The following is a 57,671-nucleotide window of genomic DNA, read 5'->3' on the forward strand; positions in this document are numbered from 1 at the left end:
AATGAGACATAATTGTAATGGGATAAGCTTTTTCCTTCTTGTGCTAACGGTTGTGCTATCCAATAGCTCTGTTGCTGAAACAACCGATTTTTTGACCCACAGTACCCTCGGGAAGGTGTATGTTGACGAAAATGGTGAATTGCGCGGTCTAAAGAATGGTGGCAGACGAGCTTTTAATGTGGAGCTTGTCCGTGAAATGATGCTTCTCGTCAAGCATCCCGTTCAATTTCAGGTCATGCCATTCAAACGTGGACAGATTGAACTCAAGAAGAAAAGAAAGGCTCTATTTAACATCGCAAGAACCAAGCTAAGAGAGAAATTGTATAAGTGGGTTGGCCCGCTTCAAGTTGATAATGTCTATTTCTATGAATCGGTTCATCAAACACCCCTTATCACAGACTTTGAGCAAGCTAAAGAGGTTCCGCGGATCTGCGTTCTTCGGGGAACTTCACAGTACGAAAACCTGCTCGCACAAGGATTTAAGAACGTCTATGACGTCAATGCCTGGAGTGCTTGCCTAAAAATGCTGACAATTGATCGAGTAGACTTAGTGCCTGTCAGTGATTCCTTAATCAGGACAATGATGAGTCAGGCAGAGGTCACCTATGAGCAGATTCGGAAAACATCGGTTTTGGTTCAAAAGAACGCTGGATATATCGCTTTTTCAAAAGACCACTCAGATGATGAGATTGATAAATGGCAACAAGCCTTAGATGAATTGAAACGCTCCGGCAAGTATGATGAACTCGTTCACTTCTATCTACACGAATAGCGTTTTTATCCACTTGCCGATCTTTAGTCAATTCGGTTTATTTACGCTATCTTGAATGTAATTGTATGGTGCGCATTGGGTTTATCGATTGCTGCACGATTCGATGTCCGCGCCCCAGACACTTTTGCCTTGGCCGCAAAAGTGCCCCAAAAGGCCTGTTGATTCGTGGCCGTTGTCCGGGGCGGCTTTTATGAGCAGTCCCTTGCTCAGAAAACCCTCAAAAATCGTCCTGATTTTTGCCCTTGGCTTGTGGGTTTCTTTGATTTGCCACCGAACAGAGGCAGCCACTGCTGCCCCACTCTTTTAATCTTCCCGCAAATATTCCTCTTCTGAAGCGGTAATCAAATTATGCAAAAAAGTCAGCACATGCCAGAGTTCGCAGTAATTGGTGCTGGGGTCGGTACATGAGCCCTGAAGGATCATCAGGTATTGGCGGGCAAGAAGATGTAAAGGTTTATTGGTTTGTTGAAGTTCTGAATTCGGCATGATCGCCCCTCTTGGAAGTTGATGTTTATCATCACCACCAAGAGGTTCGAATCTCTGAAGGTGGTGAGCTGAACAAGGTTCGAACTACCGCACTTCCGAACGGCCAACCAGAGGTTGCCTTGCCAGCCCACCGTAACTTGAGCGAGCTAAGGCTACACATAAAGCGTATGCGATACAAGGCATGGTCTTTATATGCTGGAAGTGAATGTGCGGAGTTCGAATCCCGACACCGGTTTTGTCGGTGCTGGTAAATCGTAATCGCTGTGGGGTTTTGTGGCGATTGGCTAGTTGCCGGATTTTGTGGTGTGTCGGAGAGATTAATACTTGGGGTGACATGGGGTTTTCTGTTTCATGCGAGTGACTTCTCGTTTCGGTGGTGAGGGAAAATAGTTTCCCCCATCCCCCCTCATTTCCCACCTTGCTCAGCGATCGTTTTGGCATGTTCAAATAGCTCATTGATGTAAGGATGCGGGCTTTTGGAATCGGTCAGCCGAACAAGCACTATTTCCAGTGGTTCGCTATATTCCGGCCAAATATGTATCAGTCGGCCGTCATCGATGTATTCCCGGGCAACAGAATACGGAATACAAGCCACGCCGTTGCCGTGTATCGCCATCGGCAACAAAGATTCAGAAATTGTGGATTGAAAAACAACCGAGAGTTTTTTCGCTTGCGGTGTGGCGTTAAACAGCGGCAAAGACAGCTCCAAAAGCTGAGAAGACGGTGCATACGTCAAATGTGGAATCGATGCGTCCTCTAGGGATTCGAGCGGAAACAAAGCCCCACAAACCCAGACCAGCGCATCATCCGCCAATTTTAATACGTCGAATTCATCCGATTCAAAATAGCGTGTCGCTTGGTTGCTTTGATAAAACAGTAAACAATCCGCTCTTTGAGATTGCAACGCAGCCTGATACCCCGTCACTGAACGCACACCGGAATCGATACTACTGACCAGCGGGGTCTCCATGTAACTCAGTATTTGTGTAAACCACTGCGGGAAAAAGTTACAAGCCAAAGTATGCAAAGATGCAAAGACCATCGGGTTCGGCTTATTGGCAACCATCTCTTCACAACGTTCTGCCATTTGCACCATTTCTGCGGCGATGGGATAAAGCCGCTTCCCTTCGGGCGTTAGTTTGACCGGTGTCCGGCTTCGATCAAACAGCTCAACACTAAGATGCTGTTCTAGCTGCTGAATTCTGCGACTAAACGCGGCTTGAGAAGACGCATTTAACTGAGCTGCCAATGAAAATTTTTGGCAATCGGCCAACGTGATAAAGTCCTTCAACCAGCGAACATTCATCTCTCAATTCCTCTATCCTTACATTATCGAAATTTTGCATAAGTCATGCAAAATACAAGACATCAAATGCTTCCCATCAACATAGATAAACGCATAAATTGTCATCGAAGGAAAGGGGATTTTTATTAAAAACCCATAAAAATGTAATAAATAAAAGGATTTATTATGAGACTAAGGTCAATAGCAGTTATTGCATATGGTTTAATTTCAGTTGGTTTTTCAGCTGGTAGTTATGCAAATCTTAAAGACGATGTTATTCAACGAGGCACACTAAAATGTGGTGTTTCAAGTGACAAAATGGGCTTCTCATACATCAATGACCAAGGTAAATGGTCAGGTATGGATGTGGATTACTGCCGTGCGGTCGCAGCGGCTGTGTTAGGTGACCCGAAAAAAGTTGAATACATTACCACGACTTCAAAAAACCGCTTCACATCGCTGGCTTCTGGCGAAATCGATATCCTTTCTCGTTCGACAACCTGGACCGTCTCTCGCGATGCCAAACTGGGCGCAGACTTCACCACAGTCTGGTTTTACGACGGTCAAGGTTTCATGACCCGTAAATCCCTCGGGATTAAATCGGCTGCGGAGTTGAATGGCGCAACGTTTTGTCTGTCTCCGGGGACGACGTCTGAGCATAATCTGGCAGACTACTTCGGTGCTAGAGGGCTGACTTATCGTTCCGTTGTATTTGAAAAGACAGAAGAGCTGTACGCGGCATACCAAAAAGGCCGTTGTGATGCACTCACTAACGATATCACGGGCTTAGCCGCGCGCCGGACCCTATTCAAAGACCCCACCAAACATGTCATTCTCCCTGAAGTGATTTCAAAAGAACCGCTGGGGCCTTACGTCAAACAAGGCGATGACGAATGGCGCGACATTGTCACCATGGTCGGTAACGCGCTTATCGAAGCAGAAGAGTTAAATGTCACACAGCAAAATGCCGCCAAGCTGGCGAAGTCGTCGCCCAAGTCTGTGGTCAAACGCCTGCTCGGTACGGAAGGTAGCCTTGGTACCGATTTAGGTCTCAAACAAGACTGGGCACTGCAAGCGATTCAAGCAACAGGAAACTACGGTGAAATTTTTGCACGCCATGTCGGTGTCAATTCACCCCTGAAATTTGAACGTGGTGCGAATGCGCTGTACACCAATGGCGGTTTAATGTACTCCCCTCCTTTCCGTTAATTCTCTTTAACAGCCAGCCTGCGGTTGCGCGGGCTGACACTTCATGGACAGGTTGGAATTACACATGAAATTGACCAAAGGAACCTTGATAGACTGGGGCCAGCAAGCCTTACTCTTAATCACGGTGATGCTCTTATTTTGGTACTTAGGTACAAACGCTTCTGAAAATATAGCCAAACTCGGCATTACCACTGGCTTTGATTTTCTTGATGAACGTGCGGGTTATGACATCTCGTTTAGCCTGATTGATTACAACCACAATGATACCTACTTAAAAGCCTACTATGTCGGGGTTGCCAACACACTGCTTGTGTCATTTTTAAGCATCATTCTGGCGACCGTTATTGGCTTTATTATCGGTGTCGGTCGCGTATCGAACAACTGGATGGTCAGTCGCCTGTGTCGTTCATATGTGGAATTTGTCCGCAATGTACCTCTCGTGGTTCAGCTCGTTTGGTGGTATGCCATATTTCTAAGCTTACCGGCGGTTCGTAACAGTATTCAACTCGGCGATAATATCTACCTTTCTAACCGTGGCTTGGCGATACCTCACTTATCATTCTCTGGCTGGGGAGGATATATTTTCCTCGCGCTGCTAGCCTCGTGTTGTGTGGCCTTTTGCTATCGAAAAATGGTGATCAAAAAGGTTCAGTGGGTCGGATTTAACCCAGTGTTGTGGCCTCGGTTACTCGCTATCGTTGTGTCGCTCCCCTTGTTGATGGTTCTCATGACTTTAATCTCAGGAAAGGTCGATTACAGCACGCCAGCACTGACCGGATTTAATTTTCAGGGCGGAATGATTGTGATTCCGGAGCTGGTCGCGTTGTGGATTGCACTCTCGGTTTACAGTGCGAGTTACATTGCGGAAATCGTTCGTGGTTGTATTCAGTCAGTCGCCAAAGGTCAGCATGAAGCAGGCAAAGCACTTGGATTTAACGATTCAGCCATCATGTGGAAATTGATTGTGCCACAAGCCATTTATCCGATGGTGCCTCAAATCACCAGTGTCTACCTGAACATCATTAAGAACTCATCATTGGGTGTCGTCATCGGCTTCATGGAACTGGTCTCTTCTACCGGCGGTACCACCTTAAACAATACCGGTCAGGCCATTGAATGCATTCTCATTGTCATGGGAACGTATTGTGTATTTAGTCTGGTGACCAGCTTGTTGATGAACTGGTACAACTCACACGTTGCGGTAGGGAGGAAATAAACATGCAAACTAAAACGACCATGGCATATATTGAACCTCGCCCTGCCATTGAGATGAAAATGGGGTGGAAAGCGTGGTGCCATCAAAACCTGTTCTCTTCAGTATTCAATACCTGTCTCACCATCATCGGCTTACTGTTTGTTGTATGGCTGGTCCCGACCCTGCTGAACTGGTTTATTTTTGATGCCACTTTTGTCGGAACATCCCAAGCAGACTGTGTCTCTGGTGGCGCCTGCTGGCTCCCCGTAGTAAATCGGATCGAGCTGTTTACCTATGGCATGTATCCCGCAGCTCAACAATGGCGTGTCGATGTCGCTTTTGGTTTGGCGGCCATTGCGATACCGATGCTGTACATCCAACGTTTCAACAAACTCGTGATGCTTTGCTATATCGCGGTGTTGCCGTTTGCGATGTGGATGCTGCTTAAGGGTGGAACGTTTGGTTTAGAGACGATCTCGACCACCAAATTCGCCGGCATGATGCTGACGCTGTTTTTGGCTATTTTCGGGATGGTATTTGCCCTGCCGCTTGGGATCTTACTCGCTTTGGGACGACGCTCGAAACGCCCGGTGATTCATTGGCTCAGTATGGCTTACATCGAGTTGGTGCGCTCTGTTCCCGTCATCACCTTGCTGTTTATGGCTTCGCTCATGATTCAGTTGTTCTTGCCACCAGGCCAGCAATTTGATGTGTTATTGCGGGTTGTCGCTGTACTGGTGCTGTTCACTGCGGCATATATGGCTGAGACGATTCGCGGGGGGCTTCAGTCGATCCCTCAGGGACAGTTTGAAGCCGCTCAGGCACTTGGTTTTGGTTACTGGAAAATGATGGGACAAATCATTTTGCCGCAGGTGTTGAAAAACTCGATTCCATCGTTGCTCAATCACTTCGTCGGGATTTTAAAGGAAACGACGCTGGTGATGATCGTTGGTGTATTAGACATTGTCGGCGTGGCATCCAGCACACTTTCAAACGCGAAATGGGTCGGATTAGAAAATGAAATGTACGCATTTCTGGCTGTCTTTTTCTTCATCTGCTGTTTTTCACTCTCTCAATACGCTGCTCATTTAGAACGCCGCTTAAAATAATGCCCCTTTAGGAGAAGTCACTACATGGAAGTCATTAACACCAAAAACTTAAATAAGTGGTACGACTCATATCATGCGCTACGCGATATTAATCTCAGCGTAAAGAAAGGCGAGCGTATTGTTATCTGCGGCCCTTCCGGCTCAGGAAAATCAACGCTGATTCGCTGTATCAACCAGTTGGAAAAACACCAATCAGGTGCGCTCAATGTTTTCGGTCAGGCCGTCAATGACACCCCCAAAGACCTGATCGAACTACGTAAGCAAGTCGGGATGTGTTTTCAATCATTCAACCTGTTTCCTCACCTGACTGTTCTGGAAAACTGCGTATTACCGCAGACGTCAAACTTAGGGACGAAAGAGCCGGTTGCGATTGATAAAGCGTTAAGTTTGCTGAAAAAAGTTAAGATCATCGAGCAAGCCAACAAATACCCAAGCCAACTCTCCGGAGGGCAGCAGCAACGTGTTGCGATTGCCCGTGCACTGTGTATGAATCCTGAAATCATGTTATTTGATGAACCCACCTCAGCGCTCGACCCGGAAATGATCGCTGAAGTGCTTGATGTCATGACCGACCTTGCAAGTGAAGGGATGACCATGCTGTGCGTGACGCATGAAATGGGCTTCGCCCGCAAAGTCGCTGACCGGGTCATTTTTATGGACCAAGGGCAGATCGTTGAAGAAAACAACCCTGAAGCATTTTTCTCTGCGCCCAAATCACCTCGTACGCGCGAGTTTCTTAATCAGCTGATTCACCACTAAGGATGTCTATGTTAAACGAATACTCTATCGCCATTCACGGCGGTGCAGGTGCAATGTCTAAGGGGAAACTAACCCCTGAACAAGAATTAGAAATTACGACTGTCTTAAAAAACATCATTGAGGACGGCTTAGCAAGCCTGAAAGAAGGTGCAAATGCGCTGGATGTCGTGCAAGTTGCCGTCAATATGCTGGAAGATTGCGAGTGGTTTAACGCTGGTAAAGGCGCGGTATTCAATCACGCCGGTAAACATGAACTCGATGCGTCAATCATGTGCGGCAAGACACTTGATGCCGGCGCAGTATCGGGGATACGTTACAGTCCGAATCCGATTAACGTTGCCCGAGCCGTGATGGACGACTCCCCACACGTCTATTTGGGCGGTGAAGGCGCAGAGCAGTTTGTCCGAGATATCGGTTTAGTCGAAGTAGACAATTCTTACTTCTCGACTGAGATGCGCTATCAACAACTTCAGTCGGCCTTGAAAGCGCAAGAAGTCATTCTCGAACCAACGCAGAACGACTACAAATACGGTACTGTCGGTGCAGTTGCGTTTGATCAACACGGCAATCTGGCTGCCGCGACCTCAACCGGTGGTATCACGAACAAGCAATATGGTCGGATTGGCGATTCACCGGTCATTGGCGCCGGGACTTATGCCAACAACCAAACCTGCGCGGTGTCCGCAACAGGCCATGGTGAGCATTTCCTAAAACATGTCGTCGCCCACAATATTTCATCCCGCATGGCATTGGCACACGAAAGCTTAGAGCAAGCCACCAACCATGTTGTATTTAAAGACCTGCTCAGCACTGGCGGCACCGGTGGCGTGATTGCGGTCGATAGCCAAGGCAATATCGCCCTCCCATTCAACACCGAAGGCATGTACCGGGGCTGGGGAGGCTCGAACCAACCTGCACAATCGAAGATTTACCAATAGCAATCGACCGCGCTACAAGGTCAAAATCAAAACGGTTCAATCGACGTCAGGCTTCCCTTAGCTGACGTCGCTTGATTGGAAAATGTTCATCACTCAGTGCTTCGCTTTTCTGTTATGGTTATGAATCTTGGCAACTTTCTCTGGGTTCAGCGCTGTTTACCTGCCCTCACACATTGTCTAATTCAGGTCAGATATCTCCTTCCCTTAAACAAGCGGCAGGCACACACGCTAAGAATTTATTTTCAAGCCATTGCTGAAATTGCTGCTCTTGGGTGCCCAGCGCTTCTGACTGCCGCAATAATACATAATGATAGCCGGACAACATAAAGCCAAAAGGCGCAACCAGCCTGCCATGTTTCAAATCATCAGTAACCAAGGGATATGACCCAATTGCAGCCCCCAGCCCATCGACAGCCGCTTGTAAACAAAAATAGAAATGGTCAAACGATTGATTGCATTGGTTTCGGTGGAGTTGATGATTTGACTGAATGGACCAATGTTCCCATGCGCCACGGCGCGTCTCACTGTGAAGCAGAACAATCGTTGAGAAATCATGCTGAACCTGACGCCAGTATTCAGGAGAACACACCGGCCCGACCCATTCTTCAACTAACGGATGTACCCCATAGTTTGACGGTATATCAAAGTCATCACGACGGATTGCCATCGATAAACCGCTCTCGCCTAAAGTGATGGGGCCTCCTGCGGTAGATAACCGGATATCAATGCCAGATATCTTGTAATACTCCGCAAGTCTCGGCATGAGCCACCGCATGGTTAATGTCGGCTCGCAGGAAACTTCAAGATAGTCAACCGTGGCACTCTTTAGCTTATGAATCCCTGTATCTAACGCATCAAAGGCGATGTCAGTGTACTGCTTCAGTAACTCTCCCTCCGGAGTCAGTCTTAATCCCCGTCCTTGCTTGTAAAACAGAGGTTGAGCAAGGTGAGCTTCTAATAACTTAATCTGCTTACTCACCGCTCCGTGAGTAATGTGAAGTTTATCTGCTGCCTCAGTAAAACTGGCAGACGCTGCGGCCACATGAAAAACATGGAAAGCTTTAAGATGTCTCATCTGTGATTTTTTCTCACATAATATGTGCAATATTTTCGATTATAACTTGCTCAATGATCGTTACAATAATCTCAAATCAACTTGTACGAGAATGGATATGGAAATCACAAGTTACATAATTTTGGGATTGTTAATTGTCGTAAGTCCAGGGGCTGACTTTGTTTTAGTGGTCAAAAACAGCCTGAGCAGCGGGCGAAAAGCAGGCTTACTCACCGGGCTTGGCATTGGGATCGGTGTCTGCGTCCATATTAGCTACTCAATCCTTGGCATCAGTCACTTATTATCACAGAACATCATTGTATTCAGCATGATTAAGTATGCCGGCTCAGCCTACTTAATCTACTTAGGGATAACTGGCATTTTCTGTTCAAAGTTGACACTCAACCGTAACGCGATATCCGCACCGCAGGCGACGCATAAGGCCCGGAAATATTTTACACAGGGATTTTTTTGTAACATGTTGAATCCGAAAACAATGCTGTTTTTTCTCAGTGTATTTAGTCAATTGATCTCTCCAGACACAGATAACAACACATCCTTTGCGTTGATTTATGGGCTATACATTTCTGCCTTGCATATCTTGTGGTTCTGTCTGGTCGCATATCTTATGACCTCGAAGAAAATATTATCTGTTTTCCAAAGCGTTGGACACCGAGTGAATCAAGTTTGTGGTGTCGGACTGGTTGCCTTCGGTGCCACATTATCACTCTCTCAATAACGGATTTCTCAATAACGGATTCTCAATAACAGATAATGTCAATCATAGAGAGACTGTGAATGATTCAAGACCCAATCAAGCACTCGATTCACAATACGAGATTTATTCACAATACGAAAGGTCATGGATGTGATCTGGTTTTTAGCCATGGGATAGCAGCTCAAGCTCAGTTAAGGCAATAACAGGGCGCCTCTTTATCGACTGACAGGATCGCTTTGGCGATTCTGTCAGTCAGTATTCAGCGACGAAAATAGCATCATACATAGCATTCATATGATAAAAGCTTAATTCCATTAATTTCATATAAATAAGTAAACAATATCTGCCACAGATGAATTCATATCACTTAACATGAAATATATACAACCCATTGAAATAAATATAATTTGTTTTCACTTGGTGCAAAATGTAACCGATTGCACCAAAGTAACCCAAGAAAGGCCTTTTAACGGCTAAAAACGCTGAATTTTAATGGCATGAATCATGCTGTATTGGTATTGCAGTATTTTCTATTAAAAGGACTTTCTAATGAAAAAAAGATATTTGGTTTCGGCAATGATGTTACTGACCAGCATCTCAAGTTATGCTGACAATTTACCTCATGTAACCATCTACGCAACAGGCGGAACCATTGCAGGGGCATCTGCTTCAAATGTGGACAGTACCGACTAGTGGGCAGCCATACTTTTATTACAAAAACACACAACCGATGGAAAAACCACATTTTGACATCTCCAATGTCAAAGAGCTGCCAAAGGTCGATATTTTGTATAGCTATCAGGATCAGGATGATTCACTGATGAAAGCCGCGATTAAAAACGGGGCGAAAGGGATTGTCATCGCAGGTACGGGAGACGGTTCAACACCGAGCTGGATTCAAGATACGATTAAGGATGCAATGAAAAAAGGGATTCCGGTTGTCGTGGCGAGTCGCGTTTATACCGGTTATGTCTCAACGCATGAGAATGCGATCGGTTCAGGCTTTTATAACCCACAGAAATCAAAAGTTATTTTAGAATTAGCTTTAGCGAAAGGCGAATCCGTCGATCAAATTCGCAAGTACTTTGCAAAACTTTAAAAATTACAAAAGACCTATGATTGATATGGTATAAAAATTTAGGTAAAAGGGTGAGTTTCATTCACCCTTTTTGTCACACAAAAAATGCCACTGGGTCAATCAGTGGCATTTTTCTTTGTTCGAAAGGCCTATCAATCGCAGCAATCAGCCCACAGGCTGATGACTACGATTAATTCATTTCATCTTGCTATGGCTTGAAAGATTTCAGAATCGAGCGGACTTGAACTAAGACCACCACCGCAAAGCAAGTCGCGAGTACCATTGAAACCGGACGCTCAACGAAAGCCAGCAGATTTCCATCTGATTTAATGAGTGACGATAGTAGATTTTTCTCTAGCATCGGTCCCAGAATCATCCCCAAGATAATTGGAGAAATTGGATACTGCGCTCGCTGGAGCAAATACCCGACGACGCCCATACCTAACATCACGACAATTGAAGATAGCGAATTATTAATAGCAAAAGAACCGACGGTGCTGAAAATAATAATAATCGGATACAAAATCGCTTTATCAATAAATATCACGCGCTTGATAAAGTTAACCACAATGGTCGCTAATGGGAGCAGCATCAAATTCGCAATGAAAAACAGTATAAATACCGCATAAAGTTTCTCAGGATGGAATAAGAACAGTGTGGGCCCGGGGTTCATATCCTTCATATACAAAACACCGATAATAATCGCGGCTGCGGAATCGCCCGGAATACCAAATACCAATGAGGGAATCCAGCTACCGGCTAAGCTCGCATTATTACTCGATGACGCATCAATAATGGCTTCTTCAGAGCCTTTCCCGTACTTCTCCGGGTTTTTGGAAAACTTTTGTGACAGTGCATAAGCGATCCATGCAGCAATATCAGCGCCGGCTCCCGGCAGCGCACCAATCAGCGTTCCTAAGATACTACTACGACCAATATTCAACTTATAGCGCCACATCGTTTTCGGGACGCCCTTAAACAGATTAAAACTCGACTGGGTCGGGATCACATCTTGTTTTTGGCTGGTAATCCGATCAGCGTAGTATTCAATCGCTCCGGAAATGGCAAACAGACCGATCATCGCAGGGATGAAGCTGATCCCCTGCAACATACTCACCTGCCCGAATGTAAAGCGAGGCACACCAGTAATCTGATCGTAACCGACACAGGCAAGGAGCAAACCGAGACATAACGTCACCATACCTTTGACTGGTTGGTTACCTACCACTAATGTTGCACAGGTTAGCCCCAACAGCGAGAGCCACATATATTCATAAGAGCTAAATTTTAATGCGAACCGGGCCAAAGCCGGGGCTGCGAACATCAGGATCAGTGCACCGATGACACCCCCAATGACCGAACTGGTGAGGCCAATACCGAGTACGCGATTTAATTTACCCTGCTTTACCAGCTCATTTGAGTCCGCAACATAAGCGGCTGAGGCTGGCGTCCCGGGAATTCTCAGCAATGCACCCGGAATATCACCGGCATAAATTGACGATGCCCCGATAGAAATCATCAGCGCCAGTGCCGGGATCGGATCCATGAAAAAAGTAAATGGCACCATCAGCGCCACAGCCATAGTCGCGGTTAGCCCCGGAATTGATCCAACGATAAGCCCGAACAACCCGGCAGCAATCACCGCCAGAATCGCGCTCATATCGATATACTGCAATGCTTCAACGAAAACAGACATATTCACTCCTATGACCAGAAACCTTCAGGCAATGCGACCATCAGGATATGCCCAAAAACATAATAAATAATCCCTGAAGACAGCACCGAAAAGACCATATTCATGAATATCTTTTTAGGGTGACGTAAACTCATCAGGCCAAACAACAACCCTGTCGCACAAATCAGGAAACCCAGATAGGAAATTAAAAAGGTAAATAATCCAATCGATACGATAATCAGCAGTAACGCGCGAATTTCCACAGCCGTTAGCTGTAATTTTTCCGGCCGCTGGCGAAGGTGAATTACGGCATCCAGTACGGTAAACAGCAACAAAAAAGCACTGAGAATTGTTGGCATATACCCCGCGCCATAAGCGCCGATACCGCCATATTGCTGGATACTGGTAATGAGTATAAGCAGTGAAAAAATCCCGATAATAAATTGGGAAAGAGGTAATGAACGCATAAGATACCTACGTTTTTCTGAGAGCCTATATTGATTACACATCACAACAGGCTAAATGTCTGGGCGGAAACCGCAGCCTCCGCCCCTATGGTTACTTTAGCTATGATTACTTTAGCTATGATTACTTTAGCTATGATTACTTTAGCTATGATTACTTCAGCTTATTGATGAGTTTTCCGTATTTCTCATCTTCTGATTTCATAAAGTTCCCCAGATCATCACCGTACAATGGGTACACTTCAAACCCTTGCTTGGTCGCAAAGTTCTGGAGTTTTCCTTCTTTAAATACGGCTTTCATCGTGGCAATAAGTTTTTCCTGAACCTCGTGAGGAATGCCGGCCGGTGTCACTAAAGCATTCCACGTCGAGAAACTGTATTTATATGGTGTCGCCTGCTGGAAGACCGGAATATCTTTGTACAGCCCGGTATTTGTTTCAGCCATTGTGGCTAAGTTTTTGACCATACCGGCTTCAACCATACTTTTCGCTTCTCCCGGAGAAGAGGTGGTAAAGTCGATCCCACCGGACACCAGTTCCATCAACGCAGAGCTTGAACCTTCAGAAGGCACATAAGTAACGGAGTCTGTCGGAACGCCCATCGCATCAAGCATCCCAATCAGATTCAAATGCCAGCCTGAATTTAGCCCGCTTCCGGATGCTTTCAGTTTGCCCGGATGTTGCTTGATGTAATCCGTCAATTGATTCACATCTTTAAACTGGGAGTTGGTTGCGACTTGAATCCCCCCTAAATTCACGGCTAATCGGGTGATCGGTGTATAGTTCTGATAGTTCAGATCGGTCATCCCCTGATGGTGCATCATGGCAATTTCAACCGTTGCAACCCCCAGCGTGTAACCGTCGGGCTTCGCCTTGGCCATTGCATCATGTCCGACAACACCAGCACCACCCGTGCGGTTGACGACGTTGACATTGACACCAAGTTGCTCTTGCAACCCTTCTGCAACTAAACGGGCGACAGTATCGGTGTTACCACCGGCACCCCATGGAACGATAATTTTAATGGGTTTATCCGGCCACGCTGCCATTGCACTGGTTGAAGCTAATAGAGCCGCGGTAATCAGACTAAGTTGTAGGGGATGTTTCATGTTGGCGCTCCTGTCATATTATTTATTCGTTCAGGTAAGGTTCAGGTAAAAGTCGCTCTATAGGCGACTTAATCGAATGTTTTCATCGTCGTCCGATATGCTTGCGCTGATGCCGCGATTTGATCAAGGATGACACTTAAGCCCCAATATTTCTCTAACACGTCATCATCAGTCACGCGGCTGTGTACTGAACTGAATGTGCCGAGGCGCTGATGAAAGACTTTGGCATTTTTCGGGTAACCAAGCGTTTCAGTCACTGCGCTCAATGAAAGGAACCACGAGAGCTGTTGTGCAAATTCCGGGGCCTGAGATGCATTGTGATAAAGCCAGTGATACAGATCCGGATGGAAATTGGTAAAGACACCACTAAAGCCTTTCGAGCCATGCTGTATCGCTTCATAAGCAATCGCTGCATTGGCATTAATAATGGCCAGCGGTGACGTTTTGGTTAACTGAACCCGACGTTTCACCGTTTCCAGATCACAACTCACATCTTTCAGCACAACAAAGCGGCCGGAATCGGCACAGAATTGAATCTCTTCATCGGTTAACAACCGTCGATAAGGGGCCGGACATTCGTATAATCCCAATGGCATGTCCGCAGGAATGGCATCCATCAATGTATTCAGATGATTCAAGAAAGCCGCTGTGCCTTGATTGTCCGGGTCGAGACGATTGGTGACTAAAACCAAAGCATCGATCCCCGTTGCAGCCATCGCTGTCAGCTCAGTAATTTGATCATCAATGTCAGGTGAAATGTGGCCGGAAGAAATCACCGGAATCCGTCCATTGGTGTAATCCACCACAAACTGAGATAACGCCACCCGTTCTTCAAGCGACAAAAATAGCATTTCACTGGACTGACAGACGGCAAAGAGCGCATCGGCACCATTTGCAATGTACCAGTCAATTAACGTCTCTAACCCTTGGTAATCAATTTCGTTTTGGTCGGTAAATGGTGTCAACATTACCGGTACAATGCCTTCAATCTTTTTCATCTTCTCTGTCCTAAAAACATCTATATCAAAAACATTCAGTTGGTTCGCTAAATTGCGATAACTGCGACTTGCTGCTGAAGCATACGCGCTTCAACTAACGCATTATTCGGCATATTCGCTGCGCCTTCTCTCTCAACAGACAGGGATGCAAAAGCGGTCGCGTAATAAGCTGCCTGAGTCAGGCTTTTTCCCTTCGCCAGCGCGGCAGCCAATGCACCGTTGAATGCATCACCGGCTCCGGTCGTATCGACGACAACAGCACTGTACGATGGGATATGGGCACACTGTTGACCATCAAAAAGCACCACGCCTTGCTTACCCATGGTAATAATGATGTTCTGTACCCCTCGTTGATGAATAATCTGGGCTGCCTGTTTCGCGGATTCCACATCGGTAATTTCCACGCCGGATATTTGCGAAGCTTCGGTCTCATTGGGCGTAAGAATGTCCGTATTTGCAAAAAACCGATCAACTTGGGGTAAATAAGGAGCAGGATTCAAAATCACGGTGACATTCAATCCTTTTGCCAGCTTCATCACCCCGTCAATGGCATCAAAATTATTTTCTAACTGAACTAACAGCACCTTTGATTCGGTCAAATACGGGATCAATTCCGCAACTTCTTCATCCGTAACCAGCAAGTTCGCCCCCGGACAAATCGCGATGAAATTTTCACCGACATCATTGACATAAATCACCGCACTCCCTGTTGCAGCCTGATCCGTTTCATAGATGGAAAAAGACTCCATCCCACAGGCATCGAAATGATTCTTGGCAAACTGACTGAACTGGTCTTTCCCAACCTTGGTCGCAAAATGGACCCGGGCTCCTGCCGCATGAGCCGCGATGGCCTGATTCGCACCTTTACCACCCGGTCCGAATGTCGTATTTTCAGCCACCAGCGTTTCTCCGTTTTTAGGAAAACGGTCAACCCGGGCAACGATATCGACGTTAAATGCGCCAAAAACACAGACCTTGCCGATCATTGCTGCTGATAAAGCTCGCTGCGAATTCACAGTACGATTACGGTGATGAGTGCGCATCAAATGGCTAATATCCAAACTTTCATCTTGTTGCAATTCGTTCTGGAGCAGATGTTTTTTCAACGATGCGCCGCCATGGTGACGTATCAATACTCCGTCTTGCTGAAGTTTAGACAAATCCGTCCGAATCGTTTCTTTCGTTACCCCAAGATGTAAAGACAAAAATTCGACGGTTGCCTGCCCTTGTTGGCGCAACAGTTGAATAATCCTTTCTTGGCGTAGTTCTTTGTACATATCACTCACCCTCGTATTTAAATTGATTCTAGAAACATCGGAAATAAATGGTGAGATAGGATTCAAACAAAAAACAAGCAAACAAAAACAAACAAAAATATCGTAACTCCAATTGTCTAAATGTGATCTTTATCAATATAGACATTTAAAGCATAGGAGGAAAATTGCGAGAAAATGGACTGATTCGGTCACCACACAGAAAATGAGCAAGACGAAGAGATACGGTCAGTGCACTTAGAATGTCTGCGCAGTCGAATTGCCCGCGATGTTCCGTTCATCCGCGATTTAATCGTGCTGAATTTGATCACGCCCAAGCGCTTTGGCCTGATAGAGGAGCTGATCCGCGCGTTGCACAATGCTTTGTGGATGATCACTCAGTGACATTGCCGTGACACCGATACTCAATGTGAGTGTTAAGCCACTATATTTCTCTGACAGATCCGTGCGCTTCAGGCTATCCATCAAACGGTTTAAAGCAATGCATACCCCTGCCATATGGGTATCAGGGAAAAGCACAATAAACTCTTCTCCTCCCCAACGACCGTAAAAGTCACCTTTACGCCCCATCACCGAGACCAACTCACCGAAACATGCTAAAACTTCATCTCCCACCTGATGACCAAACCGATCATTAATCGATTTGAAGTGATCGAAATCCATCATCGCAACCGTCAGATTTTTGCTATATTTCAGTGCGAACGTGATTTGATCCTGTAACGCCTGTTCAATACAACTCCGACTGGCAAGACCGGTTAAAGAATCGGTGTTGGCTAAAACTTCCATTTGGTCATGTGCGGTTTCTAACGCTTTGAAGTCTTGCTCAAGAGCGACTTCGTGACCGACCCATTCGGCCAGTAACCGTAAGATTTCGATATCCTGACGAATAAATTGCCGCGTTGGACAAATACTGGAGAAATTGAGTGTGCCATATCGCTCACCATCCACAAAAATCGGTACGCCAAGGTAAGCTTCGAGGCCAAAATTTTCAAAACAAGGATGAGTGACAATCTCGCTCTCTGATACATGCGAGAACCCTTGTACATCATTAGCCTGATAAACAAGACTGCAATAAGTGATGCCGAGTTCAAATGTCATCCCCGCTTCTAATGCATTTTCCGGGTGAATCACTTGTTGAATCATATACTGATCACCCGATATTTTACTGAAAATACCGATGGGTAAACCAAAGTAGCTCGTCCCCAACTCTAAGATGGCCTCAATACGCTCTTGAAAGGCTAACTGTCTTGATGACGTGATCAGATGCAGTCGATTCAGCGTTTCTTCGGCTGCAAGTCGTGCTGAATCGTCCTGAATAATTGCCACAAAAAAGATGGGGGTCCCCTGCGCATTTTTGATCAGGCCACCAGACGTTTGTCCCTGAAAAGACTCACCGGCAGCATTGATATAACGGACAACATAAGGTTCATTTGTATCATCGGCATTGGTGTTGAAACGTTCCTGACCCAGCCGGATAAAATCATCCTGATCCGCGTAGAGCAGCGCGGTGCTCTGATGATAAATCTCTTCACTTGAGTAACGAAACAATGTTCTGGCGGCAGCATTCATACACACAACTTCCCGGCCCAGAGTTGCAACAACCACGGCCATCTCAATGTGCTCGAAAACGTGTGCCAGCGTCTGGGTGTCTAATCCCGATAATGCTTCGTCAGCCATATCTATTCACCACCTCTTCGGAAGCCAAAAAGTAACATCCTCTCAACAAGTATTGTTGATATAAGAGAAATGTCCATGACTGGTAATCAACAAGCGTAACCTCATTCCCCGGAGGGCCCAGAGAATGAGGTTTTATTTCCGCCAATCATCAAAGTGAAGCAGAATGTGTTTTCGTCACTTGCCCGGCACGCCACCAGCGTAATGCATCAACCACGACAAACAGCAGCAAGCTCACGCCCATCACCGGCAGTGCCAACCCCAGTGACACCGCAATTATGACCGCGAGCGCTCGATATAACATCGGCATCACCAGCCAGGTTTGCAATAATGTCTGTGCCGGAGAACCGGCCGCAGGACGTCGTTTCCACCACATGCGATAGCCCCAAACCACCATCATACATAGCGTCAGGCCAAATGCCGCCAGTAGTAACTGATTCGGTAAACCAAACAGAACCCCCATGTGGGCATCAATCCCCCAGCGAATCAGTTTTGCAATCAGCGGAAAATGCTCGAAATCAGCCCGGCTGGTGACAACCATTTTCTGGGCATCAACAGCAACACTATCGACCTGGGTCGGCCAGGCGCGGTCAATTTCACGCACAAACCATGCTTTATCAGGTGTCTTTGCGGGGACAATTTCCAGTTTTGCAGCATCAATACCGGCCTGCCTTGCCGCCATGAGAACGCCATCAAATTGCCCATCCTGCGCATGGTTGATGCCATGGGTATCTTGTGGTTTGGCGTGATGTTCGGCATGGGCGTCATGACTAGCGGACATACCAGACATCGATGTCTCATGTCCGGGTAAATCTCTGGATACGGAAGGCGTCACCCAGCCAATCGCTTGACGCCACTCGGCAATATGACTACCGGCCCACTTCGACCAGGTTAAACCCGTCGCTGAGATAAAAAACAGCCCCAGAACAATGATTAAACCGGCCTGAACATGACGACGGCGGTGTTTAACATAAGTATTACGATTGTTCCCCCGCTGCCGGATCCGCTTTTGTCGGCGTCGGGTCGTCCACCATAAAATCAAACCACCCATAGCAGCGATCCACAACCAAGACGCGGCTAATTCACTGTAGACGCGTCCCCACTGCCCTAACATCAAATTTTGATGCAGATAATCCAGTTTGATACGCAGTGGCAAAATCCCGCTGGTACCATAACTTGCCAGTTTGCCCCGAATCGCTAATGTGACGGGATCGACAAACACTGTCTGAGATTCATAACCATACAAATCCGGGTCAATAAACATCACCCGTGTGGTATATCCCTCCCCTATCGAAGGGCGGACCGCTTTGAGTTTTAAATCCTGCGGTAAGCTTTCCCGCGCTGCGCGGATCTGCTCCGCCAGTGTATGAAACTCCCCCCGGCTCGGGGTTGTGAGCTCATGATGATATAACCGCTGCTCAATTTGAGGTGTCAGTACATAAAGCGTCCCTGTCAGGGCTGCAATAAAAATAAAAGGACCGACGAAAATCCCCACATAAAAGTGAAGCCGCGCAATAAAAGCCAGCAACAGAGTTGCCGGTGCTTGTGAAGACTGAACATTCATTTCTAATTCTCTTTGCCGGGATGCAGCACAACTACAATCCCGGTGATTTTTTAGTATCACGACGATCTCCCTGAATCATTCAGATTCAGGGCTGTATCAATGTTGATGAATCAAAGAAAACAAAGCGGGCGGCGGGGCTCGGGGAAGCTGTTTTTTACGCCATTCGGCGCGAAGTAAGAAAGGTTGCATCGTCACGCGAAGCCACTCCAATACAGCGCGGTGAGACGCCAACTGTAGGGGTGCGTATGTTATCGCGCTCATATGTAACAACAAAGAACAGTAGCCGCACCATGCATGATGCAATGCATGAGCGTCTTGGTGGGTCACTGTCGTTGGATGCGTCGCGTGATGTTCAGTTGTCTGACTATTCGGGTGATGAGGCGCTGACTCGTGCATCATCATGGTTGGAGAATGAACACCAGCTTGCGACATCACCATCGTCTGGGAGACTAACGGCGCTATATAAATCATCAACATGGCGAATAGCCCACACCAAGCCATGGACCGTTGCCACTTGAGCTTCAGCCATGAACGATATGTGAAACGACTATGAGTACGAATACAATTGAACATGATAATGATGACGATTCATAAATGAGAATGAATGACGGTTCGGTATCTTAACATTACTGTCAGAAAAAATAACATCCAAGCTGTCGCGCAGATGATGAATATCACACCGAAATAGCCGTTATCTTCAAGAGTGTTCATCCCATATTCTGACGACGACTTCTGTCGTTGGTCCGTTTTGCTAACCGAACTCGGCATTGGTTTGATTAAGACGGGGTTGATACAGACCGATTTAAATGAAGCGGCGATTTGAATAAATATGAAACAAAGACCACAATGTTAAAGCCCGTGTTCTCAATTCAGGGTTTGTCTGCAACACGCTGCCGTCATTGGGGGGAACGTTCAAAGAACGACAATTGACAGGCAGCGGTTGCGGACAATATTTTAACTCATATGCATTCAAACATCATGCTGATTATTGTGCTGAAGCCCGGAGATAAGTCTCAGGCGGCCTTCACTGAGTCAAATTCTCAATCCAGCACATATACAAACTCATTCTGCCCATAAAGTCGGACTACCAAAGTGCTCATCCAGTTCCTGACTGAACCAACGACCGTTTAACACATGTTGCAGCAAATAGACTTTACTCTCTTGGCTAATCGTATGGTCATCTTCAATCATGGCGATGACATCTTTGACCGTGAAGGTTGGTTCACTACGATAAGCAATGGCTGCATCGTGGTTCGCATCCATCATGTAAACCGTCTGTCCTTGATCTTCACGCTTGAGATTCCACGGGTTCCATCGCGTCGCGTCAGAAAAACTGGTATGGCCGGTGCGAATGAATGCCTTCAGATGACGCTTAAATAACGCGCCTAAAGCTTTCGCGCCCGGAGAATCAAATGCTTTTCCTAAATAAGGCTTCCGAAAGTGATCATCCAGCAGCGGCAAGAAAACCCCATGAAATGCCCCCAGATGTTTCATCGGAGAGCCAACGACTGTCGGATCCGAACCGTAATCAAACTCCCCTGCATAAATCGGAGCCCGGAAATGTGCCGCCATTTTTTGTGCAGATTCAGCGATATTAAATGACCGATACAACATACCGCCGTATCGATAAACAAATCCATATTCATTGACCATTTTCGGATCCGTGGTCCAGTCTTCTTTCTGGCGGAAATAAGGATCACCTAAAGCAAAGAAAGAGAACTCATCATGCCCGGTCAGCATCATGGTCGGGACTTCATTATAGCGATGCGTTGCAAATCCTTCTTGCGGTAATACCTTGCCATCACGATAGAGATGCGGGAAGACACTCATTCGAATCGCAGCGTTTTGCATCAACCGGGCAATCCGATCAGCCGGCAGTTCCAGCAGATACTTTTTGACTGCCGGTGTCGTTTGCGCCAACCACGCTTCAGCGGATTGCTGATCCGGCTGAATCCCATCCTCGACCACCAACGGTGCAAACGCACGGCGAAAAACTTTCTGGCTTGCTTCTACCGGTGATGTTGTCATCCCACCGCTAAACACAATCGCATGCTCGAACTTACCGGTAAACAGCGGAGAAATCAGCATCGCCATCACATCACGTCCACCGGCTGAAAACCCAGAGACCGTGACATTGTCAGCCTGCCCGCCAAACTGACTGATATGATTGCGTATCCAGTCCAGAGCCCGCGCCTGATCAAGTAAGGAAAAGTTACCGGAAGCCTGAACAGCATCATCGGATTTCAGCACCATGAGTGGATTGAAACCCAGCGCTCCCAGACGGTAATTTAAAGTGACAATCACAGCATTGATATCGACGGCCAGTTGGCTCGGGTCAAACTCATCTGCCCGCCCTCCCTGATTGTTGCCACCATGAATATAAAGCACAACAGGCAGTGTTTGTTGGGTGTTCGGACGATAGATATTCAGATTCAGACAATCTTCATGACCAATCACCTCACCGGATGAGACCTGAGGACAAAGATTACCTTGCTGATCGGCCTGAAAAGGTTCATGGCTGGCCTTGGGAGGCTGAGGCCGTTGCCAACGTAACGCCCCAACAGGGGCCTGAGCATAAGGAATACCCAGCCAGCGATTGGTACCGGACTTTGAATCAGTGACGCCGGTCATCACGCCTTGCTTTAACGTCACTTGTTCAGTGTAAGCAAAGGCAGAAGAAGCGCCGCCGAATGCCAATGATAGAGAGAGTAAAAGCGTTGATAATTTACCAATAGATTGATTCATAACATGTATTCCCATCCAGTGGTGATCACAGTTAATTGATTTCAGCGGTGATGGTGTTTAAAACAAAAAAACCGGCTGACTTCAGTCAAGAAGCTACGCCGGTTTTGCCTTCAGAGGCAAACTCTGAAGTAGCAATCCAATAAGACTCAACGACAATAATATAAATAGCCGAGGCCGTCTATTTATCCGTGCATAATTTTACACAAAGTATTTGGGAATCAATCAATAATGATAAAAACATCAACCAATTCAATCAAATCAGGCGAGCCATAAAGACTTTGACTTAAATCCTCGTCCAATTCAGCCGCCTTGATCCTTTACTTTGATGTCCGAGCAGACTGTTTCAGCCACTGCTGACGCTGTGGTGCGGTCATAAATGTCCAGGCCATAAAACGACTATTCTTCTGCCCTTGGCTCATTTCAACGATTTGTATCTCCTGTACACCGACCTTTTGCAATTGTTTCTGCATCCAACGGACATTCTCTTTCTTGGAGATAAGCGTGGTAAACCAGAGGACCTGCCCGGCAAATTCGCGGCTTTCCAGAGCCATATTTTGAATAAAAACCGCTTCACCACCGGGACACCAGAGTTCAGCTTTTTGGCCACCGAAGTTCAGTGCCGGCTGCGGCTGATTCTTTTTATGACCAGCATTAGCATGACCACGCTTCATGCGGTTGGCATTCAGGTTACTCAGCTTTCGCTGGGTACCTTGTAAGGCCGCTTGCAGTGATTGATGGAATGGCGGATTACAGGTGGTGATGTGATAGCGCTCTCCCGGCTGAATAATGCCTTTGAATAAACAGCGACTGTCTTGCTGCAACCGACATTCAACTTTCCCTTGAAGCACAGCATTACTTGCCGCGATTCGGTTGGCACTCTTGATTGAGACCGGATCAATATCACTGGCAGTATAATGCCAATCGTAGTCACAGACACCGATGATCGGGTAGATACAATTCGCGCCGACACCGATATCCAGCGCCTTGACCTGGGCCAGCACCAAATCCGGCTCATGACTCAGCAAATCGGCGGCACGATGAATATAATCCGCTCGCCCGGGAATTGGCGGGCAGAGATACCCTTGCGGGATATCCCATGTTGTTACCTGATAATATCGGCTCAACAGCGCTTGATTCAGCAGCTTCACGGCCAGCGGATCAGCAAAATTGATCGTTGGTTCACCATTCGGATTCTTTGTGACATGCTTTTTCAGATCGGGTAATGCTTTGACCAATTCAACAAAATTGTAGCGTCCCTGATGTTTATTCCGTGGATGTAGCCCCTTCGGAGCCGCCACCCTCTTCACACTGACATCAGATAATGGTTTCGCAGATACCGAAGATTTAGCCTTCGTCGGTTTTCTTTTTTGGCTCATGTGACTCATATTCGTTGGAAAAACGCGCCATTGTCCCCTTTTTTAGCCCCTGTTGCCAGAGTTGTGCTGCGGTCAGTGCCGGGCAATGCCCATCACTCAATCATTGCTGATCGACAGCTTGACTCAATTGCTGCCGGTCCGCACCGACAGCGCATATTTTTATTCCAATCAGCAGCACATGACTGACAATCGCTTACATTACTGACAATCGCTTCTTGTGCTATATCCGCCCATGGAAACAGACAGATGACTTTGCGTCTGTTTACCTAAAACAACCTTCGCCCCCATTGAAGCGGAACCATTCACCGTATCAACATGGCACAAGTTAGCCTTTGCGCCCATCGCAACGGTTACATTGGCTTTATGCGCATAAAAATCGTTGATCTCACTATTAAAATCAGCCCCCATGCTGATATCCAAATCGAGGGTATTGACGTTTCCTTTCAGTGCATAAGCCGCGCCCATTGAACCTTTAACCGCCAGTTGTTCATCAGCCAGCGCACAGTCACCGGCGTCAACCGAAACACCAAATTGTGCTTCAACTGATGTCAGCGGCTTATTGGTATAAATCTTCACCGTCAGTTTATCCGGCCAGAAACCTTCATCACGATAGCCGTCATTCACCAGAGAAAGCTTGTCGCCGGTAACGCCCAGTTGCAGTTTATCCAGTAAATACTGCTTACCGGAGGCCACAACTTGTGGTGTACTGCTGCAAACCACTTCGGCATTCATACCTTTTGACAGTACAAGCTGATTGAATGAATCAACCGGAAAAGTCTGCTCCGCGGCATACAGTGGTGTGGACATCACCACACCGATAAGCGCCATATATTTCATGGATGAGCACTTCATAATAACTCCTTGATAGGTTGAGGCCGTCAAGCCTATTCATGACACTGTTATCGCATATATCTATGGTGTCATATTGGTGGATTGTTCACTATGTTGTGATTGTGGAGCAACCGATGATACCGACGGATGAGAGCCATGCGGTGCGACCTGAAAAGCAACCACACCCCGTGGATGAAGATTCGTGTCAAACTTAGGCCGCAGATTTAACATCTGCATCAGTGGATCAAGCGTAAACCGGCATTCTGAGCATAACTTCAGCAGGGTAAATGCCAGTTGATTGAGAGAGAGCGTCATACCGACACAATTTCTTTTCCCCTGGCCGAACGGTAGATAAGTCGTCGGGTCAAGTCGTTTAAGTTGCAGGAAGCGGTCAATATTGAATTCCGCAGGATTTTCCCAGTATTCGTGATTCCGGTGAATCAGCCAGGGCGAAAATATGACATTAGTCCCTTTGTCGATCCGACATCCGTCAATCTCGACCGTTTCGCTGGTCGTTCTTTCAATAATTGGCGAAACCGGTGTCAGCCGGAGTGACTCTTTTACCACCGCCATGGTGACCGGACAGCGCTGAATCGACCACGCAACACTCTCCAGTTTCTCAGCTTCCTCTTGGATTCGTTCGATCACTTCCGGATTGCGGGCCAAATGAATCAGGCACCAGCAGAGATTCGTTGCCGGATTATCAATACTGCCGAACAAATTCCCCATCAGCATGTTCACCAGCGAAACCATATTCTGTGGCTGATTCTCAATATCGAGAGTCTGCGACAGTGCAGCAACCATGGTATCGGGTTCTGCCGTAACCAGTGCCCGTTCAGTCAGCTCACGGATTTTCGCCTGATAGGCCAGCAGTTCCGGATCATTGCGGAGCGCTTCCTGATTGTCCGCTGTCGCCATCTGAATCATCCGGAAGAAGATTTCGTGATTCAGAGTGACGAACCGCACACCTTCCTCAACCGAAATCGCACTGCCGATAAACGGATCCAGCACATTGCGGGCTGCCCATTCAACGCAGATCGGCCAAATGTCATCAATCCCTTCGGTGCCGGAAGCCGCCGTCAGAAAGCGCTCGGTAATCCAGTCAGCAGCTTTGGCCATAGCCGCATGGGTGCGTTCCAGTTTCGGACTGACCAGTGGTGCGGTCATTTTCCTGCCGTTTTTCCACTCTTCACCATCTTTGGCAAATGTCAGCGAGTCACCCAGGATGATCCGCCCGACAGCCGATGATGAAGGTAATTTGTGTATCTCTTTGACAAAGCTATCGTAATGATCGAGCCAGTACTGCACATGCGCAGCCTTGCCCAAAATGACCAGTTCACTTTCCCCTTCACAGATGAGCCGGAATGCGCCCTGATGTTGTTTAAAGCCATCCTCAATCACTTTGAGAATGCCAAAACTATGGAGTCTTTTCAGCGTGACGTGCTCCGTCGGTAGCTGTTGTGGTGATATGGTCATACGCTCTTCTCCCTGACCCGGAAATTCGTTGTGCATCACTGAATCCTGTTCGTGGATTGTGACAAATGAACATGGCAGGCACCGACATACGCACCAGAACCGATTGAAAGCAGCGCGATATCCTCGGCTTCAGCCTCCTCACCGGGCAGCGCCTGATTATCAAAATAACGCTGAAGTAATAGAAAAGGATCGGTAGCACAGCAATGACCTATTTCCGGCAACAGTGCCAGATCCAGACAAGCACCGGTTTCCGGGATCGTTCTGGCAAAGTTCATCCAGCTCAGTTTATTGATGTTATGCGGCAGAATGACCTGCCGACGATGCGTATCAAACGCGAGAGCCTGCAATGCATCTATCACCATGTGATGATGCGCGGCAAAGAATTCACGGTTTTGTTGCTCATCACCAAACAGTCCGCCATGAAATTCCGGATGATGCTTCAAATAGAGCTGCTCAATCTGGCACCCGCCAGGAAGATCATCGACGACCAGAGCCACAAAAGCGTCACCCATCATGGTACAGCCGGGAATATAGCGCTGACCGAGCGGAAATTGTGAGAATGAATCACCGATCAGCAGCATCACTCGGGTTGCCACGCCACAATCAAGTAGTGATTTCGCCAGTGACAGCCCCCAGAAGGCACTACCACAGTTATGCTGATTCACTTCGTAGCAGCGCTCGACCTGACTCAGAGCCGGATGACTCCGGCACAGCTCACCGGGGAAATCAATCCCATCTGCGTGCTGAACCGGAAAAGCATGAACATAAACCAGCGTATCAATTGCAGGTTCATCCGCAAGCAGTGTGCTCTCCGACAGCAATCGGAGAAACGCCTGACGGAGGCTCATGTCTTCCGGTAATGCGGCCACACAATCGATCCCGAACAGTTGACGGAAGACTCTGGCATCGACAGCCCTACCTCCGGCAGCCTGAACGATCTCCCCGGCATCAATACGTAAATCTGGAATAAAAGAAGACATTGCAGCTATGCGCATAAATCTTCCTCCTGATGCGTAAAACCAACCCCAGTCAGAATACCGTCATCATGACGAATCAGCAGATAATCCTGATCCGGTTGACCATACTGTTCAAGGGCAGCAAACGGAGCAGCACACAGAAGTTTGTCGTCAATCGCGATATGCTTTTTATGACTCGCCCGTGGCAAGTCATCATGTTCCGGTAACGGTCTGGAAGATAACTCTGATTCACAAGACAAACGTGCCAGCAGTGTCGGGGAAGCAATGATCCGAGTTTCCGGAGCGAGGCCAAAGTGAGTGATCATTTCCTGAACTGACTGGTCAATATCTCGCTCGGTCACATGAGTGTGCTTGCGGTATCCGGCATAGGTCCATCCGCTGCCGGAACGGCTGATCTTGACAATACAGGCACTGTTCTCCGGAGCCAGTTCATCCATCAGTGAAGAACGGTACAGCAAGTGTTTCTGATCAGCGATCAGCAACAGGGCTGAGCTGTCTCTTTCCTGAATGTAGCGGTGGATACAGTCCAGCGCCATAAACGGAGCCGACAGACCACGATCACTGATCGCCAGCCCGAAACTCTGTTCGCCCAATTCCAGAGTATGAATCACGTAATTCACCACCGAGGTTCCCAGATGCAAATCGGGTGTCCAGTGCGCCAGAATCACAGTATCGACATCACTTAAATCCGTACGCTGACGAAGGCGGGGCAGCAGTCGTTCGAACATACTGGCAAAGGCCGCTTTATCTTCAGAGCGGATGCAGGATTCTACCCGGCTCATGTCGCTATCATAAGCCAGACCATTGGATTTGAAGAAGGCCGCGATGAAGTCTTCCCAGTGATCCTGCTGTTCCAGCCACTCCGGGTTAAATGTTTCCAAATTGCCGAATGTATCCCAAATGATCTGTTGTTGATTGATGACCGTTTTCATCACGCTGCCCCTAAACTTGCCGTGTAAGAACGAAAAGCATTCAGACGATGGATATTGGATGTGCCTTCCATATATTCGAAGGCAAAAGCATCCCGGTAACGTTTCTGCAACGTCACATCGGTCAGCCACTGCTCAGGCAGATACTGTGGCAGCAAGAGCGCGACCTGTTCCGCAAAGCGGGTCGCCTGATGTTTCAGTTGGCTGGTCAGATGCACTTTGGCATCGCCATGCTGATAACCGTCACCCACCTGAAGCAGTTTCTGATACAAGGCATGATACTGACGCCATTGATACGCCAGCCCGGTGACATGTGCCTGTTCCAGCGCGGCTAATAAACCTCTTGCCGTGCCCAATGCCATCGCTGCAACCAGCGGGCGGTGTTTTTCAAACACCGTTCCGATCGCGGTAATTCCCTGCCGCAGACCACTTTCATGCAGACCGAGAACCTGTTCTCCGCTGACCGGTAGGTTACGCATCTCAATCCGGGAGAGTCCGGCACCGGCAAGACCATAGGCCTCCAGCGGTGTGACAGTAAATGTTTCCTGATGCGCGGCCGGTTCCACCATCACCAACCGCTGGCTATTCCCCATGCGGGCAAAGACCAGTCCGACACTGGCAAGCTGAGCGCCACCGATGAACATTTTCTCGCCATTAAGCAGAAAATAGTTATCTTTCGGTGTCAGTGTGGCAGCGATTCCCTGTGCATCTGAGCCGAAATCAGGTTCAGTCACCGCAAAAAATGTCCAGGCCGGCTGTTGCAGATAACGGGAGAAAAAGAATTCCTGCTGAGCTTCATTTCCCTGTGCCATGACCGCCCGGCAGGATAATGATGTCCCCGGCATTGCCATCATGCCACTGGCGTCAAATCTCGAAATATACTCAACCAATGCCAGATAATGGATGAAATTTTCCGGGTCAAATGCCATTTCATTCAGGCGTTCCCGGTAAGGATTATATTGATCCGGTAATCCAATATGAGAAATTGCCAGCAAAACGTCATCATTCAGTAATTGACGCGCTGCATCAGAGTCGGTTTCAATCAATAAACCGGCTTGTGCAAATTTACTTAAATGTTTATCCAGCCCAGATAATTTAAGTTCCTTTTCAATACACATGGTCGTGCTCCATTGGCTAATAATTTAATATTTCATGGATAATTCGATCATATCAAATCAGCTATAAATAAATTGATTAGAATTGCAGTTCGGTGAATGAATTAAATACTTTCACCACATTCAATAATCGCAGACGATGCTGTCGCACCAAGCCCGACGGTCATCAACATCACTTTATCTCCCGAATTTAACCGCCCGGATTCGAATAACGTCTTCAGATTAATAAATGGGTCGGCACCAAAGCAATGACCATATTGACTGATATTTTCAAGAAATAATAAGTCTGGCGGTAAACCCATATTTTTAGCTATTTGTTTCCAAGAAGAAATATTCACATTATGTGGTACCAAATATTTAATATCGCCCCATGACAGACCACTGTGTTGTAATGTGTAATCTATATGGTTCTGGGTAAACGTAAAATATTTATCCTGAAATGAATGCGGCTCCGCATCTTCTGGATAACCACTATTGAGACTAAAAGAACCATCCCGACTGGTGACATTATCCGTAATCCGAAATTGCTCACCATTGCGACTCAGCAGCACGGCACAGGACACTTCCCCCATGATGGTGGTATCAGGAATCAGCTGAACCCAGCGGTGAAATGCCTTTTCGGCAATCAGCACAATCGCATATTCATCGTCGTCTAGTTGCGCTGAGACATAATCCAGCACAGAGAGTCCGGTTGCGCAGTGGCTCATGGTATAACTGGCATACTCGGTCTGCGGGCCGAAAATCTCAGTAACCTGTCTGGCAATTTGGTTATCTCCGAAAGGAAACACTGTCGGAATCGTATGACAGTGCACAACATGTTTCACCCGCCCGTTCAACGCGGGATGTCGGCTGGACAACCGCTCCAGTGCCGGACGAATCATTTCGCCAATCGTTTCTTCGTCCTGATGCGGAAATGATCTGAGTCCGTAAAAACGGTCAAACATCCGGGTTTCAACACCGGAGAGTCCTAATGATTCGGCTGCCTCATGCAGCGTCTGTTGTCCCGCGGCAAAATTGACTTCTATATCTCTAATATTGCATCTCATTTGATTTACCTGCATGACTCAGCATTTGAGTAACGAAGAAGGAAGTTGCTGACTGTTTGATGAAGTTCGGAACAATTCAGCATCCCGAGATGGCCGGTGTCACGGCTGAAAAAGATCTGTTCCGCCTGAACCATTGCGTGAATTGACATGGATTCTGTCGGTTCAAAACGCTGATCGTTCAGCCCATGACAAATCAGCAGATCCACATCCTGTTCATAAATGGCTTCCGTCAGACACGCTTCCGGTAACCCGGTCAGCATCTGATAGCGGATGGCAAGCTGACGGGCATCTTCCGCATCTTTTCCCAAAGACCGAAGATAAGCCCGGAACAGTGATTCAAGGCTCTGGGGTGCAGCCAGCAAGACAAGAGTGCTGAATGCACGAGCCTGCGGCTTGGCAAGAAACATTGCCGCCAACAACCCTCCGACAGAGTGGCCGATAAGATGTGTTACCGGCCCAAAGGTTTCGATAATCATGTTCAGCACTTCAAGCTGCAATGTATAACTGCTTTGCGTACACTTATCGCTGTGTCCATGCCCCGGCAGATCCGGAATCAGGACACAGAAACCGCAGGCATTGAGTTGCAACGCCAGTTCCGAAAACATGCCGCCATATCCACCCCAACCATGAATCATTAAGACTTGCGGAGCAGTCACTTTCCCCTGCCGATAAACCGATACTGGCCCAAAAGCAGTCTCCAGCGTCAGTTGTTCAGCTTGTGCCATCCACACCACAGCCTCTTTGCGCATCGGCAGACAACGTGGCCGTTCAAAATCATCAAACAACGCACACCACCGATAGGAATTCAGGCGCTCGGGCCTAGATTCACTGACGCTATATCTATGCATTAAGGCTATCCCCATTCATCTCCCGCATGTCGTAGCGCAGAAAAGTGCCTCTATCAGGCATTGCCTGCATGGGAAGGACCGGCTGAGGCTGACATATCAACGTCATCACCTGCTGCCAGACAGAGAACTCTGGACGGGTAATATCCCCCAAAGCAACCGGAACAAAACATTGCCCTTCATACTGTTCAGCAGTCCGGCCAAAACGGGCACAGAGAATCATCGCTGCCCCGCTTTCACTTTCCGCCATACCAAATTCCCGAAAACCATCAAAAATCATCAGACAGTCGTCACTTTCTGCCAACATTGCTCCGGCCAGTTGCAGATGGGCCGAGGTCGGCTCCGGACCACTACATTTCATCCCTAATGCACGGGAAATCGCATGGCTCTCCGCCAACCGTTTTTGCAGTTGCGGGGTTTTGCTGTCTAATTGTGCATAACGGTGAATCATCAACAATGCCGCCTGACGGTTTGTTGTCTGCGGCTGGCAGAACATCGCGACCTGTCGGTAAAGAGCGTCAGAGGTACAGCGAATTAACCGCTGTCTGTCCACCTCCGGATGAACCGCCAACCACGGCGTCAGACCGGCCAGCTCGTCATCTGTCAGCCGGTTCACTTGAGATGTCGGACGGAATACCACCAAATCATTCAGCCATAAGGTTACTGTACCGTCATCCGGCCCGTTCATCAGGCAACCTCCCTGAATAACATCGCCCCATTGAGCAGATGTACATTGCGGGTACCTTCTGCATATTCGAAACATTTGATATCCCGGTGTAGTTTTGCCAGCATCTGATCTTGCACTAATACTCCGCTATGACAGCGATGCAGTGCTTCTTCAACCACCAACTCTGCTATTTCCGCAGCTTTAGCTTTCGCCAGACCGATCTGCTTCGTGACCGTTTCCCCCCGGTCATAACGGGCAGAAATGGCTAACAGGTTCTGTAGTGCACCAGCAAGACGGAACTGCGCCGATTTCAGCCATGTCTGATGATAGACAGCATCGATCAACTCATGCTGAAGCACATAATCCAGCATGGCTCTGGCACTCCCCAATGCCAGAGCACCGACACAGGGTCGCAGGCTGTCAAATGTCGCAATTGCCGCACCGGAAAAGCGCTGAGTCGGTTTCAGGTGCGCCCCTAATAGCGCATCATCGGCAACAAACATATCTTCAAAAACCAAATGAGAAACATTACATCCCGGTACACCGTGTACCGGCAGCCGCTTCCGGCAGAATCCCTCAACTTCAGCGGGCTCGAACAGAAAAACATCGGTGCCCAGTGAATTCTGATTGGTCCGGGCAAAAACAACCCCGATATCCGCATGAATGCCATTGCCAATGAAATATTTTTCACCGTTGATCAGATAACCACCATCCACTTTCGTGGCCTGCGTTTTGATATTCCCGGCATCGGAACCAACGGTCGGTTCACTCATCGCAAAACAGCTCCAGCTCAGCTGGTCGCGGAATAGGCTAAAGAAACGCGCCTGCTGCTCCGGATTGCCCAATCCCTGCAATACAAATCCGGCCATGCCCGGTGTCGGGCAGGCAAAAATCAGGTTTGGTTCCACATACCCCAGCGCTTCGTAAAACAGACAGCGCTGCACCACGGTCAATTCATGTAAAACCTGTCCGTTGGCTAATTCAATCGGCGTCGGGTTATAAACTTCGGGTAATCCAAGTCGGTTCATCTGCTGAGCCAGTGAATAGTGAGCCGTAACCCGGTAATTGTCAGGATCTTCATCGATCAGGCGACCAAGTATCCGGCCTTCTTCCAGTGTTGCTGTCACGTAATCCCGGATGGCCTGCCCCTCGGCGGATAATCGGTTATCGAATTTCATTTTTATTTCCTCTGCCTTGTGTTGTGGCTCACTAACTCACTTGCTGCTCATGCCATTGATACTGTAGTTTCACCCGGTCAATTTTACCGTGCAGGCTCATCGGCAAAGCTGTCACAAAATGGATTGATGATGGCACCATGTAACGGGGAAGGTTCTGGAGCAGAAACTGCTCGAATGCCTGACGATCATCATCAGTATCCCGTTCAAGCAGGACAAACATCACCAGTTGGGTCAGTTTGTCCTGCCCATAAATCGGAATCACTGCCGACTGACGAACCCGACCGGAACGGGCTGCAACGTTTTCTATTTCAACCAGTTCGATACGGTTACCGTTCCATTTGACCTGCCCGTCTTTGCGTCCTTGCAGAAACAAATTGCCGGACTCATCCACATAGCCAAAGTCACCCGAACGGTAAAAACGTTCTCCGTCTCTGCTCCCGAATGCAACGTTCTGCGGATGGGAAGCCGGCAGATATCCCTGCGCAACCTGAGCACCGTAAATCACCACTTCCCCGATTTCACCGACTTGCAGTTCCTGCCCATCATCATCTTCGATACGGATACGGTTGATGCCCAGCGGCTGTCCCAGAGACAACCGCTGCGAATAGTGCATATCATCAGCCGTCACCGGACAGGCATGTGTCACACAGGTGGTTTCCGTCGGACCATAAGCATGCAGTACCTGCGCCTGAGGAAACCGCGCTTCGATTTTGGCAATCAACTGATGCGGCACAAATTCTCCACCGACAAAGAACACCCGCATTCCCGGCAGAGACTGCGCATTGAATTTCGGATCCAGACACATCATTTCCAGAAAACTGGGCGTGGAGAACCAACTTGATACTTCAACATCAGCTTCCTGAGTCATCAGGTAGATATTCTGACGGGGTAAAGCGTTATACTCGTGCGGTAGCATTACCACAGCTTTGCCAACCGCCAGAGAAGGAAAACAGTCAAGAATCCCCATGTCGAAAGCCAGACAGGCGTGATTGACATGAGCACCACCAGAATGGTTGCGTGTCAGACACGCTTTATACCACTGATAGAAATGCCCGAAGCTGTCATAGCCAATCATCACACCTTTCGGTACACCGGTACTTCCCGAAGTTGACAGCACATAGAAAATCGTATTATCTCCGCAGTCCCATTGCTGGAAGCGAAAATCAACCGAAGGTTGGTGTGCCGCAATAAAATGATTTTCTCGGCTTAGCGTCTGGTCCAGATAGGATGGTGCGCCAAGGATCAGCAGATCAGCCTCATGCATTGCCGCAATCTGTAACAGCCGGTATGGCGGATTCGCGGCATCAACCACCGTGAAGGAAACACCGCACAATGTGCAGGCCAGCATACTGGCAAATGTATCCAGCTCTTTATGTCCGTAGATCAGGACCCGGTTCGGATGACGTTGCTGGATTTCATCAGCAATCGCCTGCGTTCTTTCGCCCAGCGTCCGAAAATCAACCCGTCCTTGACGGTTCACCAGCGCAATCTGCTCCGGTTGTTCATGGATTCTGTCAATGATTGCCTGCATCATATTTGAAAACATAACAATTCCCTTTTTTGAGTGCTTTATCGCTGACCGACCGGCGATCTAGCTTACTATTCAGGTTTAATACATCGTCTTCGATGGCATACCAAAATCTGGGCACCATGTACGATGGAAAGTTATCGGCCATACCGGCCGCAAGCTGCTGAAAATCGCTCTCCTGCTCGGGCAGCACGAAGGCTCGTATCCCCTGTAAATCATCTTTGCGGAACCAAGGTTCGACAAAGACTTCTTTGATCTCGTCCAGTTGGCGCAGATAAGCCTCAACTTCATTCAAGTCGATACGATATCCCTGAATTTTGCATTCCCGATCGCCCCTTCCCCAGAAATAGAGCATGTCGCCGTCAAGAGAACCGATATCTCCGGTTCGGTATTCCCGGACGCCATCAACCGGGTCAACGGAAAAGCGCGCCTGCTGCTTGGCCGGCGCGCAGATATAACCCGGACCAACGGCATCTCCCCGGATGATAATTTCTCCGCGACCATGTTCCTGAATCCGATCAATCCGGATTTCGCTACCGGGACGAACCCGGCCCAGTGGTAATGGCTGGCCGTTATGGACATGCACCGGCAAAATATCCGTCGCAGTGACGGCCACCGTACATTCCGTCGGGCCATAAGTATTCGTCACGCGACAACCGGGAAAGCGTTCCCATAACTGCACGACCATCTCTTTGGACAATACTTCTCCGCAAAAAATGAAGTGAGAGAGATGAGGGAGCTGACTGGCACAAAACTGGCGGTCTTTCAGGTAATAACGGGTAATCGTCGGCGTAGAAACCCAGGTTGTCACACCGTAATCTTGGTGTCTGCCAATGTATTTCCGGGTATTGATAAACTCATGATGATCCAGCGCTGAGATCGGTTTGAGATTGATCCAGGCCAGCCAGAGTTCATACAGCGAGACATCAAAACAGTAACGGATGTTGCCACTGACACTACCGTCAACCGGGAAAGCATGTTCCAGCCACATGACCAGATCTGCAACATTGGCATAACTGACGGCAATTCCCTTGGGCTGGCCGGTTGTGCCGGACGAAAACATAATGTACATCGTATCCGTCGCCTGACTGACGTTCCGGACACTGAGCAAATCAACTAGTTTTTGTTCATTTTCCGTACCAGAATAGCCAGTTTCCGGCTCAACGACCAAACAAGAAACACCAAGTGTATCCAGTCTACTATTATCCATATCAAAGTTATGAGCATCGAGAATCAGTGTCGCTTGTGCACTGGCAATGATCTGACGTAATCGCTCTGTACTGTTTTCTGGCTCTACCGGAACGAATATTCTCCCGGCCAGAATGCATGCCCAATAAGCGATTAGATACCGGCAGTTCTTATGCCCGTATATCAGTACCGCCTCGCTCTCATCGGTATTGCTGGTATTCAGTTGTTCGGCAAGTGCCACCGCAGCATCAAAAAGCTGGCGGTAACTCAGGTCGCCATCGACATGATGATAAGCCATCCCTTCACTGGTCCGGAATGCGCTAAAAACAGCGAACAGACGCTCATGATGCAGATTCATCAGGCCACCTTATCGACACACAATCTTTCGATATAGCGGGCAATGCTACCAACTGATTCGAAGTCTTTGATATCCAGCGATGCCGGATCGATATGCAGCCCTTCGACAGCTTCTTCGAGATACATAATCAGTTCAATGTATAATCCACTGTCAAAACCCAGATCCCGTTCAATCTGAGTCGCCTCATGAAGTTCAGATACATCATCAATCTCCATGACCAGGCCAATTGCATTTATCACATGATTCACGTAGCTATCCATTTTATTTTCCTTATGCAAATAAATTTTATGCAAACAGTTCTTCTGACGTTGCAACGGGCTGACTCAGCTTTCCGAGCAATGGCCTGTCAATTTTTCCGTTGCCGTTTTTCGGCAGAGAATCCCTGATGAAGAACCGGTGTGGCACCATGTAAGACTCCAGGTGCTGCTGACACCACACTTTAATCTGTTCCCGGCTGAGCTCAGTCTGCTGTTCGACCCAGGCTACGATTTCATCACCGTAGACCGCATGCGGCACACCGATCACCGCTACCTGTGCAACACCGGCAAGTGCAGCGATCACCGTTTCAACTTCTTTTGGTGCAACCTTTTCACCACAACTTTTAAGAATTTCATCCTTCCGGCCAACAAAATAGAGATAACCTTCATCGTCCAGACGGCAGATATCGCCGGTATACAGCACCATCTCTCCGGGATAGCGGCCCGGTTTCAGTTTCTCTGCGGTTTTCTCCGGATTACGCCAGTAACCGGGCATTACGGTATCACCGCGAATCACCAGCTCTCCGGTGGCATTGCTGCGGTATTCCCGCCCTTCATCATCCACCAGCCACATTTCGGTATTGGGGATGGCCTTACCGACACTCTCTTTGCGTTGTGGCAACATCTCCGGCTCCAGATAGGTACAGCGGTGACACTCCGTCAGGCCATACATTGAATAGAGCTGTGCAGCAGAAAATATTTTCTGAACTTTATCGATCGCATCCGGATGTAATGCCGCAGCAGTATTGGTCACGGTTCGGACACAGGAGAGGTCGAAGCGTTTTGCCAGCGGTTCAATCAGGCTGAGCATGGTTGGCACCATCGGAAAAACGGTCGCCTGCTGCTTCACCAGACGATGCATCACAAACAGCGGCTGACTGAAAGAGGCTTCAATGATCAGTGTTGCGCTATGCAGGGCAGACATCGTTACCTGATGCAGGCCGTAATCAAAACTCAGCGGCAGCGCACAGAAAATACGATCAGATGAGGACAGCCGCAGATAAGTTGAGACGGATTTAGAAGCGACCACCATATTTTTCTGAGTGAGCATGACCCCTTTCGGCATGCCGGTTGAACCGGACGTATAAATAATTGCCGCTAAATCCTGAGATATCGGTGGATTCAGATCCGTCTGAGAATATTCACCATTCAGTGCTTGTTCCAGTGAGGTCACGCCATCACTGAACAGACCATTGACCAGTAGCGCCGGCTGGCTTTTCATCACCTCACGGGCTTTGCCGAATTCCGCCATCAACGCTTCATCAACCACTACCAGCGCTGATTCACTGTCATCGATCAGCCAAGCCAGCTTTTCATACTTGGTCTCCGGATTCACCGGGATAAAAACACCGCCCAGATATTGGATCGCCCAGAAGCACTGAATAAAGGAGATCGAGTTGGTCATATACAACATCACTCGATCACCACGCCCGACGCCTTGTCGAGATATATAGCGGGCGAGTTGCAGAGCATGATGCCTTAACTGACCGTAACTCATCTGCTGGTTGGCATCGATCAGTGCAAGCTTTTCCGGCGTATGATACGCACTGAAATCAAGATATTCACTTAAAATTTGTCTGTTAATGTCCATGAACTTAAATTCCTATGCTGACAGCACCATCGCGCTGAATGTTCCTGCCACACCGGCGGCTACGGCCAGCATGGGACCCGGTGAAACGTGCTGGTTGTCCTCTTTCCAGAAGTCATGCAAATTAATAAAAGCATCACCGCAGAAACAGTGGCCAACCCGATACAGGTTCTTGCGGTAAATCTGGTGGCGTTCAATTCCCAGCCGATCCGCCAACCGGTCAAAGGTCGGTGGACTCATGTGGTAAGGTAAAAGCGTATGAATTTCCCCGGCAGAAATCCCGGCCTGCACCAGCGCTTTATCGATCGCATCCATCATGGTCGGGATAAAAGAGCGGTCATAACGGTTTTCGTCTTCTCGGCTGGTATCTACGGTCCGGTGACTGATGCCGCCAATCATCGACCAACTCAGTCCCTGAATCTTCAGACCCGTCGTATCGGGATGAGATGAGACCAGCACTGCCGTGCATCCTTCACCGAACAAACCATTCTGATCCACATACTGAACGGTTTCATGAAAGCATTTATCACCGGTGAGCAAAATGGCATAAGTTGGTTGCGGGGATGCGTCACTCGGGCTGACACGGCAGACTTTATCCAATAATGCCAATCCCATAAATGAAGAAGCACATGAGCCCTGCGTCAGAGACATCACTTCAACCCGCTCAGACAACTGCTGGCGAACAATCGATTCCAGCAGCCGGACATCAAAAGGATAAGTCGTGTGCAGGGAATGGGCATACGCGACATGCGTAATCGCATCCAGCTTGTCCGGATGTTGCGCCAGCAAGCGTTCCAGACAGGTCGCCAAATTTTCAGCCAGTGACTGATGAGGAAAAATACAGGCCGACTCCAGCTTGTGAAAGCGGCTGAATATTTTCTGATTTCTCTCTCCCCATTGATAATGCTGGTGTAGTTGTTCCAGCGGCATCAGTGACGGATTGATATGTGTTGCAACATCAATGATTTTCATAGTGTGCGACCCGAAGTTACAATCAGGACATAAAATTTTTCCTGATGTTGACTCAACAACACAAAGTGTTGTGCAAAAGGACCACCGGCCGCGATAGCCTGTTGCATTTCCCAAAATGGTGCTGCACAGAGCAAATCTGGCCGGGTACAACGAATGTGTCGCTGTGGACTCAGCCGAGCTGCAATCTCTGGAGCACAGATGACGGTCGTCGATTCAGCCATCAGCCCGTACTGTTCGGATACCTGCTGTAACACCGTGTTTTCTGCTCCGGGCTCAGTACCCTCATGAATCCGGACATGAATCTGTCGTCCTGCGCTGTTACGTTCGACCACCATACCGGAGGCAGCATTAGATATCGGGTGCTGATCAACCACTGGTGAATGAAACATCAGACTGTTCTGATCCATCACCAGCAACAACGCTTTTCCCTTCTGTGAAGGTAGATAGCGATCAATACAGTCAAGTGCCATGACAGGTGATACCAGCCCTGTATCACTAAAAGCAAATGCAAAGGTATCTTCCAGCGCCAATCGGTGTAAAACATAATTGGTCACGGCCTGTCCCAGTTCAGCATCCGGTGTCCAGTGCGCCAGAATCACCATATCGAGATCACTCAAATCAGTCCGGGTCACGATTTGTGTCACCAGGGCTTCGGCCATCGTCGTAAAAGAGACCTGATTCTCTCCCGCCAGCCACTCCCGGACATGACTGTCCTCCGGCACAAATGGCTGGCCGTTGGCCTGATAGAATGCCTGCAAATAATGATTGACCCGCGCTTCGCTGACGATGGTCGGTGGCTGTGGCATTGCCGTTTCGAAAAATGGCATACAGATGAGTGTTGCTGGGTTGAGTGATAACGTCATCAGTTTCGTTTCCGGCACTATCACACAGCAAGCGGCTGTGGTTGCTGTTGCGCCAGCATATGTTCAACACCATCGGCATGACGAATGACGATGAGCTGATCACCGTCCACCAGCACTTCCGAAGGGTAACCAAAACTCAGGAAGTACACCGGAGAAGCCGTCGGTCCGTAAGCCCCTGAATGAAAAATACCAATCAGATCACCTTCATCCAACTGGGGCAGCGGCACGTCATCACCAATCAGATCCGTCGGTGTGCAGAGCGGGCCGGTGAGCATGTAATGCTGCACATCATGCGCATGATGTGCAGTCCCCAGACGGGCAATCGGAAAGTTCTTGCGAATCACAGAACCAAGCCCTGCAGCCGCACCGTGACAGTTTGAGCCCCCGTCACACACAGCAAACATTTTGCCTTTCGATGCCTTCAAATAACGTACCCGTGTCACGAACATACCGGAGCGTCCGACAATAAAGCGTCCCAACTCCATAATTAACTTTGTTTCCGGGAAGTGATCGCGAAATTCACGAATCACAGGCTCAATCCCGGTCGCAACAGCGTCCAGATCAAGTTCTGTCTCTCGCGGATAGTAAGGCACGCCAAGCCCGCCACCGATATCGACAAAATTCAGGGTAACACCATATTCCCGCTGAATTGTCTCTGCCAATGACAGAATATTACGGGTATTCGCTACGACCGCCTCCGCATCCAAAATCCGAGTCCCCAGATAAATATGAATCCCTTCCAACGCAACATGGGGATACTGATCCAGATGATTCAGGGTTTCCAGCACGAGGTGTTCATCAATCCCAAATTGGCGTGGCTTACCACTCATCACCAGACGTGCTTTCTCCGAGGTAAAATTAGGATTAATCCGAAAGGCAAACGGCTGAACAACACCGGCATTCTCTGCCAGCTTGTTCAATAATGCCAACTCAGATAACGATTCAACCACAACGGCTTTAATCCCCAGCGCCACACAACGACTCAGCTCATGTTCCGATTTACCCGGTCCGACAAAAATAATTTCTGCCGGAGATGCCCCCGCAGCCAACGCGGTTTCCAGTTCAGCCAGTGAACAGACTTCACAACCGACACCCTGTTGATGAATGATTCCGACTAAAGAAAGATTTGGATTCGCTTTCAGAGAATAAAAATAATTCAGCGCATCCGGTAAGGTATTTTTTAATGTTATCAGATGATTTTTTAACTGATTCGCACTGTAAACATAAAAAGGTGTTTTTACTGTCGCGGCAATTTTTTCTATTTCAACCTGATCAACATGCAATGAGTTAATATATTCAGTCTGGAATTTAAAATTATGCATAACTTAAACTCCCGACTAAATAATCCGTCAATGTAATCATATTTTTAAAATGAGCAAGAAAATTACTGTCCATGCATGAAAACAAGTCAAACTCTTGCTTTAATTCATTTTCTATTCTTTCACACAACCCGGCAATCAAAGATACCAAGCTGGCTGAATCTAAAAGGCCGGAGGCACTATATATATCACCACCACCGATAATATGATTTATTTTACCGTCATCTAATCCAATGTTTTTTAATTCAGATAGTAGTATCTGCTCTACATTACACTTATCGAAAAACATAAAACTCTATTCCCTAGAGATCCGTTGAATGATGCTAATGTTACCTTGCTCAATTTGAGTTTTTTGACTGAAATTGTACTTATAAATAAAAATATTTTTAAAATTCCGAGACATTTCTAATACAAGCAATTTCAGTCAAAAAAATGTCAGAAAAATAGCTAACAATTATTCTATCGATAGAGATTCTATATCAAAACCAGATGAAATAGATTATTTCACAATCTCTGTTTTTATTATTTTTAAATATATTTAACCACAATGATGTCTCGTCACTTAGTACAGATATCGGGCGACTCAGTGATCATGGAAAATGCAATGACTTATATCGTAGATATTCAATGTAGCAAGTCAGACAGTACTTCTTTCATCCCACTGGATGAATTGGGACTAAGTCACGATATTTCCGAAAAAGAAGCCCGGGTTTATCAGCGCATCTATCAACTGGAACAGATCGCCATGAACCGGCTCTCCCATGAAGCGATGCTGAAAGAGACATTAACGGCACTACTCAATCAGAATCCGGCCCTGCGTCAGCAGACTGGCTATCTGTTTTATACCAAAACCCAGACACACAATACCTTCTTTGACAAGCACTGGTTACAGACGCTGGCAAAATCATGCGGTCTCCGGCACTGGAAATCACTCACCCTCAGCCTGAACCATTGTGCATCAGGTCTCAGTGCTGTCCACCTGACCAACCGGATGTATCAGAACGGCGAGACTGTTCCTGTGATTGTCCTGAGCGGTGAAAAAAGTTTTGCACCGGATCTGAACAAAATGACTGTCGGTATACTGGGAGAGATGTCGGCCGCCTGCCTGCTGTCTCCGCTGGACGGACAATGGAAAGTCACCGCTTCCAGAGTAAAACATCTCAGCCGGTTCTATAAAAACCCGGAAAATATGAGTGCCACAGAAAAACGCGCCATGATGGCAGATTTTTATACCGGTATGCTTGATTTCCTCCGGTCAGAAACACTTTCCGAGCCAGAGATGATTCTGCCCTATAACCTGAATCTGCCTTTACTCAACCGGGTATCCAGAGAACTGGGCTGGGAGGGGAAACTATATACCACCAATATCCGTCAGACCGGACATACCTACTGCTCTGACGTTTTCTATAACCTGCTCACGGCAGAGACACAACACGATTTCAAACGGGCATTACTGTTTGCCGCAGGGATGGGCGTAACCTATTCCTCGCTGGGTATTGCCCGTCATTAACACAACCCATAATCAATAAAGGAACGTACTCAATGAATATCATGGATAAAATCAACGAAGCACTATCACAGGTTCTGGATGGAGAAACAGTCACCATCGATATGAATACCAATTTCGATGAAGATTTGGATCTGGATTCCGTTTTGTTTGTTCAGTTTCTGCTGACTCTGGAAGAGAATATCGACGGTTTGTTGTTCGATCCGGATCTGATCAGCCAGTCTTCATTCAACAATGTCGGCTCTTTGATCGAATTTATCGAATCTCAGGTCACAGTTGCGGAAGCCTGATATGAACATGACAGCAGAAATACTCGATCAAGCTTATGCCGTTGGCCGCAAAGCAACCCCCCGGGAGCTTTTGCCACAATTGGGTTTCTGGATGACAGGCAAAAATGCCTGTCTCGTCAGCCAAGGTCTGACGATGTTCCCTGCGGGAGACTCACCTGAACTGGTGAATGTTCAGGGAGAAACCATCGCGGCATCTCACTGCACACGCCTGCCTCAGGATCGAATACTCCGGCATCTGGCACTGGAAACCGCCACTGTTGACGCTCAGAGCCAGAACGAAGAACCCCTCTCTTTGGCGGTTTGCGCAATTCGTCTGGGACTGACGACCCGCATTCTGGATCTGTCATTTAACCATCTAAAAGACCGGAAGAGTTTTGGCCAGAAGACCACCCGCCATCAATTGATTAAAGCCAGTTTTTCAGACATTTACGGAGATGTATCGCTCCTCAAACAGCAACTACATTATCGCCTGGATAGTGGTGATTTGAGCGATCCGGATGAGGAGCACCGACAAATCACTCAATTATCCAACCAGGCTGAAAAGTTGATGGGCGGACACGGCTTCCTATTGGGAAACAGCCATACCATCAGTCACTTTTCCATGCTGCTTTACTCGCTATTCGGTAAAAGCAGCTCACGGGAACAGCAGCATACACACAGCGCCGTCTGAGGACAGACGGCCATCGTTCATGACAGCAAAAGGATAATTATGAGCATTTCCAAGCAATCGACACTCAGTTTACCGGCCAGTGGTATGGGTGACGTCAAACAGGTGCTGGGCATCGCCTGGCCGATGATCCTGATCGCGATTGTGGTGTCACTATCACAAAATGGTCAAATATGGATCCTTGGCCGGAATGAACAAAGTCAGGCGTTGTATCAACTATCGATGCTGCAACCCTTCCATTTTCTTTTTATTGCGCTGCTGGAATGCCTGACGATCACCAATCAGGTCTTCAGTGCCCGTTCAACCCGTGACTGGCCGAGCAAAAACGTCATAAAAAGCACGCTGTTGCTCGCTGTTGCCGGAACCGTCTTTCTGTCCTTGCTGGCGGGAGTGAGTTATCTGTTCGAAGCGCCACTTCAGACAACGATGGGCGGTGATACGCAGGATCTCTTCCGTCAGACACTGCCGCTTTATCTGTTATCCCTGATTCCGCTGCTGATCTTTGAACTGGGCAATGCCGGACTGCGAGGACAGGGAAAGACCCTCAGCAGTATGCTGCTCATCTCCGGTTTTATCATCATTAACCTAGCGGTATGTTATGTCGGCTTTGTGCATCATCAACTCGGATTTCAGGCGGTCATTTATGCCAACCTAATCTCTGCATCGGCGATGCTGCCGTTTTCGCTGTTCATGCTGTTCAGAACGGTTAATCATGGTTCAGATCCACAACCGGGGGCATTTCTACCCAGACTATTTGCGCTGATGACCGATGCCGGAATCCCGATTTTTCTGTCGATGCTGATTGCATTCGCCAGTTCTGCAGTGATTTTTCCGCTAATCAGTCAGATGAATACCGACTACGCTCCCGGATTCCTGATTGTCGTTAAACTACGTTCCCTGTTTATCATTCCGGCCGTTGCGCTGGGTTCTGCGATTGCGATTTTTGTCAATCAACAACTTTCTGCCGCTACGCAGGAATCATTGACCCGTATGTTAAGCCGGGGAATGCTCGCAATCAGTCTGCTGTACATCACTCTGACAGCGATAGTTTATCTGAATCAGCGCAGTCTGGTTGATCTGTTAGCCAATACGGTCGCTGTTCAGCAAGCCGGTTATCTATTGTTGTCACTGTTGCTACCAACCTTCTTCCTGACCTCCATGCTGGCTGCAACTCAAACCATGCTTGAACAGCTTGGCCGCGGGAAAAGAGTGCTGATTATGACTTTAGTCGTTGAGTCGGTAATGGTCGGTGGTATTCTGATTCTGATGCAGTCACAGGGAAATATTACCGATCTGGCGCACCTGATCGTTATTTTCAACGTGATTTATTTTACGATTTTCTTACGTGAATACTGGTTGCTAATCAAAAATCTGCGAGGGGAAGATGCTCTATAACCTTGCCTATCCTTTGCTGCAACTTTCCGCATTTGCCCATCAGCGCTATCACTGGTGTCTGGTGATGCTGAAACGCCGGCCGAAATTATTACTCAAATCTTCAGTCCGGCCGGAAACGCATTACAATGGCGTATGCGGCAAGCTACGGCGGGCTGATACGATTTTACTCTCCCGCCTCTCTTCCGAATGGGCAGCCCGCTACGCGATCCGCATGTTTGAAAAGCCGACTCGGATGCCTTGCATGGCAAACGATTTAGAATTTGAGCAGCAGAGTCAGCAACATCAGCTGACGTTCAACAAATGCCGGATTAACGTATTCTGTCATGAACCGCCGGCATCCGTTCAAGTTCAGGGAACCATTCTGCTGGTACATGGCTGGGAAGGACGGAGTGTCATGTTCCGCCCGCTGACAGAAAAGCTGCTTGCCAACGGCTACCGGGTCATCGCACCTGATTTAATCGCCCATGGAAGTTCAGAAGGCGAACGTTGTTCGTTCTACGAACTGGCGCAGCTATTATTACTGATTAATCAGCAGTTCGGTGCTTTTCATAGTGCGATCGGTCACTCATTTGGCGGCACAGCACTGGCAATGGCTATCGATGCAGGGCTCTCAACTCATCAACTGATCAAAATCGGCAGCCCGGACGGATTAGGTAATCTGCTGGATTCCTACATCGATTACTATCGGATCCCTGCCGTCCTCAAGGACAAACTCAAACAGGTATACCATCACCGCTATGGCACGCATCCAGATATGATCGATGCGCCGTTATGGAAAACCCTGTCACTGCCAACCCTGCTCTGCCATGACCGCAATGACAACATTATCGATATTACCCAGGCGCAAAAGATGAGTGCCGCCTTTCCGAACTGCGAGCTGTTTCTCACCGACGGCTGGGGACACCGCGGGGTGCTGAAAGATCGCAATATTCATCAGAAGATTATTGAGTTTATCCAGAGCAGTACAACATAGTGTGTCGAAAGTTCATGAGTATATCTGACAGAACTGGCTCATCATCAGTGATGCGCCAGTTTTGTTATTGTCGTTAGCTACCTGATCGCGACTTGGTCGCGATCACCGATAATTACGGGCTGGAATGAGATTTAACTTAGCAGAAAGAAGAGCCGGACTTCACCGCATCTTATCCAACAAAACACCTCTTGAAAAAGAAGAACGGTGATTGCCGTAGATAATTTCAAAGGGTTTATTATCTTTTTCTTTCGTGGTGATCGAGTGTTTATACTTTAACGGTGTGATCTGATGTGCCTTGCTGAAGCTACGGGAAAAGTGGGCAAGAGAAGAGTAGCCGCAGGCATTGCTGATATCCGTTAATGACCAATCCGGTGCAATTTCAATATACTCCTTTGCAAGTGCAATCCGGATATCCCAAATCCAACGCATTGGCGAGGTTCTGTATACTTCATTAAATAATCGGCAAATCTCATACTTAGATGCGTCCACCTCTTCAGAAATATCATCCAGTGATATTTCCATTGAGAGGTTTTCTATCACATAGTCGAGTGTTTTTACCAGTAAATCCAGTTTCCTCCTTGACTTCGATAATCCTAAAGAAGGTTGAATCTGATAGAGTTCATTGATCAAGTTATCTCTGAAGTGTTCCATATTTTCGTAACAGTAGTAATTAATTTTGTGGTTCATATCCTAGCCTCACTTAATTATTAATCTATTTTATTTCACTCTCTGAAACGATCCTGCATCTGATTTTATCTCTTCTACAGAAAATGATGACTCTTCATGATTCACATGAAATATTTTCACCATGCCTTCTTTGGGTACACAAAGAGATAAATCGAACAACCGTTGATACTCATACATATAAAACAACCAACTATTTTCCGGTTGTTTATTTTCTCCCAAATACATATTCACTTGACTGCCATTCAGATCGAACCAAAAACTGTTTAATGGTTGTGCCAACCCTTTGCCAATCGCTTTGATATACGACTCTTTCAGTGTCCATAGCTGCCGGGCCTGCCGACAGGCATCTCCGCAATGCAATGATTCAAGCTGAGCCATTTCCTGACGATGAAAGAATCTCTGTGCAATCTTTAATATCTGACTGTCTTTTTTTTTAAACTCAATATCTACGCCGACGTCACCAATTTTTGATAACAGTAATACCCCCACTCCATTTGAGTGTGAAATATTAAACCAGAGTGAATCTGTACCAGCGATGGTCGGTTTACCATATTCTTTTCTGTATATTCTTATTCTTTCATCACCTTCATAGTAATAAGGTAATATTGAACGAATAAACTGTGCACTTATTTTTCTATCCTCATCATTATTTAATTTGATTTGATATTCATTTTTTTTATGCTTTCTATTTTTAATAAAAAACAATAAATAATGATTATCTCCCAGCTCAGGCAAACATGTTCCCATCGCATCAACCTTCATTAATAACTTTATTTAAAGTGTACGAACCCCCGCAGCATTTTTGCCACCAATAAAATCAGGGGTCATCAATGACGAACTATATCGGTAATATCAATCGAGCAACACAGCCCTGCATATCCTCACGATTATCGATCGAAAAATATCCGCTATGGTTTTCTGCAATCTGCCGACATAAGGTTAATCCAATGCCGTTGCCGTGAGATTTGGTGCTATAAAACGGGACAAACAGATTACTTTTATTGGTAATACCGGTTCCCTGATCCAGAATTTCCAGAATCAGGTTATGCTTTTGTACTTCACATGACACCGTAATCGTACCTTTTGGATCGGTCATCGCTTCATCAGCATTCTTAAATACATTGATCAGTAACTGCTGTATCTGTACCGGATCAATATTGATTTTTAACGTCTCCTGACAACAGGCAATATTGATCTTGCGATGCTCAAACAGCGGCAGTAATTCTCTGAGCAGCATATTAATATTTTGTAGTCGCTTCATCGGTGCCGGTAGCTGAGTCAGCTTGCGATAGCTCTCAATAAAAGATTTGAGGTTCTTCGCCCGCTCTTCAATAATTTTCAGCCCACCATCGACTTCCATAATCGACTCGTCTTTTTCTTGTGGCAGCAATTCTCTCAGAATCTGGCTCAGTGACGCTATCGGTGTCAGGGTGTTATTGATTTCATGGCTCAATACCCGCAACAGGTTTTTCCATGCCCGGTGTTCCTGCCCGCGCAGTAATTCGCTGACATCCGTAACAAACAGCAGGGTTTGTCTGCGGCTATTCTCGTAGTAACTGTCTTGGTTGATCTGAAACTGCCCGCTTTTTTGTGGAAAATGCCATTCAATCACATCTCCGGAAGCACATTGAAGTAAGTCATGAATCGCCAGTGAGTTGATCAACTGTCCCGGCATCGACTTCGGCTCTCGGTCGAACAGCTGGCCGGCACCTTTATTGACGAACGCAATTTCTTCTTGGTCATTAATGGCAAATATGGCGACATCGATATTGTTGATGATCTTTTTCACCAGATACTGCTGCTGACGGATTTCCAGACGCTGCTGATTCATCGACTCAGACAGACGGTTAATCATCCCGATCAAACCATCCATTGAATCGTTTCGTCCGGTTCGCTTCCCTCGCATACTGAACTCATTGTTGGTCAGCGATTCAACTAGGTTCATGACGGTTGCCAGATGAAAATTTAAACTGTGATCAACGGTCACCAGACAATACATAATGAGTAATGCGCTCAGAAATGCCGTCAGCGCAATCAGATAACCGGAATAACCATGTACCGCCATGATCAGCAGCATCAGACAAGTCGGCGTCACCGAAGCAACGAGCATCAATCGACGCTGCACAGTTTGGATTGACGTATCTAACATGATGCCGCCCTCATTTCGTCTTTCCTAAGCGTCGGTAGAAAGCACTCCGGCTCAACCCCAGAGATTCGGCAGCCAGACTGGCATTACCATCAAAATAGTCCAGACGCTGTTTTAGGGCTTCCAGTTCAATCTCTTCCAGTGTGTTTGAGTGCGCCACTTTGTCGGAATATACTGTTTTTTCGGAATATACTGCTTTGTCGGAATATACTGTTTTTTCGGAATATACAGCGCCGTCTCCGACAACAAGATGGCGCTGTGACGGTGAAAGTGTACTCTGAGGCATATCACCTTCCTGATAATCGGGTAACACGCGTTTGAGCAGTTGCTTGTCTAAGGGTTTCCCCTGACTCAGCAGGACCAGACGTTCAACCACATGACTCAGTTCGCGAACATTGCCCGGCCAATCATAAGATTGCAGGATGGCAATCGCTTCATCGGTTAACTCACCGATCGGCTTACGGTATTTCTCGGTGTAAATTTGCCCGAACCGCTCGATCAGCGGAATAATATCGTCAACCCGTTCCCGCAGGGAAGGTACCCGAAATTCAAAAGTATTCAGGCGGTAAAAGAGATCCTGACGAAACGACCTGTCACCGATCATCTCATTCAAATCAGCATTTGTGGCAGAAACTACCCGGACATCAACCTGCTGGGTCTTCGCCCCACCGACTTTCTCAAACTGCTTTTCTTCCAGAACCCGCAACAGCTTCGACTGCTGGCTGACAGGCATATTGCCGATTTCATCCAAAAACAATGTACCGCCATCAGCCAGTTCGAACCGACCAATACGTTGCTGTTTGGCATCGGTAAATGCGCCTTTCACATGGCCAAACATTTCACTTTCAAACAACGTATCCGGAATGCAGCTCATATCCACGGAGATAAATTCCTGTTCCGCTCTGGAAGAATACCGGTGAATATAACTTGCCAGCAGACTCTTCCCGGTTCCGTTTTCTCCGGTCAGTAAAATATTGGCGTCACTCTCGACGATCAACATCAGTGACTCCATCAGGTTTTTCATCACCGGAGAAAGCGCAACAATATTGTCGAAAGCACATAAGTTGAGCTGTTCCTGCAACAATTGGTTCTGCTGCTGCAAGCGGAACTGTTTCTTTAAGCCTTCACTCAACCGAATCTGAGTGTTAAGAATATGCACCAGCCGTTCGTTATCCCAAGGCTTTTCAACAAAATCCACTGCCCCGTATTTCATCGCTTCAACTGCAATATCGACCGAACCCCAACCTGTCATCACCACAATCGGCAACTCACTGTCGATAGTTTTGAGCCGTTGAATCAGATCCAGACCTTCCTGTCCGGAAGTCGTATCCAGCTGATAATTCAGATCGATTAACGCAATATCCGCATCGGCCTGTTTTACCTGTTCCAAAGCAAGCTCCGGCGAATGAACCGTCACCACATCAAAATGCCGAACTTTGAGGATTAACCTCAGTGTATTCAGGATATTCTCATCATCGTCTGCGACTAAAACCCGATATTGTTGATTATGCATAAAACTCTTATTTCTTGTTTTCCATTGTTTTAATTGATAGCAGCCTGCGGCTGCATCTCAGCCATACTAACGTTGTTATCATATTCAGAAATATAAAGAAAGACAGGGACTGGCGTGTGTCTACCGACACACGCAGTCTATCGTTGACAAATGCAACTCCCGTCACGCTTACTGCTCCCGCAAGGCGTCCATCGGTCTTAACCTGACCGCCTTCAGTGCCGGAAGCAAGGTTGCAAGAGAAACCACACCACTAATGCCGGCAGCGGTCAGCGCAAATAAAGCCCAGACACTCCATGGACTATGCCCCAGAATCCGGGTAATCAGCGGACCGACAAACATCACAATCGGGCCGCTAATCAGCAAGCCAATCAGCAGTTGTAGCCATCCCTGTTTCATCAGCATATGAATGATACGACTTTCTGTTGCACCCAATGCACGACGGATACCCAGTTCCTGATATCGCTGGCTAATCGCTTTTGCCATGACACCATAAATCCCACTACCTGCCAGTAATACGGCAATCATACCAAATACATTAAATAAGATAGCAATATAGGTCAGGCCGGCAGTATTCCGGGCAATGACCTGAGCCAGTGGCTTCACCTGATAGACCGATAATCCGGTATCGATATCTGCCACAGCCTGTTCGATTGGAATCGTCAGATTTTCTCTCTGGGCGGAATTTGCAACTACAGAAAGATGACGCACCGGTGCCTGCATCAGTGAGCGATACACAGTCGGCATTCGTTTGCTGTAACCGAACGGGCGTCCCTGAATCACATGTGAAACAACACCAACCACGGTATACCAGCCATTTTTCCCAGCCCAGCGGATCCGTTTTCCGATGATGTGACTTTTTTCCGGCCAATATCGCTGGGCAAATGATCGGGTAATCACGACCACTTTCTGGGAGTTCTGATCATCAGACAAACTCAGCATCCGACCTTCTTCCAGTTTGACTCCCAGTAGTTTCAGGGTTCCTGGCATGACCGTCACATTATTCGCCCGAGGCAACAGATTTTGTTGTGAACGGAGTTGCTGCCGGCCTTCCAGTTCAACTTTACTGGCAACCATAAACGCACCGGGAACCGAACTCATCATACCCGCTTTGGAAATAGTCGGTGAAGCCTCTAGATCACTTTGTAGACGATTATAGAATGTCAGCAGACTCTCCGGCGTATTATAATACTGATCCGGTAAACTGATTTTCCCGGTATAAATCCCCTGAGGCTGAACACCATAATCAATCTTTGTTGCTTCATAAACAACCAGAGACAACAGCGCTCCAAGCGACAGCACTGCACAAGACAAAGCAACTTCAAAAATAACCAGTATCCGACTGATCCGCCCGCTACTGCGACTCTGCGCGCCACGAGTACCATCTCTCAGGACTTCGTTAATATTACACTGGGTCATTTTCCACGCTGGCAATAATCCGGTCACCAGGCTGACAATCACAACCAATAAAACAGTCTTCAACAGCACATCGGCGTCCAATCCCAGCTCCCACCAGAATGCAGGCTTCACAGGAACAATTGAACGGATCAGACCATTGGTCAGTGACAGTCCCCAACCGGCAAACAGTACTCCCAGAATACCGCCCAGCGTACATATCAGGGTGCTTTCCCACATCATCTGTATCACTAACCTAAAGGTCGGAGCACCGTGTGCAATTCGAATGGCACTCTCTTTGGAGCGTTCCGTTGCCCGTGCCAGCAGCAGGTTACCGACATTACAACAGGCAAGCAGCAGCACAAATCCAACCCCTAATAGCATCACCAGAAAAATCGGTTTTGAGTCTTCCCCAATGAAGCTGTCCATAAATGTAATTGTAAAGGCAGAACGTCCAGTATTGATTTCAGGATACTGTAATGCCCGTGACGCCATAATATCTTGCAATTCGACATCGGCATCCGCCAGGTTAATCCCTGGTTTAAGCTTGGCAAAAATAGAGACTTTCGGGGCATCCTCTACCGTAAATTTTGCTTCGTTAAGCTGACTCGGTAGCCAAATCTGGTTATTCATAGGAAATTCATATCCGAGCGGCATTATCCCTATGATTTCCGTACCAATACCATTAATTTGAACCCGCTGACCAATAATATCCTGACGCCCGCCAAAATAGTTTTGCCATAATTCATAGCCGATTACAGCCACCGGATTCGCCCCTTCAATTGTATCCGCATCGGTAAATAGTCGTCCCATAATCGGCTGAGTATGAGTGAATGCGAATAGATCAGAACGACTGCGAATTGCAATATAGTGAGACGCTTTACCGTCAATACTGACATTCGCAACATCACCGTAGTAATAACCGATATCTTCCAACCGCTGGCTCTTATCCCGGATATCTTTAAAATCCGCATAACTCATGGGTGAATCGCCGAATCGAATCCCATTCATGCTGGGGCTAACCATCACCATTCGCTCTCCGCCAGGAAATGGGAGCGGTTTAAATGCCAATGTATTAATCAGGGAATACATATAAATACACAAGCCGAGACCACAGGCCATAATCAGCATGGTGAAGACCGTAAATCCCGGACGCTTAAGCATCAGCCGAATGGCATATTTCAGATCAAATAACCAACTCATATATGGATTCCTCAGGCAACCAGCCCCTGACTATCAAGATGACGGTCATCAATGACCATTCCGTCAAATATATCAATCTGCCTTAAAGCATGTGCAGCAGAGCGGGGATCGTGCGTAACAATACAAATGGTTACGCCATCGGAATGCAATTGGTCAAACAAATTCATGACAGCTTCGGCATTTTTAGAGTCCAGATTACCGGTCGGTTCATCCGCCAACAGTAGTGAAGGCTGACCGACAATTGCCCGGGCAATAGCAACTCGCTGCTGTTGTCCACCGGAAAGCTGGGACGGGAAATGCTTACTACGATGTTGCATATCTACTTTTTCCAAAGCAGCCAGTGCAGCCCCCTGCATCTCTTTTGTCGTCATGCCTTTACGGTAAGTCAGCGGCAGCATCACATTCTCTTCAACCGTCAAATCGCTGATGAGGTTGAAGGATTGGAAGACAAAACCGATTTCCTGATTACGAATTTCAGCCATCCTACGCGGATTCAATGCCCCGACCTCAAAACCATTGATGACATATTTCCCACCACTGGGACTATCCAGCAGACCTAATATCGATAATAAAGTCGACTTCCCACAACCGGAAGGTCCAGAGATGGAGACATACTCACCTTTCTCGATCACAAAACTAATATCGTTTAGCGCATGAGTTTCAATCTCTTCCGTATGAAAGACTTTATTCACCTCGCTCAACTCGACAATGAATGACATATTTATTCCTTTTTTATAATGAATCGATAATATTACTGGATGCTGATCCGATCCTGATGTTCCCAAGCACTGGGATTCGATGTCACAATCTGGTCGCCATCGCGCAAACCACTTTTTATTTCAATTCGGTCCGCAGATCCCTGTCCGAACATCACTCGAATCTTATCGGCTTCTCGCCCATCGGCCGCAAGTCTATATACTGTACCGGGCGAGTTACTCTGGGCAAATGCAGGACGATTAACTGACAATACATGCTGTAATTTTGAGACCAGAATGGTTCCTTCAATGCTCAAATCCGGTCTGGCTTCCGGTGGTAATGGACTATTCAGCGATACATCAACCTGAACCGTGCCATGATTAACCGCTGGATCAATCCGAATCACCGAACCATGAATTTGATTGTTATGCGTGTCAACAATCACATCCTGCCCTATCTCAACAGTACGAACCTGACGCTCTGGTATTTTTAATTCAGCCAATAACTGATCCTGTCTGGCCAGTTTCGCAATATTAAGCCCCAACGGAACCCGTTGACCTGCTTCAATATTGACAGCCTGAATCACTCCGGACTGATTGGATACGACTTTCAGTGACTGAATCATCATTTCAGAACGGGAAAGGCTTTTTTTCAGTTTATTTACCATCGCAGTATTCGCCTGAAATTCAGCTTCTTGCGTCTCTTTCAGTTTCTCCAGACGCTTTTTCTCAATTTGTAACTGCTCTCGATATTGTTCCAAATCTAATTTTGAACGGTTGTAATCAATGAGAGAGACCGAACCATTATTCCGTTTTAACAACGTACTTTCAGCATCATACTGAAGTTTTGCCTTCTCATAAGAATGCTTTACTTTCAGAATTCGAGCCTGAGCATCCAGTACATTATTTTCATGGCGCATCGCTAACGATTTATTGTTGGCCAGTGCGGCCTCTAATTCCCAGCGGATTTCATCCGTTTTCTGCACCAACTCTGGGTTGATCAACTCAGCAATTAAATCACCTTTTTTGACCATTGCTCCCGGTTTGACTAAAACAGATTCAACTCTGCCATCCACGTTGGTCGATATCCAGCGGATATGTTTCGGGGCTAACACCCCATTACCACGGACCTCAATGTTCATATCACCCTGATTTACCTGAGAAATAATAATACTGTCCCGACGGACTTCATAACTTCTGGGCGCCACAGTTGTCGCATATGCACCCAGCGTTACAAGAGCAATCGCAATCAATCCAAACCATAACTTTCGTTTCGGAATCGCTCGAGACCGTTTTTTTTGAATATCCATATGTGAATAACCAATTTCATTTATGAGTTGATACTCAATAAGCACAAACAATGCCAATAATATATCTCATTGTTTTTAATTAAATTTATAATCCTTAAGCAATCAAAATCCCAATTTCGAACACCAGAACATCCTCAAAGATAGATCGCTTATCCCATATCTGGGACGGCAAATATATCTGAGCGACACCGTGGTTATGGAAAGAAGAAATAGCACGTCACCCCACCAACATTGATCCTATGAATATCTCTTAAGCAGTTCTTAAGTTTACTGACACATAATCAACCCAGTGAAAAGACACCACCAAATCGTGATGCAACAGGAGCATAAATGATGTCAAAAACAACGTTGAACCGTCTGGCTACTTTACTCATAACAGCAACAACTTCTTCTCTGGTTTTTGCTGATCCGCAGTGTACTCAACAGCCAGAGTCATCTTGGATACCTTTTGAAACGGCCAAAGCGCAGGTTGTTGACATGGGGTATCAGATTAAAAAATTTAAGAAAACCCATACCGGCTGTTATGAGCTTTACGGCTATGACGCCCACAAAAACCGAGTTGAGATTTACTACAATCCGGTTGATATGCGGGTTGTAAAAGAGGAAAAAGATGATTAAACAACAGTTCATTTGGGATATTGTCGTCCGAATCACACACTGGACCACTGCTGCACTGTTTTTATCGAATTATTTTCTGACAGAAGAAGGCAGTCAGTTACACCAGTGGATTGGCTATACCGTCATCGCGGTAATCAGTATCCGTTTGCTATGGGGGCTGATTGCCCGTTCTCCGGCCCGCTTGTCTGCGTTCAAGCCTTCTGTGCCTCAGGCACTGGAACATCTGAAAGAGGTGTTGGTCACCAAAAAAGATGAGCATGTCGGTCATAACCCAGCCGGTGCAATCATGATCTGGCTGATGTGGTTTCTCATTCTGAGTACAGCCATAACGGGATGGTTATCTGAAACCGACTGGTTCTGGGGAGAAGACTGGATGATTGAAATCCATGAATTTTTTGCCAATGCCACAATGGGTGCGGTCACCATTCACGTTTGTGCCATTATCCTGATGAGTAAGCTGACACAGTTTGCTTACGTCAGAACCATGTTGTGGCGCCACAAAGACTAACAGACTCTCATTCAAAGCCCCTTCATTTTCAGGGGCTTCATTTATCTTGACCCGCCATCGTTCTCTCTCCTGCAACACAACCCTCATCATGTACTCATCTCACCAAAACCTGACTTCAAGTCATCCTCACTTATCGTTATGATACGCACAGAAATACCATGATTGACCTGTTTCAACCAAGCCCCACCTTAACCAAGGAGTCCTCGTGTCCACTGAATTTCATTTTCGCGCTTGCCTGTTCGATTTAGACGGTACCCTGATTGATTCAATTGCTGCCGTTCATCGTGCCTGGACTGTATTTGCCACACGTCAGGCACTCGACCCTGCGCACATTCTGCATCATATTCACGGACGTCCTGCCAGCGAGTCAGTGGCTGAATTTATGGCGGGTCACTCCCAGACGGAGATTGAACGAGAAATTGCCTGGTTAAAAGAAGCTGAATCGCAAGATACCGCCGGGATCGTCCCGATCACAGGAGCCATTGATTTTCTGCATCAGTTGAATCATCTCAACATCCCATGGGCGATTGTGACTTCCGGTAATGAATCGGTCGCCCATGCCAGAATCAAAGCGGCCAGAATTCCCAAACCAGACGTCGTCATTACCGCTGATCAAATTACCCGCGGAAAACCAGATCCTGAACCTTACCAACTCGGTGCGCAGGCACTCGGTTTTACAGCAGAGCAATGTCTGGTATTTGAAGACGCTATCGCGGGGGTACAATCGGGGCTGGCTGCCGGGTGTCCGGTCATCGGTCTGTTAACTCAGGTACAAGATGCACAGGCATTACTGGGCGTGAACACCATATCAGACTACACCCCACTGACATTGGAACAAGATACCGAAGGCTTTAAGTTACACGTGCCGTTGTAATGGCGGCTGAAAGCTGAATCAATCAACGATAAATGGCAAGTCAATTGGACTTGCCATTCTTTTTCTGTCGCATTCTTTTCCTTTGTGTCACAGGGACTGAACGGAGCAACTGCTGACCTTCACATTAATCCAAAGATTTCTTAAACCGCATTGAGGCAACCACTAAACCAAGCAGGGTAAATCCAATCATCCATAATGTATCGCGCCACAAATCGAGCAGGTCGGCACCTCGGAGAACAATGCCCCGAATCATCCGCATAAAATGCGTCGCGGGTAACACTTCAGCAATCCACTGTGCCATCACGGGCATTCCCTCATAAGGAAAGATAAATCCGGACAACAAGATTGAAGGCAGTAAGATAAACACGGTCATCTGCATCGCCTGAAGCTGGGTAGTTGCAATCGTTGAAATCATCAATCCCAGCGTCAAACTGGCAGAAATAAATAATAACGTTCCCCATAAGATTTGACTGAATACCCCGTGAATCGGGACATCAAAAATGACATGCCCCAATCCCAGAATAATGGCCACCTGAATCAGACCAATAAATATATAAGGAATAATTTTCGCGACCATCAATTCCATCGGATGGATCGGTGTGGTGATTAACAGCTCCAGATTGCCTCGCTCCCGCTCGCGGACAATCGCAGCACTGGTAAACAGAATCATCGTCATGGTGAGAATCACGCCGAGTAATCCGGGGACGATATTGACGGCCGAGCGTCGGCTTGGGTTGTAATAAAGTGCGATATGAAATGTCTGTGCCGGTCCCTGCCGCTGAACACGACCGTTCTGTAAGCCGAGTCCGTTCAGTGACATATGCTGCAAGCCCATGACTGCCGAACTGATCATCGTATCGGTTCCATCGACAATCCACTGCCCCAACACTCGCCCCTCAACCCAACGCTGATCCAAATCTTTCGGCAGAATCATTGCCGCCCGGACAATCCCCCGGTGAATCGCTTGCTCCGCTTCTTTGGCCGTCGCATAGTGCTGGGTAATATCCACGACCTGAGTCACTCGCACGGCTTCAGTTAATATTCTCCCCGAGGTACTGTCACTCAGATCAACAACGGCAACCGGCACATGGCGAACATTGGTATTGATCGCAAAACCAAACAAAATCAATTGAATCAATGGGATCATCACCACCATGCCGAATGTAATCCTATCCCGGGAGAGCTGACGCAACTCTTTGACCATCACGGCTTTCATCCGGTAGAAAGCATTCATTGCCGTTTCTCCCCGGTGACACAGACAAACACATCTTCCAG

57 protein-coding genes (1 of these 57 only partly in view) are annotated in these 57,671 nt (G+C 47.4%); 17 read left to right on the plus strand and 40 right to left on the minus strand.

Going from position 1 to position 57,671, the window contains the following annotated elements; genetic code table 11:
- Window positions 1-115: 115 nt before the first annotated feature.
- Window positions 116-772 carry a substrate-binding periplasmic protein gene (locus OCU60_RS12005; RefSeq protein WP_261854723.1) on the plus strand — a complete coding sequence of 219 codons (657 nt, stop codon included), beginning with the start codon at window positions 116-118 and terminating at the stop codon, window positions 770-772.
- A gap of 303 nt (window positions 773-1,075) precedes the next feature.
- Here the strand turns inward: OCU60_RS12005 and OCU60_RS12010 are convergent, their stop codons facing one another.
- The 3 genes from OCU60_RS12010 to OCU60_RS12020 form a co-directional block, all read right to left on the minus strand.
- The gene (locus OCU60_RS12010; protein ID WP_074373166.1) at window positions 1,076-1,258 is read right to left on the minus strand and encodes a hypothetical protein; all 183 of its coding nucleotides are present in this window, start codon (window positions 1,256-1,258) and stop codon (window positions 1,076-1,078) included.
- An 84-nt stretch (window positions 1,259-1,342) separates the two neighbouring features.
- The gene (locus tag OCU60_RS12015) at window positions 1,343-1,594 is read right to left on the minus strand and encodes a hypothetical protein (protein ID WP_139302118.1); all 252 of its coding nucleotides are present in this window, start codon (window positions 1,592-1,594) and stop codon (window positions 1,343-1,345) included.
- Window positions 1,595-1,664: 70 nt separating this feature from the next.
- Window positions 1,665-2,564 (minus strand): LysR family transcriptional regulator, encoded by a 900-nt coding sequence (locus tag OCU60_RS12020; protein ID WP_074373165.1) that lies wholly within the window; start codon window positions 2,562-2,564, stop codon window positions 1,665-1,667.
- Between the two features lie 165 nt (window positions 2,565-2,729).
- On the opposite strand from OCU60_RS12020, the gene OCU60_RS12025 reads away from it, so the two are divergent.
- The 5 genes from OCU60_RS12025 (at window position 2,730) to OCU60_RS12045 (ending at window position 7,753) form a co-directional block, all read left to right on the plus strand.
- On the plus strand, window positions 2,730-3,752 hold the full coding sequence (locus OCU60_RS12025; RefSeq protein WP_074373164.1) for an amino acid ABC transporter substrate-binding protein: 1,023 nt from the start codon (window positions 2,730-2,732) through the stop codon (window positions 3,750-3,752).
- A 64-nt stretch (window positions 3,753-3,816) separates the two neighbouring features.
- On the plus strand, window positions 3,817-4,968 hold the full coding sequence (locus OCU60_RS12030) for an amino acid ABC transporter permease (RefSeq protein WP_074373163.1): 1,152 nt from the start codon (window positions 3,817-3,819) through the stop codon (window positions 4,966-4,968).
- 2 nt (window positions 4,969-4,970) lie between these two features.
- Window positions 4,971-6,056 carry an amino acid ABC transporter permease gene (locus tag OCU60_RS12035; RefSeq protein ID WP_074373162.1) on the plus strand — a complete coding sequence of 362 codons (1,086 nt, stop codon included), beginning with the start codon at window positions 4,971-4,973 and terminating at the stop codon, window positions 6,054-6,056.
- 24 nt (window positions 6,057-6,080) lie between these two features.
- On the plus strand, window positions 6,081-6,815 hold the full coding sequence (locus OCU60_RS12040; RefSeq protein ID WP_074373161.1) for an amino acid ABC transporter ATP-binding protein: 735 nt from the start codon (window positions 6,081-6,083) through the stop codon (window positions 6,813-6,815).
- A gap of 8 nt (window positions 6,816-6,823) precedes the next feature.
- The gene (locus tag OCU60_RS12045) at window positions 6,824-7,753 is read left to right on the plus strand and encodes an isoaspartyl peptidase/L-asparaginase family protein (protein WP_074373160.1); all 930 of its coding nucleotides are present in this window, start codon (window positions 6,824-6,826) and stop codon (window positions 7,751-7,753) included.
- 187 nt (window positions 7,754-7,940) lie between these two features.
- Here OCU60_RS12045 and OCU60_RS12050 read toward each other — a convergent pair whose 3' ends face one another.
- The gene (locus tag OCU60_RS12050) at window positions 7,941-8,828 is read right to left on the minus strand and encodes a LysR family transcriptional regulator (RefSeq protein WP_074373159.1); all 888 of its coding nucleotides are present in this window, start codon (window positions 8,826-8,828) and stop codon (window positions 7,941-7,943) included.
- A gap of 97 nt (window positions 8,829-8,925) precedes the next feature.
- Between OCU60_RS12050 and OCU60_RS12055 the strand changes: the two genes are divergently transcribed.
- The 3 genes from OCU60_RS12055 (at window position 8,926) to OCU60_RS12065 (ending at window position 10,624) form a co-directional block, all read left to right on the plus strand.
- Window positions 8,926-9,546: a LysE family translocator gene (locus OCU60_RS12055; RefSeq protein WP_074373508.1), complete on the plus strand. Its 621-nt coding sequence runs from the start codon at window positions 8,926-8,928 to the stop codon at window positions 9,544-9,546.
- Between the two features lie 528 nt (window positions 9,547-10,074).
- Window positions 10,075-10,218: a hypothetical protein gene (locus OCU60_RS12060; RefSeq protein WP_159439463.1), complete on the plus strand. Its 144-nt coding sequence runs from the start codon at window positions 10,075-10,077 to the stop codon at window positions 10,216-10,218.
- 37 nt (window positions 10,219-10,255) lie between these two features.
- Window positions 10,256-10,624 carry an L-asparaginase family protein gene (locus tag OCU60_RS12065; protein WP_139302117.1) on the plus strand — a complete coding sequence of 123 codons (369 nt, stop codon included), beginning with the start codon at window positions 10,256-10,258 and terminating at the stop codon, window positions 10,622-10,624.
- A 187-nt stretch (window positions 10,625-10,811) separates the two neighbouring features.
- On the opposite strand, the gene OCU60_RS12070 is transcribed toward OCU60_RS12065, so the two are convergent.
- The 27 genes from OCU60_RS12070 to OCU60_RS12200 all read right to left on the minus strand — a co-directional run bounded on the left by OCU60_RS12070 (window position 10,812) and on the right by OCU60_RS12200 (window position 40,907).
- Complete coding sequence (locus OCU60_RS12070; protein ID WP_074373157.1) at window positions 10,812-12,299, minus strand: tripartite tricarboxylate transporter permease; 1,488 nt, start codon at window positions 12,297-12,299, stop codon at window positions 10,812-10,814.
- 8 nt (window positions 12,300-12,307) lie between these two features.
- Window positions 12,308-12,745 carry a tripartite tricarboxylate transporter TctB family protein gene (locus OCU60_RS12075; RefSeq protein ID WP_074373156.1) on the minus strand — a complete coding sequence of 146 codons (438 nt, stop codon included), beginning with the start codon at window positions 12,743-12,745 and terminating at the stop codon, window positions 12,308-12,310.
- A gap of 151 nt (window positions 12,746-12,896) precedes the next feature.
- Window positions 12,897-13,850 (minus strand): tripartite tricarboxylate transporter substrate binding protein, encoded by a 954-nt coding sequence (locus OCU60_RS12080; protein ID WP_074373155.1) that lies wholly within the window; start codon window positions 13,848-13,850, stop codon window positions 12,897-12,899.
- 68 nt (window positions 13,851-13,918) lie between these two features.
- Complete coding sequence (locus OCU60_RS12085) at window positions 13,919-14,848, minus strand: dihydrodipicolinate synthase family protein (protein WP_074373154.1); 930 nt, start codon at window positions 14,846-14,848, stop codon at window positions 13,919-13,921.
- Between the two features lie 47 nt (window positions 14,849-14,895).
- Window positions 14,896-16,125, minus strand: coding sequence for a ribokinase (gene rbsK, locus OCU60_RS12090; protein WP_074373153.1), 1,230 nt, complete (start codon window positions 16,123-16,125; stop codon window positions 14,896-14,898).
- A gap of 285 nt (window positions 16,126-16,410) precedes the next feature.
- Window positions 16,411-17,799 (minus strand): sensor domain-containing diguanylate cyclase, encoded by a 1,389-nt coding sequence (locus OCU60_RS12095; RefSeq protein WP_074373152.1) that lies wholly within the window; start codon window positions 17,797-17,799, stop codon window positions 16,411-16,413.
- Window positions 17,800-17,947: 148 nt separating this feature from the next.
- Window positions 17,948-19,420 (minus strand): PepSY-associated TM helix domain-containing protein, encoded by a 1,473-nt coding sequence (locus tag OCU60_RS12100; RefSeq protein ID WP_205410493.1) that lies wholly within the window; start codon window positions 19,418-19,420, stop codon window positions 17,948-17,950.
- Window positions 19,421-19,456: 36 nt separating this feature from the next.
- Window positions 19,457-19,933 carry a DUF2946 domain-containing protein gene (locus OCU60_RS12105; RefSeq protein ID WP_074373150.1) on the minus strand — a complete coding sequence of 159 codons (477 nt, stop codon included), beginning with the start codon at window positions 19,931-19,933 and terminating at the stop codon, window positions 19,457-19,459.
- Between the two features lie 489 nt (window positions 19,934-20,422).
- Window positions 20,423-22,105, minus strand: a complete 1,683-nt coding sequence (locus OCU60_RS12110; protein ID WP_074373149.1) for a carboxylesterase family protein — start codon at window positions 22,103-22,105, stop codon at window positions 20,423-20,425.
- Window positions 22,106-22,422: 317 nt separating this feature from the next.
- Entirely contained in the window at window positions 22,423-23,481 is a 1,059-nt protein-coding gene (gene rlmF / locus OCU60_RS12115) for a 23S rRNA (adenine(1618)-N(6))-methyltransferase RlmF (RefSeq protein WP_074373148.1), read from the minus strand.
- A 198-nt stretch (window positions 23,482-23,679) separates the two neighbouring features.
- Complete coding sequence (locus tag OCU60_RS12120; RefSeq protein ID WP_139302115.1) at window positions 23,680-24,333, minus strand: GIN domain-containing protein; 654 nt, start codon at window positions 24,331-24,333, stop codon at window positions 23,680-23,682.
- 60 nt (window positions 24,334-24,393) lie between these two features.
- A complete protein-coding gene (locus tag OCU60_RS12125) occupies window positions 24,394-25,824 on the minus strand; it encodes a cytochrome P450 (RefSeq protein ID WP_074373145.1) in 1,431 nt (476 codons plus the stop codon).
- Window positions 25,824-26,783: a beta-ketoacyl-[acyl-carrier-protein] synthase family protein gene (locus OCU60_RS12130; RefSeq protein ID WP_074373144.1), complete on the minus strand. Its 960-nt coding sequence runs from the start codon at window positions 26,781-26,783 to the stop codon at window positions 25,824-25,826. Before OCU60_RS12130 ends, OCU60_RS12125 begins: the two co-directional genes overlap by 1 nt.
- Window positions 26,774-27,697 (minus strand): hypothetical protein, encoded by a 924-nt coding sequence (locus OCU60_RS12135; RefSeq protein ID WP_074373143.1) that lies wholly within the window; start codon window positions 27,695-27,697, stop codon window positions 26,774-26,776. Before OCU60_RS12135 ends, OCU60_RS12130 begins: the two co-directional genes overlap by 10 nt.
- The gene (locus OCU60_RS12140; protein ID WP_074373142.1) at window positions 27,697-28,812 is read right to left on the minus strand and encodes an acyl-CoA dehydrogenase family protein; all 1,116 of its coding nucleotides are present in this window, start codon (window positions 28,810-28,812) and stop codon (window positions 27,697-27,699) included. The genes OCU60_RS12135 and OCU60_RS12140 overlap by 1 nt, the downstream gene beginning before the upstream one ends.
- 101 nt (window positions 28,813-28,913) lie before the next feature.
- Window positions 28,914-29,855: a 3-oxoacyl-[acyl-carrier-protein] synthase III C-terminal domain-containing protein gene (locus tag OCU60_RS12145; protein ID WP_074373141.1), complete on the minus strand. Its 942-nt coding sequence runs from the start codon at window positions 29,853-29,855 to the stop codon at window positions 28,914-28,916.
- A 5-nt stretch (window positions 29,856-29,860) separates the two neighbouring features.
- Window positions 29,861-30,703, minus strand: coding sequence for an alpha/beta fold hydrolase (locus OCU60_RS12150; protein WP_074373140.1), 843 nt, complete (start codon window positions 30,701-30,703; stop codon window positions 29,861-29,863).
- Window positions 30,696-31,388, minus strand: a complete 693-nt coding sequence (locus OCU60_RS12155) for a hypothetical protein (protein WP_074373139.1) — start codon at window positions 31,386-31,388, stop codon at window positions 30,696-30,698. Before OCU60_RS12155 ends, OCU60_RS12150 begins: the two co-directional genes overlap by 8 nt.
- Window positions 31,388-32,545, minus strand: coding sequence for an acyl-CoA dehydrogenase family protein (locus OCU60_RS12160; RefSeq protein ID WP_074373138.1), 1,158 nt, complete (start codon window positions 32,543-32,545; stop codon window positions 31,388-31,390). The genes OCU60_RS12155 and OCU60_RS12160 overlap by 1 nt, the downstream gene beginning before the upstream one ends.
- Before the next feature lie 31 nt (window positions 32,546-32,576).
- Window positions 32,577-34,091: an AMP-binding protein gene (locus OCU60_RS12165; protein ID WP_074373137.1), complete on the minus strand. Its 1,515-nt coding sequence runs from the start codon at window positions 34,089-34,091 to the stop codon at window positions 32,577-32,579.
- Complete coding sequence (locus OCU60_RS12170) at window positions 34,060-35,619, minus strand: AMP-binding protein (protein ID WP_074373136.1); 1,560 nt, start codon at window positions 35,617-35,619, stop codon at window positions 34,060-34,062. Before OCU60_RS12170 ends, OCU60_RS12165 begins: the two co-directional genes overlap by 32 nt.
- Window positions 35,619-35,879, minus strand: a complete 261-nt coding sequence (locus tag OCU60_RS12175; RefSeq protein WP_074373135.1) for a phosphopantetheine-binding protein — start codon at window positions 35,877-35,879, stop codon at window positions 35,619-35,621. The genes OCU60_RS12170 and OCU60_RS12175 overlap by 1 nt, the downstream gene beginning before the upstream one ends.
- A 25-nt stretch (window positions 35,880-35,904) precedes the next feature.
- On the minus strand, window positions 35,905-37,467 hold the full coding sequence (locus OCU60_RS12180; RefSeq protein WP_074373134.1) for a class I adenylate-forming enzyme family protein: 1,563 nt from the start codon (window positions 37,465-37,467) through the stop codon (window positions 35,905-35,907).
- 12 nt (window positions 37,468-37,479) lie between these two features.
- A complete protein-coding gene (locus OCU60_RS12185; protein ID WP_074373133.1) occupies window positions 37,480-38,436 on the minus strand; it encodes a 3-oxoacyl-[acyl-carrier-protein] synthase III C-terminal domain-containing protein in 957 nt (318 codons plus the stop codon).
- The gene (locus OCU60_RS12190) at window positions 38,433-39,299 is read right to left on the minus strand and encodes a hypothetical protein (RefSeq protein WP_139302114.1); all 867 of its coding nucleotides are present in this window, start codon (window positions 39,297-39,299) and stop codon (window positions 38,433-38,435) included. The genes OCU60_RS12185 and OCU60_RS12190 overlap by 4 nt, the downstream gene beginning before the upstream one ends.
- A gap of 20 nt (window positions 39,300-39,319) precedes the next feature.
- Window positions 39,320-40,621, minus strand: coding sequence for a type III PLP-dependent enzyme (locus tag OCU60_RS12195; RefSeq protein WP_074373131.1), 1,302 nt, complete (start codon window positions 40,619-40,621; stop codon window positions 39,320-39,322).
- Window positions 40,614-40,907 (minus strand): hypothetical protein, encoded by a 294-nt coding sequence (locus OCU60_RS12200; protein ID WP_074373130.1) that lies wholly within the window; start codon window positions 40,905-40,907, stop codon window positions 40,614-40,616. Before OCU60_RS12200 ends, OCU60_RS12195 begins: the two co-directional genes overlap by 8 nt.
- A 315-nt stretch (window positions 40,908-41,222) precedes the next feature.
- On the opposite strand from OCU60_RS12200, the gene OCU60_RS12205 reads away from it, so the two are divergent.
- The 5 genes from OCU60_RS12205 to OCU60_RS12225 are packed head-to-tail and all read left to right on the plus strand — an operon-like array spanning window position 41,223 to window position 45,450.
- Complete coding sequence (locus OCU60_RS12205; RefSeq protein ID WP_074373129.1) at window positions 41,223-42,128, plus strand: beta-ketoacyl-[acyl-carrier-protein] synthase family protein; 906 nt, start codon at window positions 41,223-41,225, stop codon at window positions 42,126-42,128.
- Between the two features lie 32 nt (window positions 42,129-42,160).
- The gene (locus OCU60_RS12210) at window positions 42,161-42,415 is read left to right on the plus strand and encodes an acyl carrier protein (protein ID WP_074373128.1); all 255 of its coding nucleotides are present in this window, start codon (window positions 42,161-42,163) and stop codon (window positions 42,413-42,415) included.
- 1 nt (window position 42,416) lies between these two features.
- Window positions 42,417-43,085 carry an acyl-CoA dehydrogenase family protein gene (locus OCU60_RS12215; RefSeq protein ID WP_074373127.1) on the plus strand — a complete coding sequence of 223 codons (669 nt, stop codon included), beginning with the start codon at window positions 42,417-42,419 and terminating at the stop codon, window positions 43,083-43,085.
- Window positions 43,086-43,124: 39 nt separating this feature from the next.
- Window positions 43,125-44,477, plus strand: a complete 1,353-nt coding sequence (locus tag OCU60_RS12220) for an MATE family efflux transporter (RefSeq protein WP_074373126.1) — start codon at window positions 43,125-43,127, stop codon at window positions 44,475-44,477.
- On the plus strand, window positions 44,467-45,450 hold the full coding sequence (locus tag OCU60_RS12225) for an alpha/beta hydrolase (protein ID WP_074373125.1): 984 nt from the start codon (window positions 44,467-44,469) through the stop codon (window positions 45,448-45,450). Before OCU60_RS12220 ends, OCU60_RS12225 begins: the two co-directional genes overlap by 11 nt.
- A 159-nt stretch (window positions 45,451-45,609) precedes the next feature.
- Here the strand turns inward: OCU60_RS12225 and OCU60_RS12230 are convergent, their stop codons facing one another.
- The 7 genes from OCU60_RS12230 to OCU60_RS12265 form a co-directional block, all read right to left on the minus strand.
- Window positions 45,610-46,137 carry a helix-turn-helix transcriptional regulator gene (locus OCU60_RS12230; RefSeq protein ID WP_074373124.1) on the minus strand — a complete coding sequence of 176 codons (528 nt, stop codon included), beginning with the start codon at window positions 46,135-46,137 and terminating at the stop codon, window positions 45,610-45,612.
- Between the two features lie 30 nt (window positions 46,138-46,167).
- On the minus strand, window positions 46,168-46,884 hold the full coding sequence (locus OCU60_RS12235) for a 4'-phosphopantetheinyl transferase family protein (RefSeq protein WP_074373123.1): 717 nt from the start codon (window positions 46,882-46,884) through the stop codon (window positions 46,168-46,170).
- 91 nt (window positions 46,885-46,975) lie between these two features.
- A complete protein-coding gene (locus OCU60_RS12240; RefSeq protein ID WP_074373122.1) occupies window positions 46,976-48,286 on the minus strand; it encodes a sensor histidine kinase in 1,311 nt (436 codons plus the stop codon).
- 10 nt (window positions 48,287-48,296) lie between these two features.
- Entirely contained in the window at window positions 48,297-49,796 is a 1,500-nt protein-coding gene (locus tag OCU60_RS22955; protein ID WP_074373121.1) for a sigma-54-dependent transcriptional regulator, read from the minus strand.
- Between the two features lie 168 nt (window positions 49,797-49,964).
- Window positions 49,965-52,391 carry an ADOP family duplicated permease gene (locus OCU60_RS12255; protein ID WP_074373120.1) on the minus strand — a complete coding sequence of 809 codons (2,427 nt, stop codon included), beginning with the start codon at window positions 52,389-52,391 and terminating at the stop codon, window positions 49,965-49,967.
- A gap of 11 nt (window positions 52,392-52,402) precedes the next feature.
- Window positions 52,403-53,110: an ABC transporter ATP-binding protein gene (locus tag OCU60_RS12260; RefSeq protein ID WP_074373119.1), complete on the minus strand. Its 708-nt coding sequence runs from the start codon at window positions 53,108-53,110 to the stop codon at window positions 52,403-52,405.
- Between the two features lie 32 nt (window positions 53,111-53,142).
- The gene (locus OCU60_RS12265) at window positions 53,143-54,396 is read right to left on the minus strand and encodes an efflux RND transporter periplasmic adaptor subunit (protein WP_074373507.1); all 1,254 of its coding nucleotides are present in this window, start codon (window positions 54,394-54,396) and stop codon (window positions 53,143-53,145) included.
- Window positions 54,397-54,729: 333 nt separating this feature from the next.
- Here OCU60_RS12265 and OCU60_RS12270 point away from each other — a divergent pair, with 333 nt between their 5' ends.
- From OCU60_RS12270 to OCU60_RS12280, 3 genes are all read left to right on the plus strand, one after another.
- On the plus strand, window positions 54,730-55,014 hold the full coding sequence (locus OCU60_RS12270) for a PepSY domain-containing protein (RefSeq protein WP_074373505.1): 285 nt from the start codon (window positions 54,730-54,732) through the stop codon (window positions 55,012-55,014).
- Entirely contained in the window at window positions 55,007-55,522 is a 516-nt protein-coding gene (locus OCU60_RS12275) for a cytochrome b/b6 domain-containing protein (RefSeq protein WP_370738679.1), read from the plus strand. Before OCU60_RS12270 ends, OCU60_RS12275 begins: the two co-directional genes overlap by 8 nt.
- Window positions 55,523-55,727: 205 nt before the next feature.
- On the plus strand, window positions 55,728-56,396 hold the full coding sequence (locus tag OCU60_RS12280) for an HAD-IA family hydrolase (protein ID WP_074373118.1): 669 nt from the start codon (window positions 55,728-55,730) through the stop codon (window positions 56,394-56,396).
- 124 nt (window positions 56,397-56,520) lie between these two features.
- Here the strand turns inward: OCU60_RS12280 and OCU60_RS12285 are convergent, their stop codons facing one another.
- Window positions 56,521-57,630, minus strand: coding sequence for an ABC transporter permease (locus tag OCU60_RS12285; RefSeq protein WP_074373117.1), 1,110 nt, complete (start codon window positions 57,628-57,630; stop codon window positions 56,521-56,523).
- On the minus strand, window positions 57,627-57,671 hold the final stretch of the coding sequence (locus OCU60_RS12290) for an ABC transporter ATP-binding protein (protein ID WP_074373116.1). It continues 882 nt past the right edge of the window; 45 of the gene's 927 nt are visible here — the last part of the coding sequence; the start codon falls outside the window, past its right edge; its stop codon occupies window positions 57,627-57,629. Before OCU60_RS12290 ends, OCU60_RS12285 begins: the two co-directional genes overlap by 4 nt.

It is taken from the genome of Vibrio spartinae, assembly GCF_024347135.1.
Lineage (GTDB): Bacteria > Pseudomonadota > Gammaproteobacteria > Enterobacterales > Vibrionaceae > Vibrio > Vibrio spartinae.

Bases quoted from the DNA above. Each gene is read 5' to 3' on its own strand.
- OCU60_RS12010 (WP_074373166.1), bottom strand. From the start codon at position 1,258: ATGCCGAATTCAGAACTTCAACAAACCAATAAACCTTTACATCTTCTT.
- OCU60_RS12015 (WP_139302118.1), bottom strand. From the start codon at position 1,594: ATGTCACCCCAAGTATTAATCTCTCCGACACACCACAAAATCCGGCAA.
- OCU60_RS12020 (WP_074373165.1), bottom strand. From the start codon at position 2,564: ATGAATGTTCGCTGGTTGAAGGACTTTATCACGTTGGCCGATTGCCAA.
- OCU60_RS12025 (WP_074373164.1), top strand. From the start codon at position 2,730: ATGAGACTAAGGTCAATAGCAGTTATTGCATATGGTTTAATTTCAGTT.
- OCU60_RS12030 (WP_074373163.1), top strand. From the start codon at position 3,817: ATGAAATTGACCAAAGGAACCTTGATAGACTGGGGCCAGCAAGCCTTA.
- OCU60_RS12035 (WP_074373162.1), top strand. From the start codon at position 4,971: ATGCAAACTAAAACGACCATGGCATATATTGAACCTCGCCCTGCCATT.
- OCU60_RS12040 (WP_074373161.1), top strand. From the start codon at position 6,081: ATGGAAGTCATTAACACCAAAAACTTAAATAAGTGGTACGACTCATAT.
- OCU60_RS12045 (WP_074373160.1), top strand. From the start codon at position 6,824: ATGTTAAACGAATACTCTATCGCCATTCACGGCGGTGCAGGTGCAATG.
- OCU60_RS12050 (WP_074373159.1), bottom strand. From the start codon at position 8,828: ATGAGACATCTTAAAGCTTTCCATGTTTTTCATGTGGCCGCAGCGTCT.
- OCU60_RS12055 (WP_074373508.1), top strand. From the start codon at position 8,926: ATGGAAATCACAAGTTACATAATTTTGGGATTGTTAATTGTCGTAAGT.
- OCU60_RS12060 (WP_159439463.1), top strand. From the start codon at position 10,075: ATGAAAAAAAGATATTTGGTTTCGGCAATGATGTTACTGACCAGCATC.
- OCU60_RS12065 (WP_139302117.1), top strand. From the start codon at position 10,256: ATGGAAAAACCACATTTTGACATCTCCAATGTCAAAGAGCTGCCAAAG.
- OCU60_RS12070 (WP_074373157.1), bottom strand. From the start codon at position 12,299: ATGTCTGTTTTCGTTGAAGCATTGCAGTATATCGATATGAGCGCGATT.
- OCU60_RS12075 (WP_074373156.1), bottom strand. From the start codon at position 12,745: ATGCGTTCATTACCTCTTTCCCAATTTATTATCGGGATTTTTTCACTG.
- OCU60_RS12080 (WP_074373155.1), bottom strand. From the start codon at position 13,850: ATGAAACATCCCCTACAACTTAGTCTGATTACCGCGGCTCTATTAGCT.
- OCU60_RS12085 (WP_074373154.1), bottom strand. From the start codon at position 14,848: ATGAAAAAGATTGAAGGCATTGTACCGGTAATGTTGACACCATTTACC.
- rbsK (WP_074373153.1), bottom strand. From the start codon at position 16,125: ATGTACAAAGAACTACGCCAAGAAAGGATTATTCAACTGTTGCGCCAA.
- OCU60_RS12095 (WP_074373152.1), bottom strand. From the start codon at position 17,799: ATGGCTGACGAAGCATTATCGGGATTAGACACCCAGACGCTGGCACAC.
- OCU60_RS12105 (WP_074373150.1), bottom strand. From the start codon at position 19,933: ATGTTCAATTGTATTCGTACTCATAGTCGTTTCACATATCGTTCATGG.
- OCU60_RS12110 (WP_074373149.1), bottom strand. From the start codon at position 22,105: ATGAATCAATCTATTGGTAAATTATCAACGCTTTTACTCTCTCTATCA.
- rlmF (WP_074373148.1), bottom strand. From the start codon at position 23,481: ATGAGCCAAAAAAGAAAACCGACGAAGGCTAAATCTTCGGTATCTGCG.
- OCU60_RS12120 (WP_139302115.1), bottom strand. From the start codon at position 24,333: ATGAAGTGCTCATCCATGAAATATATGGCGCTTATCGGTGTGGTGATG.
- OCU60_RS12125 (WP_074373145.1), bottom strand. From the start codon at position 25,824: ATGCACAACGAATTTCCGGGTCAGGGAGAAGAGCGTATGACCATATCA.
- OCU60_RS12130 (WP_074373144.1), bottom strand. From the start codon at position 26,783: ATGCGCATAGCTGCAATGTCTTCTTTTATTCCAGATTTACGTATTGAT.
- OCU60_RS12135 (WP_074373143.1), bottom strand. From the start codon at position 27,697: ATGAAAACGGTCATCAATCAACAACAGATCATTTGGGATACATTCGGC.
- OCU60_RS12140 (WP_074373142.1), bottom strand. From the start codon at position 28,812: ATGTGTATTGAAAAGGAACTTAAATTATCTGGGCTGGATAAACATTTA.
- OCU60_RS12145 (WP_074373141.1), bottom strand. From the start codon at position 29,855: ATGAGATGCAATATTAGAGATATAGAAGTCAATTTTGCCGCGGGACAA.
- OCU60_RS12150 (WP_074373140.1), bottom strand. From the start codon at position 30,703: ATGCATAGATATAGCGTCAGTGAATCTAGGCCCGAGCGCCTGAATTCC.
- OCU60_RS12155 (WP_074373139.1), bottom strand. From the start codon at position 31,388: ATGAACGGGCCGGATGACGGTACAGTAACCTTATGGCTGAATGATTTG.
- OCU60_RS12160 (WP_074373138.1), bottom strand. From the start codon at position 32,545: ATGAAATTCGATAACCGATTATCCGCCGAGGGGCAGGCCATCCGGGAT.
- OCU60_RS12165 (WP_074373137.1), bottom strand. From the start codon at position 34,091: ATGTTTTCAAATATGATGCAGGCAATCATTGACAGAATCCATGAACAA.
- OCU60_RS12170 (WP_074373136.1), bottom strand. From the start codon at position 35,619: ATGAATCTGCATCATGAGCGTCTGTTCGCTGTTTTTAGCGCATTCCGG.
- OCU60_RS12175 (WP_074373135.1), bottom strand. From the start codon at position 35,879: ATGGATAGCTACGTGAATCATGTGATAAATGCAATTGGCCTGGTCATG.
- OCU60_RS12180 (WP_074373134.1), bottom strand. From the start codon at position 37,467: ATGGACATTAACAGACAAATTTTAAGTGAATATCTTGATTTCAGTGCG.
- OCU60_RS12185 (WP_074373133.1), bottom strand. From the start codon at position 38,436: ATGAAAATCATTGATGTTGCAACACATATCAATCCGTCACTGATGCCG.
- OCU60_RS12190 (WP_139302114.1), bottom strand. From the start codon at position 39,299: ATGACGTTATCACTCAACCCAGCAACACTCATCTGTATGCCATTTTTC.
- OCU60_RS12195 (WP_074373131.1), bottom strand. From the start codon at position 40,621: ATGCATAATTTTAAATTCCAGACTGAATATATTAACTCATTGCATGTT.
- OCU60_RS12200 (WP_074373130.1), bottom strand. From the start codon at position 40,907: ATGTTTTTCGATAAGTGTAATGTAGAGCAGATACTACTATCTGAATTA.
- OCU60_RS12205 (WP_074373129.1), top strand. From the start codon at position 41,223: ATGACTTATATCGTAGATATTCAATGTAGCAAGTCAGACAGTACTTCT.
- OCU60_RS12210 (WP_074373128.1), top strand. From the start codon at position 42,161: ATGAATATCATGGATAAAATCAACGAAGCACTATCACAGGTTCTGGAT.
- OCU60_RS12215 (WP_074373127.1), top strand. From the start codon at position 42,417: ATGAACATGACAGCAGAAATACTCGATCAAGCTTATGCCGTTGGCCGC.
- OCU60_RS12220 (WP_074373126.1), top strand. From the start codon at position 43,125: ATGAGCATTTCCAAGCAATCGACACTCAGTTTACCGGCCAGTGGTATG.
- OCU60_RS12225 (WP_074373125.1), top strand. From the start codon at position 44,467: ATGCTCTATAACCTTGCCTATCCTTTGCTGCAACTTTCCGCATTTGCC.
- OCU60_RS12230 (WP_074373124.1), bottom strand. From the start codon at position 46,137: ATGAACCACAAAATTAATTACTACTGTTACGAAAATATGGAACACTTC.
- OCU60_RS12235 (WP_074373123.1), bottom strand. From the start codon at position 46,884: ATGGGAACATGTTTGCCTGAGCTGGGAGATAATCATTATTTATTGTTT.
- OCU60_RS12240 (WP_074373122.1), bottom strand. From the start codon at position 48,286: ATGTTAGATACGTCAATCCAAACTGTGCAGCGTCGATTGATGCTCGTT.
- OCU60_RS22955 (WP_074373121.1), bottom strand. From the start codon at position 49,796: ATGCATAATCAACAATATCGGGTTTTAGTCGCAGACGATGATGAGAAT.
- OCU60_RS12255 (WP_074373120.1), bottom strand. From the start codon at position 52,391: ATGAGTTGGTTATTTGATCTGAAATATGCCATTCGGCTGATGCTTAAG.
- OCU60_RS12260 (WP_074373119.1), bottom strand. From the start codon at position 53,110: ATGTCATTCATTGTCGAGTTGAGCGAGGTGAATAAAGTCTTTCATACG.
- OCU60_RS12265 (WP_074373507.1), bottom strand. From the start codon at position 54,396: ATGGATATTCAAAAAAAACGGTCTCGAGCGATTCCGAAACGAAAGTTA.
- OCU60_RS12270 (WP_074373505.1), top strand. From the start codon at position 54,730: ATGTCAAAAACAACGTTGAACCGTCTGGCTACTTTACTCATAACAGCA.
- OCU60_RS12275 (WP_370738679.1), top strand. From the start codon at position 55,007: ATGATTAAACAACAGTTCATTTGGGATATTGTCGTCCGAATCACACAC.
- OCU60_RS12285 (WP_074373117.1), bottom strand. From the start codon at position 57,630: ATGAATGCTTTCTACCGGATGAAAGCCGTGATGGTCAAAGAGTTGCGT.